This window comes from Micromonospora sp. NPDC005254 (assembly GCF_042872525.1).
Classification (GTDB): Bacteria; Actinomycetota; Actinomycetes; order Mycobacteriales; family Micromonosporaceae; genus Micromonospora.
Genome location: NZ_JBIAKM010000002.1, coordinates 57,672 through 112,501 on the forward strand (window position 1 = coordinate 57,672; position 54,830 = coordinate 112,501).

The following is a 54,830-nucleotide window of genomic DNA, read 5'->3' on the forward strand; positions in this document are numbered from 1 at the left end:
CGGGCGGTATGTGGCTGGCCCACGACGGCGCCGACCACTCCGCTGACTGGTATGCGGCCATGCCCCGAACCCGATGGAGCGTGAGCCCCGCCCCGGGCACTGCCCTGCTCTACGGCTCCCAGCTCACCCACGGCACCAAACCGGTCTCTGTCGGCCGCGTCGCGAAGTTCATCAGCTGGCTGATCGCCGAGAAGAACTAGGAGCGAGGCATGCTGCTGGCCTTGGAGGGAATCGCTGGAGCCGGGAAGAGCACGCTGCGCGACCGGATCCTGGCCAACGCCGCCTGCGAGAACATCCGCCTCGGGCACATCGGCCAATTCTCCTGGCTGTCGCTGGAAGCGACCCGCTCCATCGTCAGCCTGCGGGCGGGCCGTCCAGCAGCAGACGGCGTGCGGGCGGTGGCCGCGGTCCGCCGCGACCTGGAACTCCATGCCCGCCATAACCTCGCCCCCGCCCTGTCCCTCGGCCCGGTCATCGCCGACCGGCTCACCTTGTCGACCGCCTGCCTGATCGCCCTGCTGCACGACCGTCCTGTCGCCCACTACGTCCAGCAGTTCGCCGAGGTCACGACCGCGCGGGCGGACCTGATCGTCCTGCTCACCACCGAGCCCGAGCTGTGCCATGCCCGGCTGTCCGAGCGGCCCACAACGCGTCGCTTCGGGGAGGACCGCCCGACCGCCGCTCGCTATACCGACCTATACGAGCAGGCGGTCAACGCATGGACCGAGGCAACCGGCCTTCCCGTGCTGCGCCACCCGTGCGCCACCAAAGCCGACCTCGACCGGCTGGCCGCCACCTGCCTGGACCGGCTACGCCACACCACACCGTCTGCGGCGCGATCATGAGGAGGCAGCCCATGCGCCTGCACCCGATGCACCCCGCCGCCTGGGTCCTTGACCAGCTTCGTGACGCCGGCTGGCACGTCCACGACCTCCTCTGCTTCACTCGCGCCAGCACCCTGGTGCTCGCCAGCCGCAACGGGACGCCTCCGGTGGTTCTCAAGGCCGGCTTTGGCAGCAACCACGTCCTGGCCGAGCTCGACGAAGCCACCCGCAAGGCCGCCTACGGCTTCTACTGGTACGGGGAGATGACCGAGGCCGAAAGGGCCTTGACCCGTGAGGATTTCCGCCACGAGATCGCCGTAACCCACGCCGCCCAAGGCGCCGAGCACGTCGTGCCCCTGCTCGAGCAGGGCAGCACCGACCGGTTCGACTGGTACACCATGCCCCACTGCGTCGGCGGCAACTTTGGGCGGTACCTCACCACCGCCCTCAACCGAGACCAGGTGACGGCTGGGCTCAGTATCTTGGCCGACGTCGCCGAGGGTCTGCGCACCCTGCACGAACGCGGGATCGTGCACCGCGACGTCTACCAGGAGAACATCCTCATCCACGACGGCCACGGGCTGATCACCGACCTTGGCGCCGCGCGCCGCACAGAAACCTCGCGCGGCCCCGCCACGCGGGGCCCGGAGGTGCACTGGCCCCCGGAGTACGCCACCTCCTATGACCGTGCCACCCCAGCGGCGGACACCTTCAGCCTCGGAGTCCTGACCTACCGCTACCTGTGCGCCGACATCCCCCGCTACGGCCCCTCCCTGCTGCACACCGCGCCCGCCGGACTCCGCCCGATCATCACCGCGGCGCTCGCCCAAGCACCCGAGGACCGGCCCTCCATGAGAGAGCTGCGCGACGCCCTGCGCCAGGCGGCCACTCCCGCCGCCACGCCGGCCCAGCGCAGCAGTTGACCCACCACCCGATCGGAAGGAGACGCGGTGCCCACCGCCCGCTCGCCGCCACAGGAATCGGCTCCAGAAGGTGCACGACCTAAACCCCTTTTTCGGAAAGGACGAGCGCACTCATGGACAACGACCAGATCAGCGACTTCCTCGCCGCCGTGGACGACCTTCGCGGCGACGACGAGACCGTCCGCAGCACCCGTCACACCTCCAGCGTCTCCGCCGAGGGCTGGCCGACCGCTGAGGCCTCGGCGAGCACCGCGGCACCCGAGGGCACCGACGTCTGAACGCCCCGCATCACACCGACGGCGCGCCGTCGTTGAGTACCTCCTGGGGCCGGACCCTCACGGGGCCGGCCCCAGGCCCAGCCCGTCGGAAGGACCCACCCCGTGGACGCGCCCGCCATTTCCTTCTCGTTCGCCCCCATCCAGGCCCACCACCGCGACCGCACTCGCCGGATACGCGCCGCCCTCAAGCCCGCCGCCCGGCCGACCGCCAACATCCCCGACTCTTCGGGGTCGGACGCCGCCGACTACTGCTTGGCCCACCACGTCCTCGAAGGTGCCGAGGCCGCCGCCCGCTCCCGCGAGACCGCCACCTTCAACTGGTACGGCGCCCACCCGGACGCGAACGCCTCAGCGCTATCGACCCCCACCGCCGTCGGTCCGCGCATCGTCCTCGCCCCCGAACTGGACCGCCTGCCCCGCTCGACGATCTCCGATACCCCCTACTACGTACTGAACTCGGACACCACCGCCGCCCCGCCGGACCTACGGGAACTGGCCGCCGCCGCATACGCCAACGGCGCGAAGACCGGTTTCGCCGACCTTCTCGCCGGCCACGCAGTCGTCGTCTGCCTGCTGCGCCACAAGAAGCTCGGCGACACCCTCGACAGCTGGACCCTCAGCCGGCTGCCCGGCACCATCTTCTGCGACCACATCAACGAGCCCGTCGTCCTGGCTCGCGACCTGATTCACGAGGCGGGCCACAACTGGCTCAACGACGCCCTTGGCGCCACCGCCTGCGAGATCAGCGACGAAGTCAGGTTCTACTCCCCCTGGAAGGAGACGAGCAGGCCCGCCTTCGGCTTCCTGCACGCCTGCTTCGCCTTCCCCCTCACCATGATCTACGCCGCTTTTGTCCTGCCCGAAACAAGCGGCGACCTGTACCGATTCCTGACCGCCTACTTGGACCAGCAGCGTGGACTGCTTGCCACCACCGCCGCCGACCACGACCGCGCGCTCGCCCTGATCAACGACCCCGCCTTGCGGGAACGCCTGCGCTCTGTCCACCGCGAAGCCCTCAGCCTGTGAACTCCACCGACACCTCGGTCCCCGCTACCGAGACCGCCCTCGCGGTCCGGCTGGGCGAGCCCGGCGTCATCCTGCGCGTCGGCCAGGCCGGCCATCCGACGGCGCAGGCGCACACTGGATTGGCCAGTCTCGAACTCGCCGCGCCCATCGGGGAGAACACCGCCTTCAACATCGGCTCCGTCGCCAAACAGATCACCGCGTACCTGTGCATCCGCGCCGCCCGCGACGGCCTTCTCACCCTGGACCGGCCCGTCGGCGACATCCTGCCCCGCTTCCACATCCCCGACGTCACCGTCGGCGACCTCATGCAGCACCGCGGCGGCATCCGGGACGCCGAGTCCCTGCTGTCCCTGGCCGGCTTCCGCGAACTCGACCACTACACCGCCGACGACCTGCTGCAACTCGCCTACCGTCAGCAGCACCGCGCCGTCAAGGCGAACCGCTTCCTCTACAGCAACACCGGTTACCTTCTCCTCGCTGAAGCGCTCACGCACGCATACGGCGCCGGACTCCACGAGATCGCCAGCGAGCAGGTCTTCACCCCGCTCGGCATGACCTCGGCCCGCTTCAAGACCGATCCACGCGAGGTGATCCCCGGTGCCGCCGCCAGCTACCGGGCCGTCGTTAGCGGATGGCAGCACCAGCAGCGCCCGGTCACCCTGCCCGGCCCCGGCTCCCTGTGGTGCACCGCCGCTGACCTGGATCGATGGCTCGCTCACCTCTGGCACGAATGGCTCTGCCGGGCCGCCGACGCGCTTCCGTTCGACCAGCACCTCGGCTATCAGTCCAGCGACCATGCGCCGTTCACATACGGCGCTGGGCTGTACGCCGATCCGCGCCCCGGCCGCACCGCCGTCTTCCACTACGGCCACGAACAGGGGTTCTCCGCCGCCGCCCACCTCACCAACTCAGGGCTCCGCGTTACCTGCCTGTCAAACCACGCCGGAATCGCCGCCGACCAGGTGCTCGCCGCGGCCCTCGCCGACCCCACCCATGAATCCGGCGCTGATCCGGGCGAACTGCTGTCTCGCGCGTTGGCAAGCCTTCCTGCGCCCAAGACCACCACCTCCACGGGCAGCGCCGACACCAAAACGGCTCACACGTCGCTCGGAACCTTTGTCTGCGACGAGGTTCCTGGCGCCGTACGCCTGACCCGCAGTGCGGGCTCGCTGTACCTGTGGCGTCGGGGAACACTCGACCGTCTCACCTGCACCGGGTCCACGTACGCCGCGGACGGCCACACGCTGACACTCGATACCTCGTCGGCGGATGAGGATCTGCCAGTGCCCAATGGCTTTGTTCTTGATCTCGATCGCGCACCAGGGCTGCACTATCGACGACGGCCCGATTGACCGACTGCCACCATTACAACGTCGGTGGTTCTCAAGCCTCCCGATCCGACACGGGGCCCCCTGGCCGGCCGTTGTCAGCCGGGCTTGATGTGAGCTACCCCGCTTTTATCAAGCTTCTTGATTACTACGTCGAGGCTGTATCTCGGCTCGGGCTCCACTTGAGCATTCGTACTCCCAGGAACTCGACCATCTTCGACGATCAACATTCCACTAATCAGACGAACGTAGAGAAGCCCAAAATGGGCGACGGGTCGGCAGACCGCCGTGGTCGAGCACGGGGAGCGCTTCGAGATCGGCCTTCGCCAACGGATCATCGACTCGATCAAGGAGACCGCCGATGTCGCACACGCCGCCTGATCTGCCTGGCTCAGCAGCCACGATCGGGCTGACCATCGACACGGTGCTACGGCGCACGGACAAGACCCTGCTGGCGCGAGGCTCGTTCCGCGGCGAACCGGCAGCGGTGAAATGTCTGATCGACCCGGACCCGTTCTGGGCGGCCAAGTGGCGGCACGAGCTGGACGTGTACGAGGTCTTCGGTGACACCACCCCGCCTGTCCGGGTTCCTCGGCTGCTCCATACCGACCGTGACCGGCTGCTGGTCCTGGAATGGGTCGACGCATCGCCCCTCGCGGTTGAACGCTACCCCCAGCGTGAGTTCGATACCCGGGAGGTCGATGCCGTCCTGGACTGCATCACCGCGTTGAATGAGTGGACCTACCCCGCCGTCCGGTTCTCACCCGCCTTCGACTACTCCGACCGCGTGGCTCGGTACCAGGCCAAGGGGTACCTCACTGAGGGCCAGCGAGAGGCTCTGGACAGTCTGCTGGCCCGCTGCGACGCGCCGGCACAGCTCAATCACGGCGACCCGCTGGCCAGCAACATCCTCAATGCCGGCCGTTTCGACAGCGATGACGAGGCCGAGACCACGGCGGTGCTAGTCGACTGGGAGTTCACTGGGCTGTTCCTTCCTGGCTTCGACCTTGCGATGCTCCACACCCAGGTCGGCGCGAGTACGCCATTGATCCGCGAGCGTATCGAGGCGATCGTGAGTGAGACGGGCATCGAGGCCGCATTCGCGCTCAACCTCGCTATGGTCTTGACCCGCGAGCTGCGCCTGCACCACGAACTGCCCGAGGACGACCCGGCCCGGACGCGCTGTCTGCCGATCATTGAGGCTGCCTGGACCTCGGCCGGCACCCGCGTACAACGGCTCATCGCAGCGAGGTCAGCATGATCCAACTCTGACCAGCCACAACGACACCCTGCATCTGTTCGCAGATGCAGAGATGACCGAAAGTTAGGGAATCTGTCTGTGGTGTCGACGACCTCGTCGGTGTCTAGTGGCCTCGCAAGGAGCCCGGTAGTTTCAGCTGTCGACCATTTTCGCTTTCAACGATTGGAGGTGCCGCCCACGTGTCGCAGATCGAGAAGATCACCGGTGAACTCCGCGCGTTGAAGACCGGGGTCGAACGCGCGCAGGGGTTGGCAGCCGCCGCCGACAGCCAGGCGCAGGAGGTGGCGTTGCGGGCCGCGGGCGCGGGCTTCGTCGCCGTGGCGGCGGGTGTGGCGCGGGTGCGCAACGCGGTCACCGGCATCCAGGGCGGCCTGGGAAGTCTCGCCGGTTCGATCGGTGAGGCGGCGAAGGCAACCGCGGCGGTGCCGAACGAGGCCACCCCGCAGCAGACGATCGCCGGCCTGGCGCCCGTGCAGAGCGCCATGGACGCCGCCCGTGACGCAGCGGCTGGGGCCATCACTGGAGTCGGTGAGGCACAGCAGCTCGTCGCCGTGGTCCTGCAGGGTGGGCAACCTGGGCCGCTGTTGCAGGCGTTGGAGGCCATCAAGCAGGTCCTGGTGCTGATGGTTCAGCGAACGGGCGGGGCCCGGCAGGCCGTCGAAGCGGCGATCGCGCAGGCCCGCCAGCTGGGCTCGTCGGGAAACTGACAAGGGCTGGCGGTCATCCACCGGCCAGCCCTGCCCCTGCTACCACCGGCAGCCCATCCCCGACGACCCCCACCCCGGGCGGCACCGTCTCCACGGACACTGACGCAGGAACCCCGTGGACCAGGCGTCCCACCGGCTTGCTCGGCAGGTCACCTGCCGGACGTCGAACCCGGATCTCCGCGAACGAGAAGCCACGGGAGCGGCGTGCCCTGGAGTTGGAGAACGAGTGTGCCGACAGGGTCGCCGGCAAGGGGTACCGGGTTCACCAGAACCCCACGAGGCAGGAGGTCGCGGACGCGCGACGCGAGACTGGGGATTCTGGGAGGCCGGAGAAGGCACCCGACTTCCTCATCGAGGGGCATGTCTTCGACTGCTACGCGCCCACTGCTCCTGTGCCGCCCCGCGCCGTCTGGAGCGCAGTGTCCAGGAAGGTCGACGCGGAGCAGACCCAACGCGTGATGTTGAACCTCCACGACTGGCAAGGAGACCTCGCCGCCCTGCACAAGCAGTTCCAGGACTGGCCCGTAGCGGGGCTGAAGGAACTGGCGGCGGTAACGCGCGACGGTGCGATCATTCAGATCATCCGGCGAGACTGATGAAGGGGTGCAAATGGCTGTCGAGTACCGGTTGACGCTGGCGGGCGACATTCCACTGGAGCAGGTGGCGGAGTTGGCTGCTCCCGGAGCGGTCGAGACGTCCACGGCGTCCGGCGGCAGGATGCTCAGCGCCGACCTGAACGACGAGCACGGGTACGTCGTGGACATCACCGGTGGCCAGCACGGCTACTACAGTGCCGAGGACGACGGTGGCGCTCTGTGGCAGTGGGAGCCGGAGGTCTACGTCGACGTCAGCTTCTACATGCGCAAGGACACCCTGGTCGACAAGGGCAAACCCCACATGCTGGCGACCGTGGCCAGGATCCTCGCCGGCACGACGGAGGACTCCGCCCTGACCCTCAACGGCGACGTGCTCATGCTGACACGCGTCGTGGGCACCTTGCAGAAGCACAACACCGACGGGTGGTACGACGAAGACTACGACAGGATTCTGCACCCCTGACGGGCGTGCGTCCTCGGCTGGACCCACCACAGCCACTCGCCCACTACTGATACCCGACCGAAAGTTTCTCACCGCTGCTGCGGATTGGCGACATCCGACAGGCCAGTGGCAATCCACGCCCGCTGCCCCGACCGAATCGTTGCCCTACGCCACGGCGTCTTGGTAGCTACCGGGCCGCGACGCCTCTACCGCCAGCGGCGGTTCGCCGCCCAGGATCCCGGATGAGACTCCCGGCCATAAAACCGCCGACCAACGCGGCACCGATGCCGCAGCCATAACGACCCATCGCCCGGGAGACCTCTGCCAGGAACGATGTGCATTACCGGCAGCCCCGACACTCATCGAGCAGGACTACCTACGCCGATTCCTTCTGCTCGAGGGGACCTGCGGCTCGCATGGCAGCATCATCGCGGCAGATGAGTATTCTGTGGCCACTCGGACTGTCAGGCGACGGGACGCCAGATGGGCAGGCCGAGCCTGTCAGGCGTCTTCGACAGGAAGGCCACACTGTGGTGAGCCCGGGTGACGGCGACGTAGAGCGAACAGGCAGTGGCTGGTTCGAGCGGCTTGTTGGACCGCACGAAGTCCTCCATTTTGGTGGTCGGAGCCACCAGGACGTGGTCAGCGCCCCTGCCCTTGGCGAGGCCGATGTTCCGGAACGGTAGATCGACTTCCTTCCAGCTGCCTGCGTTGTAGCGCAGGCAAAGCGGCGCGAACGCCTGGAAGTACGCTTCGGCGTCGTCGACACTGACGACGAAGATGCCGCTGTGCGGGACGGTATGCTGGTTTCTGGAGACCGTAGTCTCGAAGCCCCACTCGGGTCCGAAGATCGAGTCGGCGAAGGTCGCAATGGTTTGGTTGCAGCGCCAGGTTTCGGCTGCGTGCAAGATCTTCAGTCGCTCCTTATCGGCCTGCAGATCGAACCAAACCTTGATCTTCACGCCCTTGTACTGCCGGTGCTTGAGGTCCCGATCGTTTGTGTTGAGGATCGCCTGCCTGATGTCGCCCACCATGTATAGATCGAGTGGCGATCTCATCAGGAGGGCGAGGATTTCCAGGTCCCACCCATTCAGATCCTGGACCTCGTCGATCCATGCCTCGTCGTAGATGCGGCTAATGCGATCGAGCGCAGCTCCCTGGCTCGCATCGTTCGTCTTGTGAGCCAGGTTGGCGAGGCAGCGCTTGTAGGCTCGCCCGTCGCCGTCGAGAAACCGCCGGGCTCCGGTGGCAAACCGCCCGGGATCGCCGTCGAAGTTCAGACCCCGAAGCCGGTGCCCGGGATGGGCAAGTGGTACATACGGCCGGACGCAGTGGCCCAGGAGGAAACTAAACCATCCCTGGACGTGGACTGTGGCAGCCAAGGGCCGCCGTGCCGCCAGGCGGCTCGTCAACTCGGCCTGGTTCTGCTGCGTGTATGTCAGCACGAGGATGCGCCGGCCCGCCGGCGCCTCGGCGCACGCGTCGACGATCGACTGGGTCTTGCGGCCACCGGCTACAGCGAGGGTGAGGGCGTTCATGACACCAACAGCTTGACTGCCTGGTTGATGTAGTCCGGCATGACGATTGATTCGTCAGAGTCGAGAATCCGGAGGGCGGCCTCGGTCTTGCCGTTGGTCATCCATTCGTTGAGTTCGGTATCGTCCGGTAGCCCAAGCACGCGTCGCAGGGTTGCCTCGTCGTTGACCGCAATGAGCTGTGGTTCGAGGGTCTTGCCACATGCAGGATCGCCCATCAACAGCTCGCGCCTCCCGTCCGCGAGGAGGTTTTGGAGTTTGGCCCGAAGGTTCGCCCGGTCCTTGCCGTCGTTGTCACGGATGGCGATGGCCGATCGGTCAAGTGCGGCGCAGACCTCCAACGCCCGGCGGAACGCGAGGCCCTGCATGGAGATGATGTCGATGCCCAAGTCGATGGGGTCTTTGCCGGTCGCGTCACGGACGGCACGCTGCAGGACGATGTCGTCCGAGGGCCCCTCGACGAGCGCGACCTTCTGGGCCAGCACAAGCCGGAGCGTGTCGTATCCGGACAGCTTGCGGAAGTAGGCCACCGTTCTCGGGTCCAACGCGGTCAGCTTGGCGGTCTGGCCGTCGTGGATGAGCAGGAGCTTGTCCAGGCCGAGGCGGTTCAGGACGAAGGAGCTGTGCGTTGTGATGAAGGTCTGCTGATCGCCGTCGGAGGTGAACTGCTCGATCCGATCGACCAGCTTGGTGAGGCTGGTATGAGACAGGTGATTCTCCGGCTCCTCGATCAGGACGTACCGAGACCGACCAGAGGTCCGGCTCATCGCGAGCGACACTTTGACCGCGGCCTGCTGGCCCTGGCCGGCCATCCCGAAGGGGATGTCGTCGACCTGGGGCACAATGCCGACCTCCCATGAGGTTCGGGCCGACTGGTCCATCTGCAGACCTAGCGGCCGATCATGGAGCGACCGGCTGCCCTGGGCAATCCGATCGTTGATCCCGGCAAGATGGTTGTCGGTGATGTCCTGTTTGGCTCGCCGGTGTGCGAGCGAGATCACGGCGCGTTCCTTGGGGTCGAGGTGGCCGCTGAGCATCTCGCGGGTGTGGTAGTCGACGCCTGACGTGCTGCGGATGGTGCGGGAGTCGATGAACGACACCGCCAGCTCCTTCGGGCGCGCAGTCAGTACCCGGTCGGAGAAGTCACGCCACTCGACACGGTAGAACTCTACCGGCAACACCCGAGGAGGGCGGTCCATCATGTACGCAGCGAACTCCTGCTCGAAGTCCTCGTTCGGTTCGATGAGGAGGCGGACGCCAGGGCAGTCGAGTTTCAGCGAGTTGTGTACGCCGCGGAGTTGATGGACGTTGTCGTCGCCGTCGCTCAGGTGAAGCTCGATAAAGATCTGGGGTGCCGCGATCGCCTGCTGCGAGCCGTGCTTCTCGAAGTACTCGAGGACCCGCGGACGGTGAAACCAGAACGGGTTCAGTTCCTCCGACGCTGATCGTCCGTTGATCTTGCCACTGAGCGCAAGGTAGATCGCTTCGGTGAGGGTCGACTTGCCGGACTCGTTGTCGCCCACGAGGATGTTCATTCTGGCGGTCGGCTCGATGTCCAGGTGGTCAAACTTGCGGTACCCATCGATAACGATGCGTTTAATCGTGCTTGTGGCCATTATTGCATGGACCTCCTTCTAGCTTAAGGAAAAACACGCACCGAATGGTGCGGCTGAACGTTCTAGGAATGCTCGGCTGGGTGGTGGTGATCTCGAACGCTAGCCGGTCAGTGTACATGATCACTGCCGCCTCTCGGGCCATTCCTAATCTCGACTGCCCGGTGATTAAACGCGAAATGCGTTCGCGAATCAGCCATGCGGCCAATGATCCTGCAGTTCATATGCGGTGAATGATGCGGTGAGGCATACGTTGACGAGTGTTCGGCCTCTGGTGAGGCCGACGTCGGCCACGGAAGCCTGTCCGTACTGCGCGGTCGCCTCGTATCGCATGCACGACAGCTACGTCAGGGCCTTAGCTGATCTGGGTCTCCGCTAAGCGGATCAAGAAACATGCGACGAACAGAAGGCTGCGAGCGAAGCGAGCGCGCCATTGCCCTCATCTCGGCTACTTGTTTCATTGACCTGCGACCGTGGCCCGGCCAGGCTTCGGTCGAGGCGCCCGGGCTGTCGATCTCATTTCGGCTGCCCACGCTAGTCGTGTGGCTCTCATTTGGCCTGCGCAGCCCGGGCGTCGCCCCAGGGCAGGGAGAGGCTCAAGAGGGGTTTGCGTAGCTCGAAGTAGCGTTGCCCTCCCGGCTCGACAACCCAGGTGGATCGAGCATCGGAGGACCCGTTGAACGTCACACCGGATCGCGTGGTCATCGGGATGGACCCGCACAAGCGCTCAGCAACAATCGAAGTCATGGTCGGCGACGAGACCATCGTCGGCGGCGGCCGGTTCGACACCGACCGCGACGGCTACACGGCGATGAGGAAGTACGCCAGCCGGTGGCCGCACCGGGTCTGGGCGATCGAGGGCTGCCAGGGCATCGGCCGGCACATCGCCACCCGGCTACTGGCCGACGGTGAGCAGGTCGTCGACGTCCCGCCGAAGTTGTCCGCCAGGGCGCGGGTGTTCGCCACCGGGCAGGGCCGCAAGACCGACGCCACCGACGCGCACTCCATCGCGCTGGTCGGCACCCGCATGGCCGGTCTGCGCCCTGTGGTCAACGATGAGCAGCTCGCTCTGCTGCGGATTCTGGTCGACCGGCGCCGATCCCTCGGTGAGGACCACACCCGGATGGTGTCCCAGCTGCACCAACTCCTGCTGGAGCTCATCCCCGGTGGGGCGAAGAAGAGTCTGTCCGCGGCTCAGGCCAAGGTGTTGCTGGCCACGGTCCGGCCTCGTGACGCGGTCGGTAAGGCCCGGCGGCGGGTCGCGGCGGAGCTGATCGGTGACCTCGAGCGGGTCTACCGGCGCTCGAAGGAGGCAGACAAGGAACTCAAGGAGTTGGTCGCCTCCACCGGCACCACGTTGATGGACCTGCACGGCATCGGACCGTCCGGCGCCGCCCGGTTGCTGGTCGAGGTCGGTGAGATCAGCCGGTTCCCGAGCCGGGCTCACTTCGCCTCCTGGAACGGCACCGCCCCCATCGACGCGTCCTCCGGCGACCAGGTCCGACACCGGCTTTCCCGCGCCGGGAACCGGCAGATCAACCGGGTGCTGCACATCATGGCCACCGTCCAGCTACGCAACCCCACCGAAGGCCGCGCCTACTTCGACCGGAAGAAAGCCGCCGGCAAGACTTCGATGGAAGCAATGCGGGCACTGAAACGACGCCTGTCCGACATCGTCTACCGGACCATGACCAACGACGCCACAAACGCCGTAGCAGCGGGTCCGGGAGGACAACAGGGAACGACAACTGGCTCCAGCGTGACCGGCTCGCATCCCCCAGCCGGCTCTTCGGAGAAGTCACTTCCCGGACCCGCCGAGACCCAGGATAGAACTCTCCTCCCGGCGGCGTCTTGACACAGAGGGGAGCCATGAGCGGACGCTCGGTGGGGAACGTCGTAGTCGGTATCACGGCGGAGTCCGAGCGCCCTGGGGTTAGCGCCCCGTGGCCCTCTGGCTGATGTCGTGCTGGAGCTGCTGGGCGTGCCAGACGGGGACGCAGCGACGCTGAAGGCGTGTATGGACGGAACGCCTTTGATCATCGATGATGTGCGCGTTGTGTGCTCTCCAGCGGATGCCAACCGGGGCGAACCGGTGCCAACGCGGGTCACCGCGGCCGACCGCCGGTCGCAAACCGGGGATCGTGTGCTCGGCGTGTGGTCCTGGGCTGGGAAAACGGCGGTCCGGGGAACGCGGGTGAACGTGGGCCACTCCCTGCCACCCCAGGTGAACCCCCAGGTCGCTAGACTGGGCCCTCGCGCCCCCGTAGCTCAGGGGATAGAGCATCGGTTTCCTAAACCGTGTGTCGCAGGTTCGAATCCTGCCGGGGGCACCTCGAAGATCAGCAGAAAGACCTTCTGGCCAGGGAGTTTGCACCTCCGTCGATGCGTTGCTCTATGCAGTGGTGTGTCGCCTGATGCCGCTACTTGTCGCTGTCCACGGACTATTCACGGACTGATTTTGGCGGAGCTTTGCCAGGTCGCGCTACCTGTGCCGGGCAAGATCCGGTTGGTGGGGGCTGTCGCCGCGCCTAGCCACCGCAGTTGTCCCGCGCGTCTTCGATCCGCTGCCTAACCGCTTCCTGCCTCCTGGGCGGTGGTCCGGCCGGCGGGCAGGCCACCTGTGGGTGTCAAGGCTGGCTCTCGCGCACACTCCATCGCTGCAGCCAGTCAGCCCGACAAGGGCGAGGACGCACCCGCTGCATCCACCGTTCGAGTAACCCCTGCATTGCCTTCCGTGACGCTGTTTGGAATGCTTGCGCCAGGGTGCGCGGAGGGGGCGGGATGCTGACTGCTGGGCCGATTCTGGCTACGGGTGAGCCCCCGATCAACTTCCGTGCACATGAGGTACGAACAGGCAACTCAGCCGGCGCCCGCGATGACTTCGAGCAGATGCTCGCCATGCTGGTCCGCGCCACGCATCCAGGCGCGCGCCTGATCGCCGCGAATCCCGGCGACTGGGCCATCGACGTTCTCGTTGGTGACCTGGCTGGCGCGGTCGTCATCTGGCAGGCCAAGTATTTTATGCCCCTCGTCACCGAGTCACACCAGGCGCAGATCCGTGAATCATTCACATCCGCATTGAAGGCAGCTCAGGAGCACGGCCACCAAGTACGTCACCTGCAACGACTCATCGCACGCCGCAACGCTTACCTCGCCGCTACCCTGGCACTTCCCTACGACGAGTCGCGCAGGAAGTTCATCGGTGGGGGCGGGGCATAGATGGGGCACAAGACACCAGCAGACCGAGACGCCGGCACGGCCGCTTGTGCCGGTGCGCTGGCCAATCGGGAGGAGATCAGGGCGCGTAGGTGGGGTCGGCGACGGTCTTGGCGATGAGGGTCAGCCAGTGCAGGTCGTTGGCTTGCGATTCTGGACTGGACTCGGGGTTGAGGATGCTGCCGAGAAATACGGCGACGTCGTCGAGCTGCCGCTCGGCGCGGTAGTAGCTCAGCATGGTCTGGTCCGGTTCCAGCGGCCCATAGCCTCGACGGAAGAGTTCGGCGCGGTGCGCGTTGACCGGGTGCTCGCCGAAGTCTTGGCTGTAGACGAACATCAGGTCCCGCTCGCGCGGCGCCAGGATCGGCGCATCCCAGTCCACGACGTGCAGTGGACCGTCGTCGTCAGCGAGCAGGTTGCCGGGGTGGATGTCGGCGTGGCAGAGCACGTGTTGAGCTTGCGTCACTCGGGAGGCGAGGCCATCGACCGTTGCGGACAACCGATGTAGCGCTGCACCGTACCGGTCCCAGAAAGCGCCGAGGGTCTCGCTCGCCGCAGCCTGCTCCCCGAGGATTCGCAGCCGCTCGCCCGCGCTCGATCGGTAGGTCTCGACCGGCAAGACCGCGGCGAGATCGGCGCTCGGCCTGACCGCGTGCAGCCGACCCAGGAACTCCCCGTACTCGACCCATTGACCGTCGGTGAGGCCGCGGCCCCACAGACTGCCGCCGTCGTGGAACGGATAGAGCAGCAGCTGGTAGTCCCCGAACCCGCGACAGGCTCCGCCCCCTGGAAGGTCGATCGGCGCTACGACCTGCCTGACGCCCTGCGCTCGAAGGAAGCGAGGCAGCAGGACGGCCGCCTGAGTGAACTCACCGCGGCGCATCTTCAGGAAGTAGCGCTCGCCGTCAGACGCGTCTACCCGGTACGCCCATGCCTGCCCGTCGAGCCCGACCGGCATGAACACGAGATCGGCCACGTCCACGGCCCAAGCGGCGGCCACCTCGGCCGCGAGCAACCGTTCGTCAACGTCAGGCTTGTCGAACATCGACGGAGCGTTGCAGCTCGCAGTCCGTCCAGCAAGGGATTTGCCACCTGTAGGCGGAGTCAGCAGATACGTGTGGCGCACGTCACGAGCCGTAAGATTTCAAGCCGCGTCTGACTGACCTGTTCCCAGTACTGAAATCCCGTTGCGTACTCCCGTGCGGCTCTGGACTGTGAGAGGGCGGCCACCCCTACCCTGCCTAGGGATGGCCATCGTCGTGGCTGGACGGACCTCTGAGTGCTGTTGTCGTTGGGTGTAGGCACGCTGGTCCAGCCGCCGGGCCGGCATTACCGTCGGCCGCATGCCCGAATTGATACTGCCGACCATCGGCCTGCACGCTGCATTTCTGCAGTGCCGCGACGACTGGGGCCCCGGCGTGCACGAGGACGGCTTCGGCCTGGGCGCTGACGACGACGTGGATTCGCCGGATGGCTTCGCTCATTGGGTGCATCGGCAGGTCCGGCTGGCCCATCCGAGGGGAACGCCGTGCCCGGACGAGGAGCACAGCTCGCCTCGGTGGATCGTCGAAAACGGCCAGGTTCTCGGCGGGGTGGCCCTGCGGCACACATTCGACGACGCCCTCGGGCAGATCGGCTACGGCGTACGTCCCTCCGCGCGTGGACGCGGCGTGGTGAGTTGGGCGCTGGGCGAGATGCTCAAGGAGGCCCGGGCTGACCTGGGCCTGGACCGTCTCCTTGTTACCTGCCTCGCGGACAACCTTGCCTCGGCACGAACCGTCGAACGCAATGGCGGTGTTCTTGAGGGCATTCGCGACACCGAGCATGGCCCGGTGAGGCGCTACTGGATCAACCTCGTTCGGTGATTCTGTCCCACCGCGCCGGTCAGGGGACGATGACCACGCCGCCGCGTACGCCGCCCTGGGCAAGCCGTTCGTGGGCGGCGGCCGCGTCGGCGAAGGGGTACACGCCGGCGACCCGCAGCGGGATGTCGCCGCTGGTGACGAGTTTGACCAGTTCTGCCAGGCGGGATCCGTCCGACTCCACCTCCAGCGCGAAGGTCCGGATTCCCCGCACCGGCTCCGGGCGCAGCGGAGGTGACGCGGCCACGTAGCCGCCGCCGTCCCGGACGTGGTCCAGCAGCGAGGAACCGATCACCGCCAGGTCGATGACCGCGTCGTACGTCCCCGTCGGTTCGTCGGAGCGCGACAGGAACGCCGCGCCCAGCGACTCGACGAACTGGCGGTCGTCGGCTCCGGCGAGTCCGGTGGCGTGCAGGCCGGCTGCCCGCGCCAGGGCCAGGACGAACCCTCCGACCTGCCCGGCGGCGCCGGTGACGAGCACGGTCGAGCCGGCCGGGAGCGCGAGCAGGTCGAGGGCCTGGGCGGCGGCGAGTCCGTTGGTCGGCAGGGTCGCCGCCTCGGTGGCGGGGACGCCGGTGGGTGCGGTGGTCAGCGAGGTGGCGTCGAGCACCACGTACTCCGCGTGGGCCCCGGCGGTGGTTTGCAGCCATGGCGAAAAGCCGATGACCTCATCGCCGATCGCGTACTCACCGACCGATGGCCCGACGGCGTCGACGGTGCCGACCACGTCCCAGCCGGGCGTGTACGGCAGACCGGTCGGCAGCGGTGCCGGGAACCGGCCGGAGCGGACCATGAGGTCGACCGGGTGGACGACGGACGCGGCGACCCGTACCCGCACCTGTCCCGGTCCGGCTTCGGGCGTCGGTACATCCGCCACGTGCAGGACCTCCGGCCCTCCGAACTCTTCGTAACGAACTCCGCGCATCGTCGTCTCCCTCGTAGCCGTCGTGATCACCACGACCGTACGAAGCGACGGGCACCGTGAGAAAGTAGGTACCTCGAAGTGCGTAGGGCGCCGCAGGAGGGCAAGATGACGACGACAACCGCAGCGCAACGCCGCGAGCAGGCAAAACGTGATTACGACGCGTTCCTGGAGCGCTGCCCGACCCGGGAGCTGCTGAGCAGGCTCACCGACAAGTGGGTGGCGCTGGTGATCCCGGCGCTGGCGGACGGTCCGCAGCGGCACGGCGAACTCGCCCGCCGCATCGCCGGCATCAGTCAGAAGATGCTCACGCAAACCCTGCGGACGCTGGAGCGCGACGGCCTGGTCACCCGTACGGTCACCGCGTCGGTGCCGGTCCGCGTCGACTACGAGCTCACCCCACTGGGCCATGAACTGTTCCCAGTCATGATCTCCATCAAGGACTGGGCGGAGTCACACATGGACCGTGTGTTCGAAGCCCGAGCCCGATTCGACGCACTCCCCTGAGGGGGCTCCGGAGGCGCGATTCTGGTCCAGCACCGACCGAACGGCAGTCACCAGCGGTAGGCCAGGTTCACGGCGAGTGCGGCCAGCACGGTGACGAAGAAGACGGCCCATCCCACGAGATGACGTGACCCTACCCGCAGGTGCGCGATGAGCGCGCCGACGAAGTACAGCACCAGCCCCGCCGCGGCGAGGGTCCCCAGCAGCGGTACGGCGAAACCGGCCAGCAGTCCCACGGAGCCGGCCGCCAACAGCAGGCCCAGCACCGGTAGCCAGGACCGTGGCACCCGCTTCATGTCCGCCTGGGCCTTGGGATAGTCGTGGCCGATGAGGTAGGTGACCGCGGCGATGCCGGTGAACACCGAGGCGAGGATGGTGACTGTCACGTAAGCGGCGAACATGGACCCTCCCTGTGGTTTTGTCACCTCAGGGACGGGGCAGCTCCGCGAAACGTTACGGGCGTGGCGCGCTCAGCAGAACCCGGTGCCCTCCGGGGCATCCCGGAGGGCACCGCGGAGGGCACCGCGTCGTCGCAGGGTCAGAGGAATTTGTACATCTCGGCGGAGGCCGGCTCGGTGTCGCCGGCGGGCGGCGCGGTCACCGAGACCTGCTCGCCGAAGCCGCTCATCTTCATGTCGGTGACGAGATCACCGACGCTCTTCGTGGCGATCGTGTAGGACAGCGCGGTGAGCCGGCCGTCGGCGTCGACGGTCGCCTCGAAGGGGACCGCCGTGGGGTCCTTCGCCAGCTTGGCGGTGGACTTGAGGCCGTCGCGCATTCCACCGTCGGCGCCGGCGGCCTCCGCGGCCTTGTTCAGGTCGGCGGTGCCGCTGTAGCGGCCGGGGCTCACCTCCTGGGCGGTCACGATGCCGCCGATGATGCCGGTCTGCGCCTTGAGGTCGAACGACTGGCGCAACGAGCTGGTCGGCCGGAGCTTGTTGAGGTCGATCTTCATCCAGGGCTTCTCGCCCTCGAGCGAGTCGGACTTGATGTAGGCGGCATCGCCGATCAGCCGGGCCTCGATCGGCTCCGGGGCGTTCCCGGTGACGTGGATCGCCTTGGCGGCGGGGTCCATCTTGCCGCTGAGGGTGATCGACTGGTTGCCGGCCTTGACCGAGGCGTCCATGGTGACCGTGCCGGCGAGGCTGCGGTCCATGGCCTGCCGGACGGCGGCGACCGGTTCGACCTTGGTCGTGGCGGGGGCGGCGGAGGGGCCGGCCCCTCCGGTGTTGTCGCCGGAGGTGGTGCCGCAGCCGGCCACGAGGGCGGCGGCGAGGGCAATCGAAAGGGTAGGGATCAGTCGACGCATAGACGCGACCCTAACCAATGGGCACCACCCCCGGTGTACGACGGCCACCCGCAGGTCAGTCCGCCGGCAGTTGATCGGCCCGGGTGAGCACCCGGTCGACGAGGCCGTACTCCCGGGCCTGCTCGGCGGTGAACCAGCGGTCGCGGTCCCAGTCCCGCTGGATCTCGTCGAGTGTCCGTCCACTGTGCTGGGCGATCAGCTCCTGCATGGTCCGTTTCACGTGCAGCATGTTCTCCGCCTGGATGGTGATGTCCGAGGCGGTGCCGCCCATCCCGCCGGAGGGCTGGTGCATCATGACCCGCGAGTGCGGCAGCGCGTACCGCTTGCCGGCCGCGCCGGCGCAGAGCAGGAACTGCCCCATCGAGCCGGCGAACCCGAGCGCCAGCGTGGCCACGTCGTTGCGGACGTAGCGCATCGTGTCGTAGACCGCCATTCCGGCGCTCACCGAGCCGCCCGGCGAGTTGATGTAGAGGTAGATGTCCCGGTCGGCGTCCTCAGCGGCGAGCAGCAGGATCTGCCCGCAGATCTGGTTGGCCGACTCCTCGGTCACCTCGGTGCCGAGGAAGACGATCCGCTCCCGCAGCAGCCGCTCGAACACCTGGTCACCGAAGGTCGGTTGCCCGCTGTCCCGCATCTGCACGCCGTACCCGATCATCCGTCGCCGCCCTCCACCGTGCCGGCGGGCGGGGGAACCGCCCGGGGGACCGGCCCCTCCAGCGTGCACGCGGCGGCGGTCGCGGCCCAGGGATTCTGCCGGCGGCAGATCCGCCCAGGGCAGAACCCCGGCCGGCCTAAACCAGGGTCAGTCGCCGCCGGCCCGCCCGGGCCCGGCGGCAGGCCAGCATCTTGGAGGTACGCGGACCGGGGCGCCCGGCCGACGTGGAGGCGATCAGCCGAACCCGCAGCCCCGCTCCTTGGACGGTCGACCCGACGGGCGAGGCTGGACCGCCGACGTGCAGGATCGGCCCGCCCAGCCGCAGCACCGGCCCGGCCGGCTGCCCTACGGGGGCCGGGGCGGCGGCCACGGGTGGCGTCGCCCCACCCGGCTGGAAGCCGATCCGCAACGCGGGGCCGGTCTCGTTGCGTGCCGAGGGCGCCTGCTCCAGCCGGGCCAGGGCGGCCCGGGGCGCGGCGGGAATGCGACGCTCGACCCGGCGCAGGTCGTCGCGGGCCTGTTCGAGCAGGTCGGAAAGGCGGATGCCGAGTGCCCGGCAGATCGCCGCGAGCACCTCCGACGAGGCTTCCTTGCGGCCCCGCTCGACCTCGGACAGGTAGGGCACGGAGACCCCGGCGGACGCGGCCACCTCGCGCAGCGTGCGGCCCTGGCTCTGGCGCAGCCGGCGCAGCACCCCGCCGATCACTCGTCGCAGCAACGACATGCGGACCTCACTCTCGCGGTCGTCGTCGGAGGAACACCCCCCATCATGCCGGTTGTCGGACCCGTCGGCGGTCCCGAGGAGGTCTGCGCCGCCGCCGTCTGCGGCTCGTTGTCGTCCGATAGTCGGGTGCGGGGGCCGGTGCGGTTGTCCGCTGCGCGACCCGGGCGTGCGACGTGCGGCGTACCCGCTATGTTGTGGTCGTGCAGGCGACGGCGGCGGAGCAGGTTCGACGGTGATCCATTTTCCCGCGCAGCGCCGGGGCCCGCTGAGCGCGCTGAGCCTCCGGCTCGCGGCCGCCCTGGGCCTGGTCTTCGCCGTGGTGGCGGCGGTCTACCTGGACCGGGACGGCTATCGCGACGTCAACGAGGACGGCCTCACCCTGCTCGACTGCTTCTACTACGCGGTCGTCTCGCTCTCCACGACCGGCTACGGGGACATCACCCCGGCCGCGCCGTCGGCCCGGCTGGTCAACGTCCTGTTCGTCACCCCAGCCCGGATTGTCTTCCTGATCATCCTGGTCGGCACCACCCTGGAAGTTCTGACCGAGCAGTACCGGACCGGCCGTCGCCTGTCGCGGTGGAGGAGAACCGTGAAGGACCACGTCATCATCTGCGGCTACGGCACCAAGGGCCGCAGTGCGGTCAACGCCCTGATGGAGAACGGCCTGGACCGGTCGAGGATCGTGGTGGTGGAGCGCAGCAGCGCCGCCCTGCGGCAGGCCACGTCGGCCGGGCTGGTGGCGATCGAGGGGTCGGCGACCCGGTCGTCCGTGCTGAACGAGGCGCACGTGCGCAATGCGAAGGCAGTGATCATCGCGACCGACAGTGACGATGCCTCGGTGCTTGTGGCGCTGACCGTACGGCAGCTCACCGCCGGGCAGGTCCGGATCATCGCGGCGGCGCGGGAGGCGGAGAACGCCCCGCTGCTCAAGCAGAGCGGCGCGCACCATGTGATCGTCTCCTCGGCGACCGCTGGCCGCCTGCTCGGCCTGTCCACCTCGGCGCCGCCGCTGATCGACGTGGTGGAGGACCTGCTCACGCCGGGGCAGGGCATGGCGCTGGCGATGCGCTCGGCGGAGCGGGACGAGGTCGGTCGCTCACCGCGTGAGCTGGACTCACTGGTGATCGCCCTGGTCCGGCGGGGCAAGGTGGTCACCCTGGCCGACCGGGCCGGTGCGGTGATCGAGACCGGCGACATGCTGGTGCACGTCCGCGACGACCGCCCGCAGTCCACGGCGACGGTCTGACGCTGCTGCGTCAGCAGGCGTCGGGCTCGTCGATGAGCGCTGCGCCGCAGCTGACCGGTGTCGTGGTGGCGGCCCGCCTGAGCAGCTCGTAGAGCGTCTCCCGCTCGGCTGGCTCCAGCGCCCCCAGCACCTCGTCTTCGGCGCCCGCGAGAGCGCACTCCGCCTCGTTGAGGCGTTTCGCACCATCTTCGGTGAGCTCGACGACATGTCGTCGGCGGTCCTGCGGTGACCGTCGGCGCTCGACCAGGTCTCTCGCTTCGAGGTCGTTGAGCAGCCCGACGATGTTGGTGCTGTCCATCTCGAGGGTGGTGGCGAGCGCCTGCTGACTGGTGCCGCCGCCCGCGCGCAACACCGTGAGCGCGACCAGGTGTCGGGGCCGCAGGCCCAGGGGAGCGAGCACCGACTCCGCCCGCAGTCGCATCCGCCGCGCCAGGTGGTCCAGCAGGGGGCCCGAGCGGTGCTCCGTCGGATCCAGCGGCAGGGCGGACATGTGACCCAGTCTACCGACGCGCCGCAATATCTGCCTGCTATAAATAGTTGGTGTCTCACAGACGATCCTTGGAGGATGAATCATGAACCTGCTGCATATCGATTCGAGTATCCGGGGTGACTGGTCGGTCAGTCGGCGGCTCACCGCCCGTGCCGCCGCGGCCTGGCGCGCGGCACACCCCGACGGCACGGTGACCTACCGTGACCTGGGTGCCGAGCCGCTGCCGCACCTGGACTCGGCAGGCGGGCTGGCGCGGATGACGCCGCCGGACCAGCACACTCCGGCCCAGCGCGAGTCCTGGGAGCTCAGCGAGCGGCTGATCGACGAGGTGAAGCAGGCCGACGTGGTGCTGCTCGGGCTGCCGCTCTACAACTACGGCGCGCCCAGCAGCGTGAAGTCCTGGGTCGACCACCTGATCGTTGCCGGCCTCACCTACGACCCGACCACGCAGGAGGGCCTGCTCAGCGGCCGCGAGTTCGTGGTGCTGGCCACCCGGGGTGGCGGCTACGGCGAGGGCACCCCGCGGCACGGCTGGGACCACGCGGAGCAGTGGCTCCCGCACGGTCTGTCGATGACCGGTCTGGAGCCGCGTTTCATCAGCACCGAGCTGACCCTGGCACCGTCGGTGCCGGCGATGGCCGAGCTGATCCCGCTGCACGAGGCGAGCCTCGCGGCGACTGAGAAGGAGATCGACAACCTCTGGCTGCCGGCCTCCGCCCAGCGCTGAGCTGGCACCGGTAAGAACGAGAGCGGCCGTCCCCGTATCGGGGACGGCCGCTCTCGTTCAGCTAGGACGGGTCAGAGGATCGTCCAGGTGTCGCCGCTGCCCAACAGGCCGGCGAGCTGCTTCTCGGGGGTCTCGGTGACCGTCGCCTTGGCTGCCGCGAGCTGGCCCTGGACCACGCTGTCGTAGGACGGCCGGTCCACGGACCGGAACACCCCGATCGGGGTGTTGCGCAGGTCCAGGCCGGGCAGCCGGGACAGCGCGAAGGCGTACGCCGGGTCGGTCACCGTCGCGTCGTGCACGACGATCTCCTCCGGGCGGACCGAGCCGGTCTCCCGGACCTCCAGGCCGAACGCGCCCGGCGGATGCACCACGCAGAACTGCCCGTCCGCGCCGAAGGTGATCGGCTGCCCGTGCTCCAGGCGGATCAGGTAGTCGTCGCGGGTGGATGGGTCCTTGAGCTGGTCGAACGCCCCGTCGTTGAAGATGTTGCAGTTCTGGTAGATCTCCACGAACGCCGAACCCTCGTGCTCGGCGGCGGCGCGCAGCACCGACTGCAGGTGCTTGCGGTCGGAGTCGATGGTGCGACCGACGAAGCTGGCCTCCGCGCCGAGGGCGAGCGAGAGCGGGTTGAACGGCGCGTCGGCCGAGCCGGCCGGCGTCGACTTGGTGACCTTGCCGACCTCGGAGGTGGGCGAGTACTGGCCCTTGGTCAGGCCGTAGATCCGGTTGTTGAACAGCAGGATCTTGAGGTTGACGTTGCGTCGCAGCGCGTGGATCAGGTGGTTGCCGCCGATGGACAGCGCGTCACCGTCACCGGTGACCACCCACACCGACAGGTCCGGCCGCGACACCGACAGGCCGGTCGCGATCGCCGGGGCCCGACCATGGATCGAGTGCATCCCGTAGGTGTTCATGTAGTACGGGAAACGCGACGAGCAGCCGATCCCCGAGACGAACACGGTCCGCTCGCGAGGGATGTTCAACTCCGGCATGAACTGCTGGATGGCCGCCAGGATCGCGTAGTCACCACACCCGGGGCACCAGCGCACCTCCTGGTCGGACTTGAAGTCCTTCGCGGTGAGCTTCAGGGCGACAGGCTCAGACATTCTTCAGGACCTCTTCCAGCGTCGTCTCCAGCTCGGCGGCCGTGAACGGCAGACCGCGGACCTGGTTGTAGCTGATCGCGTCGACCAGGTAGCGGGCCCGGATGACGTGGGCCAGCTGACCCAGGTTCATCTCCGGGATGACGACCTTGTCGTAGGAGCGCAGCACCTCGCCGAGGTTGGCCGGCATCGGGGCGAGGTGCCGCAGGTGCGCCTGGGCGATGGACAGCCCGCGCTGGCGCACCCCGCGGCAGGCGGCGCCGATCGGCCCGTACGTCGAGCCCCAGCCCAGCACCAGCACCCGGGCGTCGCCGTCCGGGTCCTCCACCTCGATGTCCGGCACCGGGATCGTCTCGATGCGGGCCGCCCGGGTGCGCACCATGAAGTCGTGGTTCGCCGGGTCGTACGAGATGTCACCGGTCTTGTCGGCCTTCTCCAGCCCACCGATGCGGTGCTCCAGCCCCGCAGTGCCGGGAATCGCCCACGGCCGGGCCAGGGTCTCCGGATCGCGCAGGTACGGCAGGAAGGTGATGCCGTCCTCGCCGTTGGGCTTGGTGGCGAACTCGACCCGCAGGTCGGGCAGCGACTCGACGTCGGGCAGCAGCCACGGCTCGGAGCCGTTGGCCACGTAGTTGTCCGACAACAGGATCACCGGCGTGCGGTAGGTCAACGCGATCCGCGCCGCCTCCAACGCCGCGAAGAAACAGTCCGACGGCGACTTCGGCGCGATCACCGCGACCGGCGCCTCGCCGTGCCGACCGAACAACGCCATGTTGAGGTCGGCCTGTTCGGTCTTGGTCGGCATGCCCGTCGACGGCCCGGCCCGCTGCACGTCCACGATCACCAACGGCAGCTCCAGCGCCACCGCCAGGGAGATCGTCTCGCTCTTGAGCGCCACACCCGGACCGCTGGTGGTGGTCACGCCCAGCGACCCACCGTACGACGCGCCCAGCGCCGCGCCGACCGCCGCGATCTCGTCCTCCGCCTGCATGGTCAGCACGCCGAAGCGCTTGTGCTTGCTCAGCTCGTGCAGGATGTCCGACGCCGGAGTGATCGGGTACGCCCCGAGGAAGACCGGCAGCCCGGAGCGGACCCCGGCGGCGACCAGGCCCAGCGAGAGCGCGGCGTTGCCGGTGATGTTGCGGTACGTGCCCGGCTGCATCTTCGCCGGCTTGACCTCGTAGCGGACCGCGAAATCCTCGGTGGTCTCGCCGAAGTTCCAGCCGGCCTTGAAGGCGGCCACGTTCGCGGCCACCAGCTCGGGGCGGGCCGCGAACTTGCGCTCCAGGAAGCGCAGTGTCGACTCGTACGGCCGGGAGTACATCCAGGAGAGCAGACCGAGGGCGAACATGTTCTTCGAACGCTCGGCGTCCTTCTTGGACACCTCGTGCGCGGCGAGCGCCCCGACCGTCATCGACGTCAGCGCCACCGGGTGCACCACGTAGCCGGCCAACGAGTCGTCGTCCAACGGGCTGGTCTGGTAGCCGACCTTGGCCAGGTTGCGCCGGGTGAACTCGTCGGTGTTGACGATGATGTCCGCGCCGCGCGGCAGGTCGGCCAGGTTGGCCTTGAGCGCGGCCGGGTTCATCGCCACCAGCACGTTGGGCGCGTCGCCCGGCGTGAGGATGTCGTAGTCGGCGAAGTGCACCTGGAAGCTCGACACACCGGGCAGGGTGCCGGCGGGAGCCCGGATCTCGGCGGGGAAGTTCGGCAGCGTGGAGATGTCGTTGCCGAGCTGCGCCGTCTCCGAGGTGAACCGGTCGCCGGTCAACTGCATGCCGTCGCCGGAGTCACCGGCGAACCGGATGACCACCCGGTCGAGTTGACGGATCTGCTTGGTCACTGTGCCACCTTCGTTCGCTGCGCGCGGTCGCGCGGCCGGCTGAACATCATGGTGACCTCGCCTTGCCCGGCCACGGGACCTCCTTGACGCAACGCTGCACCGCACCGCCCCAGGCTGGTCCGGTCCGCTGTCGTTCCTCACCGAGAGCCTACGTCGAACGGACCCCCGACCCTCCCCGGAGGTCCGCCGACTGAGACCCGATCAACGTGATATTCGCCCGTGATTGCGGGGTTTCGCCCCGCCCGCCGTAATTCAGATCACCGTCCCCGGCCGGCCGCGACCCCGGTCGGGGACGGCCAGGGTCGTCGATCGGTCAGTCGGTGGGCGGAGCCGTGGGCTCGGCCGTCGGCTCGCCGAGGCGGCGGCGCAGCGAGGTGGTCGCCAGCGTGAGGGCCAGCACCACCAGCAGCGCGGAGACCGCGATCAGGATGACCGCGGTGCGCTGCACCGAGGTCATGCCGCCGTCGTCGTCGGTGGTGGCGCCCGCCGGGAGTACGCCCTGGGAGCCGGTCGGCGCGGGCGGCGAGACGACCGGCGTGGCCAGCGCGGCCGCAGCGGTGATGCGGAAGCTCATCTGCACCCGCCGGGTCGCGCCGTTGCGCGGGTCGAGTTGACCGATCACCGCTCCGGACAGCGGCGCCTCCCGCTGGGCCTGCGGGGTCGCCTCCACCGGCAGCCGCAGCTCGCGGGTCTCGCCGGCCGACAGCAGACCCCCGTCGCACCGGGTGCGGGACGCCTCGACCGGCAGGCAACCCGCCGGTGCGGTCGGCACGCTCACCCCGGCCGGCAGGATCACCTCCACCAGGCCGGCGGCGTCCACCGTGCCGGTGTTGACCAGCCGCACCGCGAGGGTGCTCGCCGCGCCGCTGATGTCGAACGCGACCTCGTCGGCGGCCAGCGAGATCCCGGGCACCGGCGGGCCGGGCGGGAACAGCACCGCGAAGCCCTGGTCGTCGGCCACCTCGCCGGACACCCCCGGCGCGTCCGCGACGACCTGCACGGAGCCGCTGAGCGGCATCCGCTCCCAGGCGTTGCCGGCGACCCGCAGCCGGATCAGGCTGCTGAACCGGACGCCCGCCTCGGCCGTCCAGGCCCCGCAGTGGTACGCGCCACCGCCCGCGGCGACGCACCCCTTCGTCCCGGCGTCGGTCAGCCCGGCCGGCAGGGTGTACGAGAGCCGGACCCGCTGCGCGGCGGTGCCGGTGTTCGCCACGGTGACCCGCAGCGTGGTGGTGGTGCTGGCGGCGTTCCAGTACGCCTCGGGCAGGGTGACGTCCTCGGTGGTCACCTGCACGCCGAGCGGGCTCGGCGCCGCCGGCGGGGTGCCACCCGGCGCGGGCGGGCGAACCGGGGGCACCGGGGGAGCCGGCGGCCCGGGCGTCGGCGGCCGGGTGCTGCCCCCCGGCGCGGGAGCGGTGGTGGTCGGCGGCGGCGGCACGTTCGGCGCGGTGGTCTGCGGAGGCGCCGGCGGCGTCGTCGCCGGCGGTGGCGCGGTGGTCTCCGGGGCCGGGTTGGTCGGCACGGGATCGCCGCCCGGATCCTGGGTCGGGGTGGGCTCCTGGGCCGGAGTGGTCTCCGGGTCCGGATCGGGTTCGGGCGCCGACTCCGTCACGGCGGCGATCGGGTGGATGCGCGGCACCGCCGCGCTGGCGAGGGCCGGAGCGGCCGCGAGCGCCGCGAGCAGCCCGAGCGCGAGCGAGGCCGCCAGCAGGGGCGTGGGAGGCCGCCCCACAGCCCGGCGTTCGGGCGATACCTTCACGCGGGCCATCTGTCCTCCGGTGCCATGGGTGGAAGTCCAATGTTGGTAACAGTTGCCACAGTGCACTAGTCCCACCTGGAAACAAATCCGTAACGTGTTTGGGACGGCCTGTCCGGGTGGGCGGTAGGCTCCCGGTGTGACCGGTTACCTGGGCTCGTACGCGACGCTCGGGCTCCTGCTGCTCGCCAGTGTCCTGTTCTTTGTGACGGCGTTCTCGGCCAACCGGGTGTTACGTCCCGCCCGTCCGGCTGAGCCGTTCGGCAAGCGGACCAGCTACGAGTGCGGGCTCGACCCGGTCGGCGCCGACTGGGCGCAGATGCAGATCCGCTACTACGTGTACGCCTATCTGTACGTACTGTTCGCGGTCGAGGCGGTGTTCCTCTTCCCGTGGGCGGTGGTCTTCGACCGACCGGGCTTCGGCCTGGTCACGGTGGTGGAGATGGCGGTGTTCGTGGCGGTGCTCGCCCTCGGCATCCTCTACGCCTGGCGTAGGAACATCCTGCGCTGGACCTGAGCGCCCCGACCTCCGGCGATCGTGCCGCTCCGCCGACCGTTCACGTCGGTTGCCGCACCGACCGGGCGACTCAGGCCAGACCCCGCCGGGTCGCCGCGGGCGGACGGTCGCCGCGGATCGAGGCGACCATGTCCAGCACCCGACGCGTGGGCCCGACCTGGTGGGCCCGGAACACCCGAGCGCCCAACCAGGCGGAGACCGCCGTCGCGGCGAGCGTGCCCTCCAGCCGCTCGGCCACCGGCAGGTCCAGCGTCTCGCCGACGAAGTCCTTGTTGGAGAGCGCCACCAGCACCGGCCAGCCGGTCGCGGTCAGCTCGTCCAGCCGGCGGGTGATCTCCAGGGAGTGCCGGGTGTTCTTGCCGAAGTCGTGCGCCGGGTCGATGAGGATGCCGTCGGGGCGTACCCCGGCCGCCACCGCGCGCTCGGCGAGCCCGGTCACCGTCTCGACCACGTCGGCGACCACGTCGTCGAAGGCTGCCCGGTGCGGCCGGGTCCGGGGGGCCAGCCCGCCGGCGTGCGAGCAGACCAGGCCGGCGCCGGTGCTCGCCGCGACCCGGGCGAGCGCCGGGTCGGCGCCCGACCAGGTGTCGTTGAGCAGGTCCGCACCCGCCGCCACGGCCTCCGTCGCCACCTCGGCACGCCAGGTGTCGATGGAGATCACCACCTCCGGGAACGCGGCCCGTACGGCGGCGATGGTGTCCACCGTGCGCCGGATCTCCTCGGCCACGTCCACCTCGGTGCCCGGCCCCGCCTTGACCCCGCCGATGTCGACGATCGCCGCGCCCTCGTCGACCGCCCGCTCGACGGCGCGCAGCGCGCTGTCGGCGGCAAAGGTGGCGCCCCGGTCGAAGAACGAGTCCGGTGTGCGGTTGACGATGGCCATCACCACCAGCTCACCCGGGGCGAACGTCCGCCCACCAAGCCGAAGTGCCCCGGCCATGACGCCTCCCGACTGTCCGCACCGTCGCCGCCGCTCCGGCCGCTACCGACGCTAGCCGGTCGGTCGGCCGACGCGCGGGGCGGGCGTGGGCGTGGATCGCGATCGGGGTGGTGGGGTCGCTCCCAGCCGGCTGTCGTGCCACGATCAGTGCATGGGTCAGCTTCTGCTCCTCCTGGTCGTGGCGTTGACCGTCGCGGCGGTGGTTTTCGGCGTGACGGTGTTGGTCAGTGGCCGGGATCCCGGCCTCGCGCCGACCGAACCGGATTCGCAGGCCATCCCGCTGCCGGGCACCCGGCCACTGCGGGAATCCGATGTGGGCGCGGTCCGTTTCGACACCGGGTTGCGCGGGTACCGGATGGCCCAGGTCGACCAGGCGATGCGCCGTGCGGCCTACGACATCGGCTACAAGTCCGAGCTGATCGGCGTCCTGGAGGCGGAGGTCATTGCGTTGCGCGAGGGCCGCACCGACGACGCGGACGTGCTGCGCCAGGCCCGCGAGCAAGCCGCCGGGGCGGTGCCGGGCGCGACCACGGCGGAGTCGGATGCGGAGGTGTCGCCGGCCGACGCCCTGCCCGCTCCCACCTCCTCGGCGGCCGACTCCGACGGCGTGGCACCGGCCGACGGCGCGCCGACCGCGCACAAGCCGGCCGACGGCGAGCCGGCCCACGGACCCGCCGACAGCGAGCCGACCGTGCACAAGCCGGTAGACGGCGATTCGAGCGACCGCACGCCGACCGACGGCGATCGGACGGCTGACGAGCCGGCCGAGGACGAGCTGGCCGGTGGGGTCGGGCAGCACGGCGCGGTGGTTCGGTCGGAGTCGGCGTGACCGGTCCGGAGGGCGCCGACGATCTTCAGGAGGCGGCGCAACCCGGTGCCGGTGAGGTGACCGCCACGGTCATCGTCAACGCCCCGGCGGCCCGGGTCTTCGCCGCGTTGCTCGCCTGGGAACGGCAGTCGGACTGGATCCCGTTCACCCAGGTGCGGGTCGTCGAGGGCGACGGGCGCGAGGGCAGCCGGATCGAGGCGGTGACCGCGCTCGGCCGGGCGACGCTGCGCGACGAGATGCGGGTGGTCCGGGTCGACGAGCCGTACGAGATCGGCGTGGTGCACCACGGCCAGGTGCTGCGCGGCCCGGGTGTCCTGCGCTGCACCGCACTCGGCCAGGCCCGCACCCAGGTCGTCTGGCACGAGTGGTTCCATCTGCCGGGCGGCCGGGCCGGCCGGCTGGCGTGGCCGGTGCTCTGGCCCGGCTCCAAGCTGGGCCTCACCCAGGCGCTGAAGAGGTTCGGCCGTCTGGTCGAGCAGGGCCGACTGCCCTGACCACGCCCGGTGCCGGCTGCCAGCCCGGCGCTCGGAGGAGATGCCCCACGCGGTGCCGCCACGTCACGGCGGCGCGCAGGTCCCGGGCGATCGAGAGGTACTCGTGGAAGGCCACCCGCACCGGGTTGTAGCTGCCCACGTTCTTGGTCAGACCGTAGACGCAGCGCTCCCGTTCGGCCGCGAACGAGCCGAACAGCCGGTCCCAGACGATCAGGATGCCCCCGAAGTTGCGGTCCAGGTAGCCGCCCTGGGAAGCGTGGTGGACCCGATGGTGCGACGGGGTGTTGAAGACGAACTCGTACCAGCGCGGCATCTTCTCGATGCGCTCGGTGTGGATCCAGAACTGGTAGAGCAGGTTGACCGAGCCGCAGAACGCGACGACCGCCGGGTGTACGCCGGCCAGGATCAGCGGGATGTAGAAAACCCAGCTGGTCAGCCCGGTCCACGGCTGCCGGAGCGCGGTGGAGAGGTTGAACCGCTGCGACGAGTGGTGCACCACGTGCGAGGCCCAGAGGATCCGGATGACGTGGTGGCCCCGGTGTGACCAGTAGTAGCAGAAGTCCTGCGCCAGCAGGATCAGCGGCCAACTCCACCAGAGGGCGGCGATCCGCAGCGGGGTGAGCGCGTAGAGCAGCGCGTACGCGGCGGCGATCGGCACCTTCCAGAGCAGGTCCGTGAAGACGCTGCCGAGCCCCATCGCCAGGCTCGTCGCGGTGTCCGCGCCGCCGTAGCCGACCTCGTCGTCGTCGCGGTGCAGCAGGTAGGAGACCCGTTCCAACACGATGAGCAGCAGGAAGGCCGGGATCGACCAGGCGATGACGTCCGGAAATTCCTTCATCGCGCCGCCTCCACTCGCCGTCGTCGGCCGGGGACGCCCCGCTGGGTGACCCTGACCTACCGGTCGGTAACAAGCACGATAGGCAGCGAAGTGGCCGGTGGCAATGGGCTGTCGGTGCGATGGCCTAGCGTGGGCGACGTGAGTGACCTGGTGATCGGCGCCGACGGGCTGGCCCGCTGCGCCTGGGGGGCGAGCACCCCGGACTACGTCGTCTACCACGACACCGAGTGGGGGCGGCCGCTGCGCGGCGACGACGCGCTCTACGAGCGGATGACCCTGGAGGCGTTCCAGTCAGGCCTGTCCTGGCTGACCATCCTGCGCAAACGCCCGGCGTTCCGGTTGGCCTTCGACGAGTTCCACATCGCGACCGTGGCCGACTACGGCGAGGCCGACGTGACCCGGCTGCTCGCCGACGCCGGCATCGTCCGCAACCGGGCCAAGATCGAGGCCGCGATTGCCAACGCCCGCGCCGCGCTGGAGCTGCCCGAGGGGCTCTCCACGCTGCTCTGGTCATTCGCGCCGGAGCGCCGGCCGGCCCGCCCCGCCTCGTTCGCCGAGCTGGCGCCGATCACCGGGGAGTCGACGGCGATGGCCAAGGCACTCAAGAAGCGCGGCTTCCGGTTCGTCGGCCCGACCACCGCGTACGCCCTCATGCAGGCCACCGGGATGGTCGACGATCACATCGTCGGCTGTCACGTCACCCGCTGAACGGCGGCGTGATGGGATGGCAGGCATGACGACCGAGACCGCGTACCGGGCCGGTGCGGCCGGCAACGCCGACGGGCCGGGCACCTGGGCCGTGCTGCTGCCCCCGGAGCGTTACGAGGCCGAGCGGCTCGTGCACCACGACTCGCTGGAGCTGACCGGGTTGACCGACGTCGGGCGTCCCGGCCCCGGTGACCGGGTGGCGGTGCTGGCCGACGCGCCGCCGCGACTGGTGGCCCTCGGCCGGGTCACGGCGCCGACGCAGCGGCACTCCGAGGATCCGGACGATCCGCAGTCCGACGTCGAGCCGGGGACGCTCGTCGTGACGTACACCCGGCGGGCCTTCGACGAGCCGGTGCCGACCGACCTGCTCACCCTCGACGGGCCGGTCACCGCACTGGAGCCGGCCGCCTTCCGGGCGTTGGCCGACCAGCTCGGCCCGCCCCCGGCGCGGCGCACCTGGCTGGTCAGCCTCGACCTGCCGATCGAGGCCGGCACGCCGGCCGAGGCGGTGCGCCTGTTCTGGTCGTACGTGCAGGAGTTGGGGCCGCGCGAGTTGCCGGCCTTCGTGTCACCGGCCGGCGACGAACTGGCCATGCAGGCGTTCGTGCTGGGCGCGGAGGCCAACCAGGACCCGGAAGAGGACGATTAGACCAGCTTGTCGAGTCGCCCCCGCCAGTCGGCCAGCACCGGGCCCGGGTCGGTGTCCAGCACCCGCTCCAGCAGCGTGGCGTAGACGTCCCGGAAGTCGGTGGTGTATTTCAGGTCGCCGTCGTCGAGGTCGGTGAGGCTGGGCGCGTCCCCGTGCCAGCCGCCGCGCACCCCCGCGCCGAGCAGCAGCATGTCGGAGGCGGTGCCGTGGTCGGTGCCGTCCGAGGCGTTGGCCCGGACCCGACGGCCGAACTCGGAGTAGACCGCCACCACCACCTTCCGGCCCGCCTCGCTGCGACTCATCCGGTCGGCGAACGCGGTCAACGCCCGGTCCAGCTGCCCCAGCAGGACGGCCTGCAACTGCTTCTCGTCGGCGTGCGTGTCGAAGCCGCCCAGCGACACCGAGAAGACCCGGGTGGACACGTTCGCCTCCACACACTGCGCGACCAGGTCCAGTTGCGCGTCCAGCGGGGTTCGTGCCCCGCCGGTGGCCGTGGCGGGCGCCTGCTCGCCGTCCGGGTCGTCCGCCTCCGCGGCGGCGGAGTCGCGTACCTGGCGGATCATCTCGTCCACCGACCGCAGGTCGGCGAAGCAGGCGGCGGCACGGCCCCGGGCCGCCGACTCGCCCGCCTCGGCGGCGGAGAACGCCTTCAGCGTCTCCGCCGACAGCCCCTTGGCGGCCTTGCGGTCGGTCACCGGCACGGCGGCGCCCGCGCTGTGCGCCCCGGCCAGCAGCGGCGGCAGCGCCGGCTCGAACGAGACGGCCAGCCGGGGGTCGCCGCCCGCCCCGTCCAGCCAGCGGCCGAGCCAACCGGTGTTGCCCGGCCGGTCCGGCTGCGCCGTGTGCCAGATGTCCATCGACCGGAAGTGGCTGCGGTCCGGCTTCGGGTAGCCGACCCCGCGCACGATCGCGAGCCCGCCGCCCGACCAGCGCTGGTGCAGCCCGGCCAGCGCCGGGTTGAGGGCGAAATCGTCGTCGAGGCGCCGCAGCTCGCCGTCGGGGTACGCCAGCTCCGGGCGGGCCGCCCGGTAGGCCGGGTCGCCGTACGGGATGACGGTGTTCAGGCCGTCGTTGCCGCCGTAGAGGGTGACCAGCACCAGCGTGCGCGACTGCGGATCACGGTCTCCGGCGGTGTCCAGCAGGTCCCGCAGGCCGTACGCGCCGGCGCCGGCGGCCAGCGCGCCCGCGCCGACCACCCCGCTGGTGAGCAGGAACTTGCGTCGGGTCAGGGTGTCCACTTCTCGACTCCTCCGCTCAGCTGACGGTGTATTCGGGGCTGACCAGGCCGGCGGCCAGCAGCTTGCGCGGCTCGCCGGCCAACGGTGTGAGGGCGGCCCGGGTCCGGGCGCCCCAGCCGTCGACGACCAGCAGCCGGGCCAGAGCGTCCGGGCGGCCGGCGACGGGCGCGGCGGTCAGCCGGGCCAGCACCGCCGGGGTGGCCGCGGTGGCCAGCATCCCGGCCATCCGGAGCCGGGCCTGCAACGACGAGGTGGTCAGCCACGCGGCGCCGGCCGGCCAGCCGCCCACGCTGGGCGGCCGCAGCGGCACCTGGTCCAGCGCGTTCAGGCCGGAGAGCAGTTGTTTGCGCTGCTGCTCCGGCAGGGCGGAGGGCCGGACGCCGAGCTGTCGCAGCGCGCCGACCATCCACTCCACCGGCTGCTTCACGAGGGTGCCCCGGGTCTGGGCGAAGGCCGGCGACGAGAACAGCGTGCGCAGGGTGGCGACGGTGTCCGCGCCGGCCAGGCCGTCCGGGGCCGGGACGTCGGTGCCGGCGTAGCGGAACCAGAGCCGCCCGGCCACGAACGTCGCCGCCGCCGGCTGGGCGGCCAGCAGCCCGGCGTACGCCTCGGCGTCGAAGCGGCCGGTCTGTCCCAGGATCGTCTTCTCCCCGGGGTCGTGCCGTTTGGCCTCGAGACGGGCGACGCCGGTGCGCCGGTCCACCACCCAGCCGGTCAACGCCCGCGCGCCGGCCTTCACGTCGGCCTCGGTGTAGGCGCCGATGCCGAGGGTGAACAGCTCCATCAGCTCGCGCGCCAGGTTCTCGTTCGGCGCCTTGCGGGTGTTCTTCTGCCCGTCCAGCCAGATGATCAGGGCCGGGTCGCGCACCATCGCGGCGACCAGCGGGGCCAGCGGCCCGCGCCCGTGGCGGCGCAGTGTCTCCAACTGGCCCAGCATCACCCGCGCCGACTTGACCTTCTGCGCGCTGGTCGCCCAGTGCCCGTGCCAGAAGAAGAGCAGCTTCTCGGTCAGCCCGTCCTCGGCGGCGACCATCCGGTCCAGCCACCAGAGGGTCACCTGCTGGAGTTGCTTTCGGCGCTGGGCGTTGGCCTTCTGCCGCTGCTCGCGAGTGGATTCCTTGGTCAGCGCGGCGTACGGGTCCGCCGGCAGCGTCGGCGGCGGGGTGGCCGCGGCGCCCCGGTCGGCTCGCCCGGGGGCGAGCAGGTTGTCCAGGGTCGCCGCCGGCCCGGCCCGCTCGGCCGCGTCCACCTCGTCGGCGGTCGGCCCGAAGGTGGCCCGACGCAGCAGGTGCGCCACCGCTTCACGATCGCTCATGCGGTCCGACGCTAGGCGGCCCGCGTACGAGGACGGTAAGGGCGGGGTGCGAATCGCGTTCAGTGTCCCTCGAAGACCGGTTTCTGCTTGGCGACGAACGCGAGGGTGGCCGCCCGGTGGTCGGCGGTGGCACCGCAGATCGCCTGAGCCTGCGCCTCGGCCGAGAGAGCGTCGGCGAGCGTGCCGGCGTCGGCGATCGAGAGCTGCCGCTTGATGGCCCCGTACGCGACGGTGGGGCCGGCGGCGAGCCGGGCCGCCAGGTCCTGCGCGACAGGCAGCACCTGCTCGTCGTCGTCCGTCAGGCGGGTGATCAGCCCCAGCCGGCAGGCCTCCTCGGCGCGGACCGGCTCGGCCAGCATCAGCAGCTCCACGGCCTTGGCGTGGCCGACCAGTCGGGGCAGCGTCCAGGAGGCGCCGGTGTCGGCGGCGAGGCCGACCTTGGCGAAGGCCATCAGGAAGCTGGTGCTCGGGCCGCCGATCCGGATGTCGGCGAGGAAGGACAGCGACGCGCCGGCGCCGGCGGCCATCCCGCGAACCGCGGCCACCACCGGCTTGGGCAGGTTGGCCAGCCGGGCGGCGATCGGGTTGTAGTGCGCCCGCACGGTGTCCAGCGGCGGCGCGGAGGAGTTGCCCAGGGTGGCCACGTGCTCGCGCAGGTCCTGCCCGGCGCTGAACGCTCCACCGGCCCCGGCCAGCACGACCGCCCGGCAGGACCGGTCGGTCTCCAGCTCGGCCAGCGTGTCCCGCAGCGCCTCCTTCAGCGCCAGGTCGAGCGCGTTCATCGCCTGCGGCCGGTTCAGGGTGAGGGTGACGACGGCGTCGGTCCGGTCGACGAGCAACGGCTCGGTCACGTGTCTAACGACCCTTCTGTCGAACGATGCGGTTGCCGGCGTCGAGGCACTGCTCGACGTACCGGTCGGCGGCCGGACGCAGGCGGGCCGCGTGCCGGTCGAAGAAGCTGGCGGCGGCGGTGCCGGGCCAGCGCTCGGGCAGCAGCGCCGGGGGCAGCTGCGGGTCCCGGAACAGGAAGGTACGCCACGCGTGCACCAGCCGGAAGCGGGCCGCGTACGCCTCCTCGTCGCTGCTGCGCACGGTGACCGCGCCGAGGAGGGGGCGCTGGTCGGCGACGAACCGCTCGTACGCGCGGCCGATCTCGGCCAGGTCCCAGGCGCGGCGGACGACGCCCATCGCGCCGGGGGTGCCGGAGAAGTGCGAGGCCGTGAACCGCTCGAACCGGATGCCGGCCTCGGCCAGCAACAGGTCGACGTCCTCGGCGGGCCGGGTCGCCACCCAGGTCTGCTCGTCGAGCGTGCCGTAGCCGAGGAAGCTGAGGGTGGCGGCGAGTCGCTGCCGGTCCCGCCTGGAACCCGGGGCGTCGAGCACGAGCAGATCGAACCGGCCGTCCCAGGTGACCCGACCGGTTCGGTAGATCCGGGCCGCCGCCTCGTCGAGTCGTCGGGCGGCTTTTGGTGTGATCGAATATCCCGGTCCGGAGGCCAGCCGGAGCGGGTCGAGCCAGCCTTGACGCACCATCCGGGACACGGCGGTGCGAACGGCGGGCGGCGCGATTCCCAACGGCGCCAGTAGCTTGACCAGGGCGGCGACCGGTGCCCGGCCACCCCTCGGTCGGAGGTGGTCGCCGTACAGGTCGAAGAGAGCCGACCGTGCCTGCATGACCGCACATTGTGACAGGCCTTCTCAAGATAAGCTAGATGCTGTTACATCAATGCTGCTCCGGTTTGGGTCCGGCGGTGTTCATCAGGGAAAATCGTCTGTCGACACCCCCGCGAGAGTTGCGGGAGGTCGTGACGAAGTGGCTGTGGGGCAACCCACCGACCCTGGTGTAGGTCTGAGGGGAGACAACATGGCGGCGATGAAGCCGCGGACGGGCGACGGTCCGCTGGAAGTCACCAAGGAGGGTCGGGGCATCGTCATGCGGGTCCCGCTGGAGGGCGGTGGCCGGCTCGTCGTCGAGATGACTCCCGACGAGGCCAACGCGCTCGGTGACGCGTTGAAGGCAGCCGCCGGCTGAGTGAGGAGCGACCCGGACGGCGTACGCCGCTCGGAGCGTTCCTTGGACCCTGAGCCACCGGATTCGCCGGTGGCTCAGGGTCTTCATCGGCGTGGGCGGGCGATGGCTCGGTCCCACTCTGCGACATTTCCTGGAGGTACGGTTCCGCGTGCTCGCCATCCGTCCGCTCGCCGAGCCCGACAGGCTCGACGTCCTCGTCCTGCCCGTCCGCCCCACCGATCCGGCGGCGGGAGGTGCGGCGGGAGGTGACCCCCCGGCGGAGCTGGCGCCCACCGCCGTGACGCCGCCGGACGGCACCGCCGAGGAGGCTGCCGCGCTGGTGCCGGTCGCCCGACTGAGCGGCCGGGCCGGCGAGATCCGTACCCACCTGCGTCCCGGGCGCAGCCCTGGTCGGCTGGTGCTGCTCGGTATCGGCGACGGCGGGGAGTCGTCTTGGCGGGCTGCCGGCGCTGCTCTGGCCCGCTCGGCGGCAGATGAGACGCAGATCACTATCGCGCTGCCGGCCGAGGTGACCCCCGACGCGGTCCGTGGGTTGACCGAGGGGCTGCTGCTCGCCTCGTACCGGTTCCGGCTGACCGACGCCGACGACCCGCCCGCGCTCGCCGGCGTCGATCTGCTGCTCGCCGACCCGACGGCGTACGAGAGCACCGTGGCCACGGCGCGGACCACCGCCGCGATGACCCGTCTCGCCCGCGATCTGACCAACACCCCCTCCTCGGTGAAGACCCCGCAGTGGTTCGCCGACCAGGTGGCCTCCGCCGCCGCCGACCTGCCGGACCTGCGCCTGACGGTGCGTGGCCCGGCCGAGCTGGCCGCGGAGGGCTTCGGTGGGATCCTCGCCGTGGGCGGCGGATCGGCCAGTGGCCCCCGGTTGGTCGAGGTGGACTGGCATCCCGCGAACGCGCGCACCCACGTGGTGCTGATCGGCAAGGGCATCACCTTCGACACCGGCGGCATCTCGATCAAACCGGTGCCGGCGATGAAGCTGATGCGCAAGGACATGGCCGGCGCGGCGGCGGTCGTCGCCGCCACCCTCGGCGCGGCGGCGCTGCGCCTGCCGGTCCGCGTCACCACCCTGGCCCCGCTCGCCGAGAACATGGTCAGCGGCTCGGCGTTCCGCCCCGGCGATGTGATCCGGCACTACGGCGGGACGACCAGCGAGACGACCAACTCCGACGCCGAGGGCCGGCTGGTCCTCGCCGACGCCCTGGCGTACGCGGTGCGGCAGCTCAAGCCCGATCTGCTGATCGACCTGGCCACCCTCACCGGCGCCAACGCCGTGGCGCTGGGCAAGCGCACCGCGGCCCTCTACAGCGAGAACGACGAGCTCGCCGCCGACCTGCTGGCCGCGATCGGGGCGGCCGGCGAGGCGGCCTGGCGGATGCCGCTGCACACCGACTACGTCGAGTACCTGGGCAGCGAGATCGCCGACCTCTACAGCGCGCCCGCGCAGGGCGCCGGATCGGTGACGGCCGCGCTCTACCTGCGCGAGTTCACCGGCGACCTCCGGGATCGCTGGCTGCACCTGGACATGTCCGCCCCGTCCTGGGCGGATGGCGACCAGGCCGAGCTCACCCGCGGTGCGACCGGCTGGGGTGTCCGCTCCCTGCTGCGCTGGCTGGCCGGCGTCGACTGACCATCAGCACTTCACGGCGGCGAGCACCCCGTGCCCGACCGGGAGCAGCGCGGGAATCCAGTGCTCCGACTCCCGGACCGCCTTGATCGTTTCGCGGACCGTCACCGTCTCCGCGTCCCGGGCGGATGGGTCAGCGATCCGACCGTGCGCCAGCATGCCGTTGAGCGCGAGCACGCCGCCCGGGCGCAGCAACCGCAGCGCCGCTTCCACGCAGGCGTGGAATCCGGTCGCCTCGGCGTCGACGAAGACCAGGTCGTACGCCCCGTCGGCGAGCCGCGGCAGCACGTCCAGGGCACGACCGGTGATGATCCGGGTACGGCCGGCGGCGAAGCCCGCCTCGGTGAAGATCCGCCGGGCGATCCGCTGGTGCTCCACCTCCACGTCGATGGTGGTGAGCACGCCGTCGGCGCGCATGCCACGCAGCAGCCAGACACCGCTCACGCCCGTGCCGGTGCCGATCTCCACCACCGCGCGGGCGTTACCGGCCGCGGCCAGCAGCCGCAGCGCCGCACCCGCTCCGGGGGTGACCGCGTCGAGGCCCACCTCGTGGGCCAGGCTGCGGGCGGTCCGTAGGACGAGATCCTCGGTCACGTACGACTCGGCGAACTGCTGAGCCTGGGTCGTCGAACTGCCGGAACCGGCGACCGTGGCGATGGGGCACCTCCGGGCGGTGCGTGGTGCGGGGGCGGGTTGGCACTGTGAGCGTAGAGGCGACCGGCGGGAGGCGCAGCCGCGCCTCCGTCCCCTCGCGATCGCCGGAGGCAACCGCTGACTCCACCGCGCGCATCCGTGCAATCCTGGAAGCGGTATTCCGTCAGCCTCGACCGCGCCGAACCGTGGCCGGGCGACGCCGCGCGGGATCCGGGGACGGACTGGGAGGCACCGACGTGACCGACGGCTGGGATTGGCGCCGGGGCGGTGAGACTCCGGCTCCGGCGAGCCCGCCCGGGGCAGGGGCCCCACCGACGGGGCCGCCGACCACGCCGGGGAGCGACACCGCGCCCGCGGCTGCGGCCGGTGCGTCGCCCTGGTGGTCCGACGCGCTCGGCGACCCGTGGCGTGACCCGGCGGCGCCCGCCGCGGTGGTGGTGCCCGGGGTGGTGGCGGCCGGCACCGAGCCCGAGCCGGTCACCGACCCGGACGCGCCGGGCCGACCGACGCTGCGTCACCTGCTGCTCATCCCGGTGATCACCGCGCTGCTGGCGGGCACCCTCGGTGGCGCGCTGGGCTACGCGTTCGCGGTGCGTGGTGGCGCCGCCGGCACGGTGCTCGGCGCGCAGGCCGCGGAGCCGCCGGTGCTGGCCCAGCGCAAGCCGGAGTCACTGGCCGGAGTCGCCGAACGTGTCCTGCCCAGCGTGGTCACCGTCCGGGTGAGCAGCCTGGGCGGGACCAGCGAGGGCTCCGGCTTCATCGCCAGCGCCGACGGTCACGTGATCACCAATGACCACGTGGTGGCCGGCAGCAACGGCAAGGCTTCGGTGATCTTCAACGACGGCACCTCCGCTCCGGCGACCGTCGTCGGTCAGGACCCGGAGTCCGACATCGCGGTGATCAAGGTGAACCGGACAGGGCTGCGACCGGTGGAGTTCGGCGACTCCGACGCGCTTGCCGTCGGCGACCCGGTGCTCGCCATCGGCTCACCCCTGTCGCTGGCCAACACGGTCACCGCCGGCATCGTGAGCGCCCTGGACCGGACGATGCAGGCCGGCGAGCCGGGTGGCCCGGTGCGCTACTACGCGGCCATCCAGACCGACGCCGCGGTCAACCACGGCAACTCCGGCGGCCCGCTGGTCGACGGCGCCGGGCGGGTGGTCGGGGTCAACTCCACCATCAAGTCGCTGGTGGCCGAGGGGCAGGAGGCCGGCAACATCGGGCTCGCCTTCGCCATCCCGATCAACCAGGCCAAGCGGGTCACCCAGGACATCATCGGCACCGGCAAGGCCCGGCGTACGGTCATCGGCGCCCAGGTCGGCGGCCCGGGCGCGGGTGCCAACGGCGGCGTACGGCTGGCCGCCGTGGAGCCCTCCGGGCCGGCGGCCGGGGCGGGGCTGAAGGTCGGCGACGTGATCCTGAAGCTCAACGGCCGGCCGATGACCGAGCCGACCGACCTGATCGCCCTGGTCCGCAAGTTCGCTCCGGGTTCGGTGGTGACCGTCGAGTTCCGGCGGGGGGCCGCTCGGCAGAACACGTCGGTGACCCTCGCCGCGGATGCCAAGTGAACAGCGGGTCACCCCCTGCCGGAAAACCGTCCGACGTGCGTAGTCTTGCTGCTGACGCCGAGAGGAGGCCCGCGGGATGTTCGAGAACCTGAACATGTGGGAAGTCGGGGCGCTGCTGCTCCTGGCGCTGTTGATCTTTGGTGACCGGCTGCCTGCCGTGATCAACGACGGCCTGCGGATGGTGCGCAATCTGCGCAACATGGCCCGCAACGCCACCGGCGACCTCAGTCGCGAGCTGGGCACCGACATCCAGCTCGAGGATCTGCACCCGAAGGCCTTCATCCGCAAGCACCTCCTCAGCGAGGAGGACGAGGCGGCGATCCGCAAGCCCATGCAGGGCGTCTACGACAACCTGCGCGCGGACGTCAGCGGCGTGCACGACGAGCTGAAGGACGTGGCCAACGCCGCGGACCCGCGGTCGAACGGTTCCCGGTCCGGCACGGCCACCGGCGCCTCGCCGGCGCCGGCCCCCCGGGTCAGCTACGACGACGCCACCTGACCGACCCGGTACGGAGACGAGCGCGCCCCGCAGGCCCGAGTGGCCGGCGGGGCGTCGTCGATCCGGGGGACTCAGCGCCCGGCGGGCTTGAGGCCGAGCGGCTTGCCGAGCAGCGACTCGCGGCGCAGCGCGAGCCGGTCGGCGATCGTGCCGAGCGCCTGCGCGGCCGGGGACTCCGGCTCGGCCAGCACGATCGGGGTGCCGGCGTCGCCGGCCTCGCGGACCCGGGTGTCCAGCGGGATCTGACCGAGCAGCGGCACCTGGGCGCCGATGGTCCGGCTCAGCGACTCGGCGACAGCCGTGCCACCGCCGGCGCCGAAGATCTCCATCCGGGAGCCGTCCGGCAGCTCCAGCCAGGACATGTTCTCGATGACACCGACCACCCGCTGGTGGGTCTGCAGGGCGATCGCACCCGCCCGCTCCGCCACCTCGGCGGCGGCGGTCTGCGGGGTGGTCACGATCAGGATCTCCGAGTTGGGCAGCAACTGGGCCAGCGAGATGGCCACGTCGCCGGTGCCCGGGGGCAGGTCGAGCAAAAGCACGTCCAGGTCGCCCCAGTAGACGTCGGCCAGGAACTGCTGCAACGCCCGGTGCAGCATCGGGCCGCGCCACACCACGGCCGCGTTGCCCGAGGTGAACATGCCGATCGAGATGACCTTCACGCCGTGCGACTGCGGCGGCATGATCATGTCTTCGACGCGGGTCGGTCGGCCGTCCGCGCCGAGCATCCGGGGCACCGAGTGGCCGTAGATGTCCGCGTCGACCACGCCCACGGAGAGCCCACGGGCGGCGAGCGCCGCCGCCAGGTTGACCGTCACGCTGGACTTGCCGACACCACCCTTGCCGCTGGCCACCGCGTACACCCGGGTGCGCGAGCCGGGCTGGGCGAACGGGATCACCGGCTCCTCGCTGGCGCCACCGCCGCGCAGCTGCGACTGCAGCGACTGCCGCTGCTCGGGGCTCATCACACCGAAGTCGATCTCCACGCCGGTCACGCTGGGCACCGCCGCGACGGCAGCGGTGATGTCCGTGCGCAGCTTGTCCTTGAGCGGGCAGCCGGCGACGGTGAGCAGCAGCTCGACGCGTACGACGCCGTCGGCGCCGACCGTGGCGGAGCGGACCATGCCCAGCTCGGTGATGGGCCGGCGGATCTCCGGGTCGTTGACGGTGGCCAGGGCGGCCTGGATCGCGTCCTCGACCGTGCTCACGGGTGCTGACATGCCCGCAATGCTACGTCGCGGGGCATCCGATCCGACCGCTGGCCGACAGTGGTGTGAGCCAAACGATGAGCGAACCCGAACCGCTGATCAGCGGTCGGGCCGGGCGTCGCGGGCGAAGTCCCCGTCCAGGTCGTCGCGCGGCTCGTCCAGACCCAGGCCGTCGGTCGCCCGCTGCGCGCGCCGCTCCTGCTGGCTGTCCTTCTCCTGCTGCCGGCGCTCCAGGCGTTGCCGGCGCTGCCCCGCCTCGTCCAGCTCCTCGGCCAGCCGGGTCAGCTCGGAACGGAGGAAGTCGCGGGTGGCCACCTCGCCGAGGGCGATCCGCAGCGCGGCGATCTCCCGTGCCAGGTACTCGGTGTCCGCCTTCTGGGCGGTGGCCCGCCGCCGGTCCTCCTCCAGCGCCAACCGGTCCCGGTCGGCCTGCCGGTTCTGGGCCAGCAGGATCAGCGGCGCGGCGTAGCTGGCCTGCAACGACAACACAAGCGTGAGAAACGTGAAGGTGTATGGGTCGAAGCGCAGCTCGGCCGGGGCGAGGGTGTTCCAGCCGAACCAGATCGCGATCACCACGGTCATGACGACGATGAAGTTCGCGGTGCCCATGCCCCGGGCGATGCCCTCCGACCAGCGACCGAACGCCTCCGCGTCGAACCGGGGGAGTTTGATGCCCCGGGGCTCGCGGGGCTGGTCGAGCCGCTCCGTGCGCCGCTGCTCAGCCACCGTCGCCGTCCAGCGCCGCGTCGGAGGTGCCCGGGGCGGCCAGGGCGTCCCGGTCGCGCCAGTCCCGGGGCAGCGAGTGGTCCAGTACGTCGTCGACCGTCACGGCGCCGACCAGCCGGTTGCTGCGGTCGATCACCGGCATGGCGACCAGGTCGTAGGTGGCCATCCGGCGGGTGATCTCCGGTAGTGGGGTGGTGGGACGCAGCGGGTCGATGTCGTTGACCACCACCTTGCCCAGCAGGTCGGCCGGCGGTTCACGCAGCAACGCCTGGAAGTGCACCATGCCCAGGTAGCGGCCGGTCGGGGTGTTCTGCGGGGCCCGGGTCACGAAGACCTGGGCGGCGACGGCGGGGGAGAGCTGCGGTTCCCGGATCCGCGCCAGCGCCTCGGCGACGGTGGCGTCCGGCGGCAGGATGACCGGCTCCGAGGTCATCACGCTGCCCGCCGTGCCCGGGGTGTACTTGAGCAGCTGCCGTACCGGGTCGGCCTCGTCCGGCTCCATCAGGTCCAGCAGCACGTCCTGCTCCGGTGGGGGCAGCTCGTTGAGTAGGTCCGCCGCGTCGTCCGGGTCCATCTCCTCCAGCACGTCCGCGGCCCGTTCCCGGTCCAGCGCGGCGAGGATCTCGACCTGGTCGTGCTCCGGCAGCTCGCTGAGCACGTCGGCCAGCCGCTCGTCGTTCAACGCCGCCGCGACCTCGTTGCGCCGCGCGTCGGGCAGGTCCTGTAGCGCGTTGGCCAGGTCGGCCGGGCGCATGTCCTCCAGGACGGCGAGCAGGTTCGCCGTACCCCGGTTGTCGGCGATGCCGCTGAGCCCGCGCACCCGGTCCCACTCGACCTGGTGCAGGTGGCCGCGGCGGGTGAGCCGGCCGGTCTGCTCGCGGACCGCGACCCGGCTGAGCGACCATTCGCCGCCGCGCGTGCACTCCATCGCGACGTCCACCACCGAGCCGGGCTGGCCGCCCGGTTCGAGCTGTACGCGCCGGTCCAGCAGCTCCTGGAGCACCAGCAGCTCGTTCGGGCGCTTCTCGAAGCGCCGCAGGTTGAGAGTGCCGGAGCCGAGGACCACCGCGTCCGCGTCGATCGAGGTGATGCGGTTGATGGACAGGAAGATCCGTCGGCGCATCGGCATCTCGGCGACCAGACCCACCACCTCGGGGGGCCGCTTGGTCGCCCGCAGCCGTGCCACGGCGTCACGGACCCGCCCCACCTGGTCGCCGTTCGGATCGAAGACGGCGACTCCGGCGAGGCGGGCGATGTAGACCCGGGTCGGCGTGCTCACGGGCACCAGCCTAAGCGCCTAGTGTTTATCAACATGTCGACCCTGGCCTACGAGATCGTGGACGTCTTCACCGACCGCCCGTTCGCCGGCAACCCGCTGGCCGTGGTGTTCGGCGCGGAGGCATTGGCCACCGAGCAGATGCAGGCGCTCGCGCTGGAGTTCAACCTCTCCGAGACGGTGTTCGTGCTGCCACCGACCCAGGTGGGGGCCACCTACCGGGCCCGCATCTTCACTCCGGCCGAAGAGTTGCCGTTCGCCGGGCACCCGAGTGTCGGCGCGGCGGTCACCGCGAGTCGGCGCGGAATGTTCGGTGTGGGGCAGGTCACCCAGGAGTGCGGCGCGGGTGTGCTGCCGGTCGAGGTGACCGCGACCGGGGCGACGCTCACCGGAGGCAGCCCCACCCTCGGCCCCGAGCTGGACCCGGAGCCGTTGCTGGAGATCGCCGGGCTGGTCGCGGACGACCATGACCATGCCGGGCCCGCCCCTCGGGTGGCCGGTTGCGGGCTGGAGTTTCCCTACCTGCCGGTCCGTCCGGATGCGGTGGCCAGGGCGCGGGTGAACCCGGCGGCAGCGGAACGGTACGGGGTGGCGCACGTCAGCGTCTTCTCCTGGGACGCCGGCACGCAAACCGCACACGCCCGGGTCTTCGTGCCGGGGCTCGGCGTTCCGGAGGACCCGGCGACCGGCTCGGCGGCGCTCGGGCTCGGAGTCTGGCTGGTGGCGACCGGCCTGCTGCCGGGCGAGGGTCTGGCGCACTACGCGGTGCGCCAGGGCATCGAGATGAACCGCCCATCCGCGCTGGCCTGCACGGTGACCGCGGCGAACGGTGTGGCCGTCGGCGCGACAGTCGCCGGTCAGGTGATGCCGGTGGCCCGGGGCGAGATCGCCGTGCCGCCGTTCGTGGGCTGAGTGACGGTGCCGATGCGGGAGAATGCGGGTGTGACGGACGAGGATGCCTCCGGTGGCACGCCGCTGGTCGACGAGGCGATGAAGAAGGCCGCGGTGGCCTGGGTCAGCGTGTCCGGTGGCCCGGCGCTCGCGCTCTGGTGCGCGCCGCTGGAGGGCGCGCTCTTCGTGGTGAGCGGGCCGGGCGAGCAGGCCGCGCCGGGGCTGGCCGACGCGACCGAGGCGCAGGTCACCCTGCGCGGCGACCACGGAGGACGGATCGTCACCTGGCCGGCCCGGGTGACCCGGCTGGCACCGGGCACCGACGCGTGGGACACCACCGCGCCGCTGGTGGCGGCCAAGCGCCTGAACGCGCCCGGCCCGACCGCCGATCTGGTGGCCCGCTGGGCCGCCGAGGGTTGCGCGGTGAACCGACTCGTCCAGGCCGGCGAGCCGCTGACCGGCGCCGGCCTGCCGTCCGACGCGCAGGCCGAGCAGCCTCGGGAGACTCCGGCGGTCCGCGCCACCCGCAAGCCGTTCCGCCTGCACCGGGTCCGCCGCCGCTGACCGCCGCCCGGCCGGTCAGCCCGTCGGACCACCCACCCCGACGGCAGCGACCCCCACGGCGGTGCCCGCGAGGTCGAGCACCTCGCGCAGGGTGCCGAGCGTGCGGCCGCGCCATTCCCGGTCCGCGTTGAACACCATGTGCTCGGCCAGGTCGGGCGCGGCCAGCCGCACGGCGGTCATCCCGGCCCGTTCGGCGCCGGTCAGCTCCTGGCTGCCGCCGTCGCCGACGTACAGGCACTCGTCCGGCGCGAGCCCGAGCCGACGGCACGCGGTCAGGTAGAGCGCCGCGTCCGGCTTGCAGCGTCCGACCTGCACGGAGAAGACCCGCACGTCGAGCAGGGGCGCGATCGCGAGCTGCGGCAGGAAGGCCGGCAGTTCGTGCGTACAGTCGCTGACCACGCCGGTGCGCAGGCCGCGCTGGCGCAGCGCCGCCAGGACGGGCACCGCGTCGGCCCGCAGCCGGGTGTCCGCGCGGATCGCCCGGTGCCGGGACGCCACCGCCGCCCGCAGCGCACGGTCACTGGGGTGTACGCCGGCCTGGGCGCACACCCACCGCAGGGTCGCCTCCGCGTTGCCGAGTCGGCCGCTGGCCCGTTCGTAGTAGGTGCGGTCCAGCACCTCGGTCAACGTGTCGGTGGGGCAGCCGAGCAGTTCCGCGGTGCCGAGGTGCGCGGCACCGCGCTGTACCGAACGGGTCAGGGTGCCGAAGAAGTCGAACAGCACCGCCTGGTAGCTGGACATGGGGGAACGCCTCCGGGCGGTCGAGGTTCGCCGGCGCGGAACCGCGTGATCGTAACGGAGTGATGACCCTCGGTGCTGACCGTCATACGTGTGAGGATTACGTCCCGTGCCCCCACCTTCACATCGGCCGACCCTGGATCCGCTGACCACCGGCGCGGTCGGGCTGGCCGTGGTCGCCGTGTCGTCGTCCGCGCCACTGATCGCGTACGCCGCCGCTCCCGCGTTGGCCATCGCGTTCTGGCGCAACCTGCTCGCGGTGGCCGTGCTGAGCCCCTTCTCGCTGGCCCGGCGGCGCGCCGAGTTCCGCAGGCTGACCGTGGGCGCGGGCCGGCGGGAGGGACTGTTCTGCGTACTGTCCGGGGTCGCGTTGGCCGGGCACTTCGCGACCTGGGTGCCGAGCGCCCAGCTCACCTCGGTCGCCACGTCCACCGCCCTGGTCGCCACCCAGCCGGTCTGGCAGGGGCTGATCGCCCGCGCCCAGGGGCGTCCGCTGCCCCGGGTGGTCTGGATCGGCATCGCGGTGGCGGTCGGCGGCGCGGCGGTCGCCACCGGGGTGGACGTGGGCGTCTCCGGCCGGGCCGTCCTCGGCGACGTGTTGGCGTTGGTCGGCGCCCTGTTCGCCGCTGTCTACACCGCCTTCGGCGAGCGCGCGCGGACCAGCATCAGCACCACCACCTACACCACCATCTGCTACGGGATCTGCGCGCTGATCCTGCTGGCCATCTGCCTGGTCGGCGGCGTCCGGCTGACCGGGTTCGACGGGCGTACGTGGTTGGCCATCCTGGCCCTGGTGGCCGGCGCCCAACTGCTCGGGCACTCGATGTTCAACTACGCCCTGCAGAAGATCCCGGCGACCACGGTGAGCGTGCTGATCCTGCTGGAGGCGCCCGGCGCGGCCCTGCTCGGATGGGCCTGGCTGGGTCAACTGCCCCGCCCGTACGCGCTGCTCGGGATGGCGCTGCTGCTGGTCGGGGTCGCGGTGGTGCTCGGCGGCCGGCGCAGCGAACCCACCGCGCTGCCGGCCGACCCGACACCGCTGGCCGACTGATCCCCGACACCGTGCCGCGACGACGTGAGGAACATGGACACGGGTTCCCTCCGCGGCGGGGTCGCCCGGCGTCTGTCCGGGTGAGGAGGGCGATCCGTTGACGACTGAGGACCGCGCCCGGGACGGCTTCGCCGACTTCGTCCGGGCCGAGACCGCCGGGCTGACCCGGTTCGCATACCTGCTGACCGGTGACCGGCACCATGCGGAGGACCTGGTCCAGGTGGCGCTGGCTCGCGTCGCAGTGCGCTGGGAGCGGATCGAGGATCCGCCCGCCTATCTGCGCCGGGTGCTCTGCACCCAGGCCGCCAGTTGGTGGCGCTGGCGGCGGGCCCGTCCGGCGGAGCGGCTGGGCGGGGCGCGACGCCGACCACGACGACGAATACCCCACCCACGACCAGCCCGCCCCGGATGAGCGGTCCGCCTGATGAGTGGAAGCGGGACACGTGGCGTGTGCGGCGGCCTGAAGGCCGCACACGCCACCGAACCCCGCCCGCACGCGCAAACTCCCCGCCGGGCGGTGCCGTCGCCCACCGTGAGGGCATGCACCGAGGCGACCGGAGCGGACTGCGCGCGTCGGACGGGAGCTGTCAGAGTCTGTCTGCCGCGCCGTGCGGCGCAGCGTTCGCGCTCGCACTCACACCAGCGGCCCGCCGCTATGAGTCGCGGTGAGTGGCGAACATCTTCACTTCCGTGGCCACCAGAGGTACCGTCCGCAGCCCTTCACACACGTCGGAGCCGCCGCCGACTCCGGCCGACGGAATCCCGCGATCGATTCCCAGCGAGTCCTACAGCCAAAACGAAGGAGATGCCCATGGCCCCACACGTTGACCTCACGCCACGAGCCGTCCTGGGAGGGACATGGCCACACGCCGTGACCAGAGATCACGTGCGAACACACGCCACCCGTCGCCGCCGACCCCGCCCACGCGGACAGCCGACGGCAAGGCCCCGACCGCGAACCCCGACTCCGAACCTGCCGTTCTCCCGGGGACGCTGTCGATGGCCCGCTACCTGACCGATCCCGACACCGAAACCGAGATTCAAGCACTGGCCGCCGAAGCCGGCCTTCCCACCGTCGACCAAGCCGCCACTCTCGCCCGCCTGCTGCGCCTGCACCAACCCGCACCGCCACGCGCCGCGTGAGCTGCGCCCGCCCCTACGGGGGCGGGCGCAGCTCGCCTCACCCCGAACGCTGGTCCCGTCCACATCGCGCGGCAGAGGGCGACCCCCGCGTCGCGGCCACACCACTATGCGAGTCCCGGACGCCCCACGCCGACGCGGGAACGCCTACCACCTGTCGCCCAAGCTGCGTGACCAGAAGACCGCGCCGAAGCAAGTCTTCGGCCGGCCCCGCCCCGGCTGCAACATCGTCAACCTCCACACTGCCAGCGGCGACCAGCTAGCGCGGCAGGGGGCGCTGGAGATCGGCCTCAGGATCCAAGATCGATGGTCGCGTACGGCTCCCACACGTACATCCCCTCGTCGCGGTTGAGGACGATGAGCTGACAGGAGTTGATCATTGCGTTCGCGCTGAGGTTCGGAGCGGAGGAGAGAGCCTCGATGAGCGGTGCCGCAGGGCCGTCGGTGTTGGTGTAGGCCAGGCTGAGGTGAGGGTTGTAAGGCTCGGCCGGCTCGGGTACTCGATCTTGTCCCCAGACGTCCGCGATGGCGGTGCGGATGGCGGCGCGTAGCTGCCGCACGGGCTCGACCGGGTCGACGGCGATCTGGATGGACTCGGGATCGATGTGGGGGGTGCCGATGGTGAGCTTGAAGGGTGCCAGACGCGCGCAGCGGTTCTTGGCGGCAGCCACGATGGCGTCGACGTCGTCGATAGCGACGTCTTGAACGAAGCCGATGCCCTGCATGGTGAGGTGCAGCCATTGGTTCGGGATGACATCAAGGCTGGGCTGCGAGGACAGCAGGGACCGGTACTGGTCGGCGAGTTCTTCGACCTCGGGCTGCCCGTCGAAGGTGATGTGCCAGGTGTAGAAGCGGGAGCCGATTCCCCAACCGGGTCGCCAGTACCAGTGGTTGCGGACGTCGGTGGCGTGCGGGACTGCCATGGGTTCTCCAGGTATCACGGAAGTTGGCGGGCGGCGCCGGTGGCGCAGAACTCGGTGATGGCTGCTTGGACACTGCGGGCCTCGATGCTCGTGCGCAGCGACGGGTCGCCGGCGAGACTTCGGCCGACGCCGCGCAGGCGGTGCACCAGCGGGTCGAGTCGCTGTTCGGGTGGCAGAGCGAGCACCGGAGACAGGACCGACACCGCGCCGTCGAGGCTGCCGGCTTTGAGGTGCGCTGCGGCGGCCCAGATGCGGATTTGCGCCAGTGTGCCGTACGCGACCGAGGGATCGGCGGCGGCTTCCGTGAGGGCGTGCTGGGCGTGCTCGATGGCGTTGGCGGCATCGCCGATGCGAAGCAGCACTGAACCGGCGTAGTTGTGTTGGCGCACCGTGCCGCAAGCTAGGAGGCCACCTACCGGGTCGCGGCTGGCATGTTGGCGGGCCTCCTCAGCCCGTTGCAGTGCCGCTCGGGCCGGCTCGGCAGCGCCGATCTCCGCCCACGCGTCGGCTTCCTGGCAAGCCAGCATGACCGCCGCGCTTCCCTCGGCGGCGTGGCCTAAGCCGCGTACGGCGGCGTTGGCCGCGTCCTCGAACCGCTGCTCCCACAGGTGAATCTTGCTGATCGTCGACAGGACCCAGGCGCGGAGCGTGTTGTCGCGGACGGTTTCAGCGCACATCCAGGCGGTGCGGGCCTGGGACTCGGCAGCGGCTGGGTGACCGAGGTCGCCGGCCATCCAGGCGAGCAATGTGCACAGGTAACCCGCCCAGGTGTAGAGCTCCCGAGTCTGGTCGGGATCCTGACGCCCGGTCTGCAAGAGGCGAAACACGCGATCCGCCAGGAGACCCGCTCGGGCGTAGACGATGACTGGTGGCTCATTCAGATAGTCGACAGCGATTCTGCGGGTGGAAGCGGCGACATCGTCAAGGGTGAAGGGCCCGACGTTGGAGGCTTGCGCCCATTCTCCGAAGCTGGCCGTACGTTCTGACACTGCTATCACCAATTCCGTCTCGTCCTGCAGAGCGCCGAGGTCCCACCGCAGAGGCTCAGTCATCGCGCCACGTGGTGCTGAGGCTGCGACGGATCGATTGGGCATCGGGGCGGCGTTCCGGCCGCTCAGAACCTCTCGGTCCGCGTCCGGCATAGCGGCCAAGTCGTCGAGGTCGACCAGACAGCTCGGTTCGGTCCCGAAGACATAGGCCAGGGCGTTCAAGGCGGCCAAGGTGGGTCGACGACCGCCGAAGGGCCACCGCTCGTAATCGCTGATCCGTGCCCCGGTGAACGTCGCCGAACCGGTTCCATTGGTGTTCAGCTTCTCTGCCACCGCGTCCTGGGTCCAACCGTGAGCCTGTCGAAAGGCATCCCGAGGACGCAGTCCAAAGCGTCGCTGCAGCTCGGCCGCGATGGCGGTCGGCGTCGCGCCGAATCCGGCCAGTGTCTGGCGGACGTGATCGCGCTGTGCCTTGGTGCCAGTCGTCCTCGCCATCGTCGGACACCTCCTCCGTGTGGCCTCCCGTCGCACGGTATCGCCGCTCTGGCCAGGTCCGGTACGGGTCCTGGCGAGGCCAACGGCCCTCGGCTGGGTAGATCCACCTCAGTTGATCAATATTCGTGCAGTTCACAGGCGCGGCCGGGTGGGGGAAATTCTCGCCACTCGTGGGGATCCATCTGCGTGGATGCGCTTGGCAAGCTTGCCGCACCGGATCACCGTCGGTCCGGACGTAGCCACCACCGGTGACTACATCAAGTCGCTGCCAAGCACCGTCAATCGGAGCGCCGCTGCCGTCAGGTTTCTCTCGGCCACCCGACAGACGTCTCCCCGCTCGTGCTTCTCACCCTCGTGAGGATCCTCATGACAGTTTCGAATGATCTGACCCGCTACGGCTATCGACAGGAACTCAGCCGCCAGCTCCGATCGCGGGACCTGGTGGCGTACGGACTGGTGTACATGGTGCCGATCGCGCCGATGGCGATCTTCGGCAGCGTGTACGCCGGCTCCGGGGGCATGGTCGCTCTTGCGTACGCGGTGGGTGTGGTGGCGTTGGTGTTCACCGCCTTCTCCTACGCACAGATGGTGAAGGCGTTCCCGATGTCGGGCAGCGTCTACAACTACGCCGGCCGGGGCATCAGCCCACCGCTGGGTTTCCTGGCCGGCTGGGTGATCCTGCTCGACTACGTGCTCGTGCCGGGACTGCTGTACCTCGTGGCGTCGGTGGCGATGCACGCCACCGTGCCGGCGGTGCCGGTGTGGGTCTGGCTGCTCGGGTTCGTCGCGGTCAACACGATTATCAACTCGGTCGGGATCCGGCTGACCGCGATGGTGACCCGGGTGATGCTGGTCGGCGAGTTGATCGTCCTGGCGGTCTTCCTCGCTGTCGCCGGCTGGGCTCTTGCCTCCGGCAAGGGCCGGTTCAGCTGGGACGCCTTCTACAACTCCGACACCTTTACCTGGTCTCTCGTCGCGGGGGCGGTGTCGATCGCGGTGCTGTCGTTCCTCGGCTTCGACGGCATCAGCATGCTGGCCGAGGAGGCCAAGGGCGGGTCCCGGCAGGTGGGTCGTGCGATGGCCGGCGTCCTGATCCTGGCCGGGGTGCTGTTCATCGCGCAGACCTGGCTCGCGGCGATGCTCGTCCCCGCCCCCGACGCGCTGCTAGCTGAGGGCGATGTGAACGGCACTGCCTTCTATGACGCCGCGGCCGTGGCCGGTGGAGGGTGGCTGGCCACCTTGTGTGCTGTTGCGACGGCGGTCGCGTGGGGGTTGCCAAACTCGATGGTCGCTCAGGTCGCCACGTCCAGGCTGTTGTACGCGATGGCCCGCGACCGACAACTCCCGGCCTTTCTGGCGAGGGTGTCGGTGCGCCGCAGCGTGCCGATCAACGCCACTCTGCTGACCGGCGCCGTTTCCCTCGCCCTCGGTCTGTACCTGGCGACCCGGGCGGACGGGATCACGCTGCTGTCGTCGCTGATCAACTTCGGGGCGATGGTCGCCTTCCTCGTCCTGCACGTCTCCGTGGTCGTGCACCATCTGATCCGCCAGCGCAGCGGCAACTGGTGGGCGCACCTGGTCATGCCCGGTATCGGGTTCGCCATCTTGGCGTACGTGGTGGTGAACGCCAACATCGCCGCCCAGCGTCTCGGCTTGGCCTGGCTCGCCCTCGGCGTGCTGGTCCTCGCCGGCCTCTACCTGACCGGTCGGCGGCCCGTGCTGTCCGGCATGGCAGCCACTGAGGCCGCCGGGCGCGACATGGCGCGGGTGTGATCGCGATGGACCAGTTCACCTACCGGCCCGCCCGCGACGAGCTGGCCTACACCTTCGGCGGGCGTCTCCCGGTCGCGCACGTCCACTCCGGGGACATCCTGCAGGTGCACACCGAGGACTGCTTCGGCGGCCTCGTACGGGGACCTGCGGACCTGCCATCGCAGGTGTGCCGCATGCCGTACCTGAACCCGGTGTCGGGGCCGTTCTTCGTCGAGGATGCCGAACCCGGCGACACCCTCGCCGTGCACATCGCCTCCATCGTCCCCGCGAGGGACTGGGGCGTGTCGGCGACGTTCCCCTACTTCGGGGCGCTGACCTCGACTTCGCACACGGCCACCCTGCAACCGCCGCTGGATGAGCGGGTGTGGGTGTACGACATCGACCGTGCTGCGGGGGTGGTCCGCTATCACGCCACCGAGAGCGAGCACACTGTCGACCTGCCGCTGGATCCAATGATCGGCACCATCGGCGTCGCCCCAGGTGGCATGGAGTCCCGGTCCACGATCGTCCCCGACTACTACGGCGGGAACCTCGACACCCCCGAACTCCGTGCCGGCACCACCCTGTACCTCGGGGTCAACGTGCACGGCGCGATGCTGGCCCTCGGCGACGGACACGCCCGACAGGGCCAGGGAGAGGCGTGCGGCGTCGGCGTGGAGATCGCCACCATGACGACCCTGGCGGTCGAGGTCATCAAAGGCGCCGACACCGCCTGGCCACGCCTGGAAACGGACACAGCGATCATGTCGGTCGGCTGCGCAAGGCCCCTGGAGGACGCCTACCGCATCGCCCACCAGGACCTCACCGCCTGGACCGTCGACCTGTGCGGCCTACAGACCCTGGACGCCTACCAACTCATCTCCCAAGCCGGGCGGGCACCCATCGGCAACGTCTGCGACCCCAACTACACCGTCCTCGCCGCCGTCGACAAGGCCCTGATTCCGCAATCGCTGCCCGCCTACCGCGACGCACACGCCCGGCTGCGGAACCTTGCCGGCGCTCGGGAGTAGGGACATCTGATGACCGCCTCGATACCCCAACTGCCGCTGCGGGATGAGCTGTTCCTACTCGGACACCACGACGACACCGGCCAACCCCACCTCCACCGCCAAGCGCTGGCCCTGGGCATGGCCGGCGGCGTCCTGATCGACCTGTTCCTCGCCGGGCGTATCACCCTCGATTCCTACGTCTACCGCCCGGCTGCGGACCGGTGGCTACGCCTCAACTCCGAGCAGCCGGTCGGCGACCTGATCGCCGACACCGCCCTCGCCGCGATCCACTACTCGCGCGCCACCCCGACCATGCAGGCGTTCCTGCGCAGCTTCGCCGACGACCTGTACGAGCGCACCCGCGCCGGACTCGTCGCCGCCGGGATCCTGCGCCACACCGCCCGCCGCCGCCTCGGCGGCCTGGTCCGCGCCGATGCCTACCTCGCCACCGACACCAAGTGGGCCGTCGTCGCCCGCTCCCGGCTGCGCTACCTCGCCGCCGGCCGCGAACCTCCCGACAACCACACCGCCGCCCTCGCCGGACTCGTCGCCGTCCTCGGCCTGGCCGACCACCTCTACCTCGACGACGACACCACCACAGTGACCGCGCACCTGAAGACCATCGCCGCCCAACACCACCGACCCATCCGGGAAATCACCGCCGCCGTCGACGCAGCAGTCGGTGACCTCGCCACCGCCACCTACCGATGACCGCCGAGGAGACAACACCACCGTGGACCCCAGCCTTCGTATCCGTGCCGCCCGCTGGCCAGACAGGCAGACCGTCGCCGCACTGATCGCCGACGCCCTACACCCCAGCCCGCTCGCCGCCTGGCTGGTGCCGGACCCGGCGCAGCGCCGCCAAGTGCTGACCGACGTCCTGGCGGTATGGGTGGAGCACGCGATGTTCTTCGGCGATGTACACCTCGCCGACGACCTCACCGCCGCCATCGTCGGCTTTCACCGCTACCGGCCGATCCCGCCGCCGGCCAACTACACGACCCGCCTCGTGAAGGCCGCCGGATCACATGCTGACCGCTTCATCGCCCTTGAGGGCCTACTCGCGCAGCAGCAGCCCACCGAGCCGCACTACCACTTGGCGTTCCTCGCCGCATCTCCAACCCATCAGCAGACCGGTCGCGGCGGTGCCCTGCTGGCTCACCACCGCGCCCGCCTCGACCGCATCGGCCTGCCGTCCTGGACCGCCGTCACCGCAGACGCGGAGCACCTGCTCACCCGCTACGGGTACACGCCCCGCCCGCC

59 protein-coding genes and 1 tRNA gene (2 of these 60 cut by a window edge) are annotated in these 54,830 nt (G+C 70.4%); 35 read left to right on the plus strand and 25 right to left on the minus strand.

From position 1 onward, the window contains the following. From ACFYPR_RS05810 to ACFYPR_RS05855, 10 genes are all read left to right on the plus strand, one after another. Window positions 1-200, plus strand: partial view of a hypothetical protein gene (locus ACFYPR_RS05810; protein WP_387258759.1) — the 3' end only. The gene continues 529 nt to the left of window position 1, outside the view; only the last 200 of its 729 coding nucleotides appear in the window; the start codon falls outside the window, past its left edge; the stop codon is at window positions 198-200. A 9-nt stretch (window positions 201-209) separates the two neighbouring features. Then, window positions 210-845, plus strand: a complete 636-nt coding sequence (locus tag ACFYPR_RS05815; RefSeq protein WP_387258761.1) for a hypothetical protein — start codon at window positions 210-212, stop codon at window positions 843-845. A gap of 11 nt (window positions 846-856) precedes the next feature. Next, window positions 857-1,747, plus strand: coding sequence for a protein kinase (locus ACFYPR_RS05820; protein ID WP_387258763.1), 891 nt, complete (start codon window positions 857-859; stop codon window positions 1,745-1,747). 113 nt (window positions 1,748-1,860) lie between these two features. Beyond that, on the plus strand, window positions 1,861-2,025 hold the full coding sequence (locus ACFYPR_RS05825; RefSeq protein ID WP_387258765.1) for a hypothetical protein: 165 nt from the start codon (window positions 1,861-1,863) through the stop codon (window positions 2,023-2,025). A gap of 102 nt (window positions 2,026-2,127) precedes the next feature. Next, on the plus strand, window positions 2,128-3,051 hold the full coding sequence (locus ACFYPR_RS05830; protein WP_387258767.1) for an aKG-HExxH-type peptide beta-hydroxylase: 924 nt from the start codon (window positions 2,128-2,130) through the stop codon (window positions 3,049-3,051). Beyond that, a complete protein-coding gene (locus ACFYPR_RS05835; RefSeq protein ID WP_387258769.1) occupies window positions 3,048-4,403 on the plus strand; it encodes a serine hydrolase domain-containing protein in 1,356 nt (451 codons plus the stop codon). Before ACFYPR_RS05830 ends, ACFYPR_RS05835 begins: the two co-directional genes overlap by 4 nt. A 337-nt stretch (window positions 4,404-4,740) precedes the next feature. Beyond that, entirely contained in the window at window positions 4,741-5,640 is a 900-nt protein-coding gene (locus tag ACFYPR_RS05840; RefSeq protein WP_387258771.1) for a phosphotransferase family protein, read from the plus strand. A 179-nt stretch (window positions 5,641-5,819) separates the two neighbouring features. Next, window positions 5,820-6,347, plus strand: coding sequence for a DUF6244 family protein (locus ACFYPR_RS05845; RefSeq protein ID WP_387258773.1), 528 nt, complete (start codon window positions 5,820-5,822; stop codon window positions 6,345-6,347). Between the two features lie 173 nt (window positions 6,348-6,520). After that, window positions 6,521-6,943: a hypothetical protein gene (locus tag ACFYPR_RS05850; protein WP_387259342.1), complete on the plus strand. Its 423-nt coding sequence runs from the start codon at window positions 6,521-6,523 to the stop codon at window positions 6,941-6,943. Window positions 6,944-6,956: 13 nt separating this feature from the next. Continuing rightward, the gene (locus ACFYPR_RS05855; protein ID WP_387258774.1) at window positions 6,957-7,406 is read left to right on the plus strand and encodes a SitI3 family protein; all 450 of its coding nucleotides are present in this window, start codon (window positions 6,957-6,959) and stop codon (window positions 7,404-7,406) included. Between the two features lie 443 nt (window positions 7,407-7,849). On the opposite strand, the gene ACFYPR_RS05860 is transcribed toward ACFYPR_RS05855, so the two are convergent. After that, window positions 7,850-8,923 (minus strand): UvrD-helicase domain-containing protein, encoded by a 1,074-nt coding sequence (locus ACFYPR_RS05860; protein ID WP_387258776.1) that lies wholly within the window; start codon window positions 8,921-8,923, stop codon window positions 7,850-7,852. Further along, window positions 8,920-10,536, minus strand: coding sequence for an ATP-dependent endonuclease (locus ACFYPR_RS05865; RefSeq protein WP_387258777.1), 1,617 nt, complete (start codon window positions 10,534-10,536; stop codon window positions 8,920-8,922). The genes ACFYPR_RS05860 and ACFYPR_RS05865 overlap by 4 nt, the downstream gene beginning before the upstream one ends. Window positions 10,537-11,278: 742 nt before the next feature. Between ACFYPR_RS05865 and ACFYPR_RS05870 the strand changes: the two genes are divergently transcribed. The 3 genes from ACFYPR_RS05870 to ACFYPR_RS05880 all read left to right on the plus strand — a co-directional run bounded on the left by ACFYPR_RS05870 (window position 11,279) and on the right by ACFYPR_RS05880 (window position 13,752). Next, window positions 11,279-12,388 carry an IS110 family transposase gene (locus ACFYPR_RS05870; protein WP_387258779.1) on the plus strand — a complete coding sequence of 370 codons (1,110 nt, stop codon included), beginning with the start codon at window positions 11,279-11,281 and terminating at the stop codon, window positions 12,386-12,388. Between the two features lie 402 nt (window positions 12,389-12,790). Then, window positions 12,791-12,863: transfer RNA gene (locus ACFYPR_RS05875), tRNA-Arg, on the plus strand. Window positions 12,864-13,314: 451 nt separating this feature from the next. After that, window positions 13,315-13,752 (plus strand): hypothetical protein, encoded by a 438-nt coding sequence (locus tag ACFYPR_RS05880; protein ID WP_355066707.1) that lies wholly within the window; start codon window positions 13,315-13,317, stop codon window positions 13,750-13,752. Between the two features lie 76 nt (window positions 13,753-13,828). On the opposite strand, the gene ACFYPR_RS05885 is transcribed toward ACFYPR_RS05880, so the two are convergent. Further along, window positions 13,829-14,794, minus strand: a complete 966-nt coding sequence (locus ACFYPR_RS05885; protein ID WP_387258781.1) for a phosphotransferase enzyme family protein — start codon at window positions 14,792-14,794, stop codon at window positions 13,829-13,831. A 298-nt stretch (window positions 14,795-15,092) separates the two neighbouring features. Here ACFYPR_RS05885 and ACFYPR_RS05890 point away from each other — a divergent pair, with 298 nt between their 5' ends. Continuing rightward, entirely contained in the window at window positions 15,093-15,614 is a 522-nt protein-coding gene (locus ACFYPR_RS05890; RefSeq protein WP_355066709.1) for a GNAT family N-acetyltransferase, read from the plus strand. Between the two features lie 19 nt (window positions 15,615-15,633). Here the strand turns inward: ACFYPR_RS05890 and ACFYPR_RS05895 are convergent, their stop codons facing one another. Continuing rightward, window positions 15,634-16,536 (minus strand): NADP-dependent oxidoreductase, encoded by a 903-nt coding sequence (locus ACFYPR_RS05895; protein ID WP_387258784.1) that lies wholly within the window; start codon window positions 16,534-16,536, stop codon window positions 15,634-15,636. Window positions 16,537-16,641: 105 nt separating this feature from the next. On the opposite strand from ACFYPR_RS05895, the gene ACFYPR_RS05900 reads away from it, so the two are divergent. After that, window positions 16,642-17,040, plus strand: coding sequence for a helix-turn-helix domain-containing protein (locus tag ACFYPR_RS05900; RefSeq protein WP_355066711.1), 399 nt, complete (start codon window positions 16,642-16,644; stop codon window positions 17,038-17,040). Between the two features lie 47 nt (window positions 17,041-17,087). On the opposite strand, the gene ACFYPR_RS05905 is transcribed toward ACFYPR_RS05900, so the two are convergent. The 4 genes from ACFYPR_RS05905 to ACFYPR_RS05920 all read right to left on the minus strand — a co-directional run bounded on the left by ACFYPR_RS05905 (window position 17,088) and on the right by ACFYPR_RS05920 (window position 19,725). Further along, window positions 17,088-17,438 carry a DoxX family protein gene (locus ACFYPR_RS05905; RefSeq protein ID WP_354859563.1) on the minus strand — a complete coding sequence of 117 codons (351 nt, stop codon included), beginning with the start codon at window positions 17,436-17,438 and terminating at the stop codon, window positions 17,088-17,090. A gap of 137 nt (window positions 17,439-17,575) precedes the next feature. Beyond that, window positions 17,576-18,346, minus strand: a complete 771-nt coding sequence (locus ACFYPR_RS05910) for a hypothetical protein (protein WP_355066712.1) — start codon at window positions 18,344-18,346, stop codon at window positions 17,576-17,578. A gap of 55 nt (window positions 18,347-18,401) precedes the next feature. After that, window positions 18,402-19,001, minus strand: coding sequence for an ATP-dependent Clp protease proteolytic subunit (locus ACFYPR_RS05915; RefSeq protein WP_354859568.1), 600 nt, complete (start codon window positions 18,999-19,001; stop codon window positions 18,402-18,404). Window positions 19,002-19,137: 136 nt separating this feature from the next. Next, entirely contained in the window at window positions 19,138-19,725 is a 588-nt protein-coding gene (locus ACFYPR_RS05920) for a helix-turn-helix transcriptional regulator (protein WP_354859569.1), read from the minus strand. A gap of 232 nt (window positions 19,726-19,957) precedes the next feature. Here ACFYPR_RS05920 and ACFYPR_RS05925 point away from each other — a divergent pair, with 232 nt between their 5' ends. After that, window positions 19,958-20,971 carry a potassium channel family protein gene (locus ACFYPR_RS05925; RefSeq protein WP_354859575.1) on the plus strand — a complete coding sequence of 338 codons (1,014 nt, stop codon included), beginning with the start codon at window positions 19,958-19,960 and terminating at the stop codon, window positions 20,969-20,971. A gap of 10 nt (window positions 20,972-20,981) precedes the next feature. Here ACFYPR_RS05925 and ACFYPR_RS05930 read toward each other — a convergent pair whose 3' ends face one another. Continuing rightward, complete coding sequence (locus ACFYPR_RS05930; protein WP_354859578.1) at window positions 20,982-21,461, minus strand: MarR family winged helix-turn-helix transcriptional regulator; 480 nt, start codon at window positions 21,459-21,461, stop codon at window positions 20,982-20,984. Between the two features lie 82 nt (window positions 21,462-21,543). On the opposite strand from ACFYPR_RS05930, the gene ACFYPR_RS05935 reads away from it, so the two are divergent. Further along, window positions 21,544-22,188, plus strand: coding sequence for an FMN-dependent NADH-azoreductase (locus ACFYPR_RS05935; RefSeq protein ID WP_387258786.1), 645 nt, complete (start codon window positions 21,544-21,546; stop codon window positions 22,186-22,188). Between the two features lie 71 nt (window positions 22,189-22,259). On the opposite strand, the gene ACFYPR_RS05940 is transcribed toward ACFYPR_RS05935, so the two are convergent. The 3 genes from ACFYPR_RS05940 to ACFYPR_RS05950 form a co-directional block, all read right to left on the minus strand. Next, a complete protein-coding gene (locus ACFYPR_RS05940; RefSeq protein WP_354855969.1) occupies window positions 22,260-23,294 on the minus strand; it encodes a 2-oxoacid:ferredoxin oxidoreductase subunit beta in 1,035 nt (344 codons plus the stop codon). Next, the gene (locus ACFYPR_RS05945; RefSeq protein ID WP_354855968.1) at window positions 23,287-25,134 is read right to left on the minus strand and encodes a 2-oxoacid:acceptor oxidoreductase subunit alpha; all 1,848 of its coding nucleotides are present in this window, start codon (window positions 25,132-25,134) and stop codon (window positions 23,287-23,289) included. Before ACFYPR_RS05945 ends, ACFYPR_RS05940 begins: the two co-directional genes overlap by 8 nt. A 313-nt stretch (window positions 25,135-25,447) precedes the next feature. After that, window positions 25,448-26,902: a hypothetical protein gene (locus tag ACFYPR_RS05950; protein WP_387258788.1), complete on the minus strand. Its 1,455-nt coding sequence runs from the start codon at window positions 26,900-26,902 to the stop codon at window positions 25,448-25,450. 127 nt (window positions 26,903-27,029) lie between these two features. Between ACFYPR_RS05950 and ndhC the strand changes: the two genes are divergently transcribed. Next, window positions 27,030-27,407, plus strand: coding sequence for an NADH-quinone oxidoreductase subunit A (ndhC, locus tag ACFYPR_RS05955; protein WP_354855966.1), 378 nt, complete (start codon window positions 27,030-27,032; stop codon window positions 27,405-27,407). Window positions 27,408-27,477: 70 nt separating this feature from the next. Here ndhC and folP read toward each other — a convergent pair whose 3' ends face one another. Next, the gene (folP, locus tag ACFYPR_RS05960; protein WP_387258790.1) at window positions 27,478-28,347 is read right to left on the minus strand and encodes a dihydropteroate synthase; all 870 of its coding nucleotides are present in this window, start codon (window positions 28,345-28,347) and stop codon (window positions 27,478-27,480) included. Window positions 28,348-28,498: 151 nt separating this feature from the next. Between folP and ACFYPR_RS05965 the strand changes: the two genes are divergently transcribed. Together ACFYPR_RS05965 and ACFYPR_RS05970 are read left to right on the plus strand one after the other, a co-directional pair. Continuing rightward, a complete protein-coding gene (locus ACFYPR_RS05965; RefSeq protein ID WP_387258791.1) occupies window positions 28,499-29,176 on the plus strand; it encodes a DivIVA domain-containing protein in 678 nt (225 codons plus the stop codon). Next, the gene (locus ACFYPR_RS05970) at window positions 29,173-29,670 is read left to right on the plus strand and encodes an SRPBCC family protein (protein WP_354855963.1); all 498 of its coding nucleotides are present in this window, start codon (window positions 29,173-29,175) and stop codon (window positions 29,668-29,670) included. Before ACFYPR_RS05965 ends, ACFYPR_RS05970 begins: the two co-directional genes overlap by 4 nt. Here ACFYPR_RS05970 and ACFYPR_RS05975 read toward each other — a convergent pair. Beyond that, entirely contained in the window at window positions 29,615-30,508 is an 894-nt protein-coding gene (locus ACFYPR_RS05975) for a sterol desaturase family protein (RefSeq protein WP_355132627.1), read from the minus strand. The genes ACFYPR_RS05970 and ACFYPR_RS05975 overlap by 56 nt on opposite strands. 138 nt (window positions 30,509-30,646) lie before the next feature. On the opposite strand from ACFYPR_RS05975, the gene ACFYPR_RS05980 reads away from it, so the two are divergent. Next, entirely contained in the window at window positions 30,647-31,216 is a 570-nt protein-coding gene (locus ACFYPR_RS05980) for a DNA-3-methyladenine glycosylase I (RefSeq protein WP_355132629.1), read from the plus strand. 25 nt (window positions 31,217-31,241) lie between these two features. Then, a complete protein-coding gene (locus tag ACFYPR_RS05985) occupies window positions 31,242-31,865 on the plus strand; it encodes a hypothetical protein (protein ID WP_355132631.1) in 624 nt (207 codons plus the stop codon). On the opposite strand, the gene ACFYPR_RS05990 is transcribed toward ACFYPR_RS05985, so the two are convergent. Genes ACFYPR_RS05990 through ACFYPR_RS06005 form a run of 4 tightly spaced genes read right to left on the minus strand, consistent with a single transcriptional unit; the run spans window position 31,862 to window position 36,092 of the window. Continuing rightward, complete coding sequence (locus tag ACFYPR_RS05990) at window positions 31,862-33,103, minus strand: DUF1501 domain-containing protein (protein WP_387258793.1); 1,242 nt, start codon at window positions 33,101-33,103, stop codon at window positions 31,862-31,864. The two genes, ACFYPR_RS05985 and ACFYPR_RS05990, sit on opposite strands and share 4 nt — an antisense overlap. Before the next feature lie 16 nt (window positions 33,104-33,119). Next, on the minus strand, window positions 33,120-34,418 hold the full coding sequence (locus ACFYPR_RS05995) for a DUF1800 domain-containing protein (RefSeq protein WP_355066722.1): 1,299 nt from the start codon (window positions 34,416-34,418) through the stop codon (window positions 33,120-33,122). 59 nt (window positions 34,419-34,477) lie between these two features. After that, a complete protein-coding gene (locus ACFYPR_RS06000; RefSeq protein ID WP_354855957.1) occupies window positions 34,478-35,269 on the minus strand; it encodes an enoyl-CoA hydratase-related protein in 792 nt (263 codons plus the stop codon). Window positions 35,270-35,273: 4 nt separating this feature from the next. Beyond that, on the minus strand, window positions 35,274-36,092 hold the full coding sequence (locus ACFYPR_RS06005) for a PaaX family transcriptional regulator C-terminal domain-containing protein (RefSeq protein WP_007455243.1): 819 nt from the start codon (window positions 36,090-36,092) through the stop codon (window positions 35,274-35,276). A gap of 190 nt (window positions 36,093-36,282) precedes the next feature. On the opposite strand from ACFYPR_RS06005, the gene ACFYPR_RS06010 reads away from it, so the two are divergent. Both ACFYPR_RS06010 and ACFYPR_RS06015 read left to right on the plus strand, forming a co-directional pair. Continuing rightward, window positions 36,283-36,450, plus strand: a complete 168-nt coding sequence (locus ACFYPR_RS06010; RefSeq protein ID WP_007455245.1) for a DUF3117 domain-containing protein — start codon at window positions 36,283-36,285, stop codon at window positions 36,448-36,450. A gap of 148 nt (window positions 36,451-36,598) precedes the next feature. Next, window positions 36,599-38,086 carry a leucyl aminopeptidase family protein gene (locus ACFYPR_RS06015; RefSeq protein WP_355066723.1) on the plus strand — a complete coding sequence of 496 codons (1,488 nt, stop codon included), beginning with the start codon at window positions 36,599-36,601 and terminating at the stop codon, window positions 38,084-38,086. A gap of 3 nt (window positions 38,087-38,089) precedes the next feature. On the opposite strand, the gene ACFYPR_RS06020 is transcribed toward ACFYPR_RS06015, so the two are convergent. After that, window positions 38,090-38,677 carry an O-methyltransferase gene (locus ACFYPR_RS06020; protein ID WP_354855955.1) on the minus strand — a complete coding sequence of 196 codons (588 nt, stop codon included), beginning with the start codon at window positions 38,675-38,677 and terminating at the stop codon, window positions 38,090-38,092. Between the two features lie 296 nt (window positions 38,678-38,973). On the opposite strand from ACFYPR_RS06020, the gene ACFYPR_RS06025 reads away from it, so the two are divergent. Continuing rightward, window positions 38,974-40,305, plus strand: coding sequence for a S1C family serine protease (locus ACFYPR_RS06025; protein ID WP_387178275.1), 1,332 nt, complete (start codon window positions 38,974-38,976; stop codon window positions 40,303-40,305). 76 nt (window positions 40,306-40,381) lie between these two features. Then, window positions 40,382-40,804 carry a preprotein translocase subunit TatB gene (locus tag ACFYPR_RS06030; RefSeq protein WP_387258795.1) on the plus strand — a complete coding sequence of 141 codons (423 nt, stop codon included), beginning with the start codon at window positions 40,382-40,384 and terminating at the stop codon, window positions 40,802-40,804. Between the two features lie 71 nt (window positions 40,805-40,875). Here ACFYPR_RS06030 and ACFYPR_RS06035 read toward each other — a convergent pair whose 3' ends face one another. The 3 genes from ACFYPR_RS06035 to ACFYPR_RS06045 form a co-directional block, all read right to left on the minus strand. Then, complete coding sequence (locus tag ACFYPR_RS06035) at window positions 40,876-42,024, minus strand: Mrp/NBP35 family ATP-binding protein (protein ID WP_355066724.1); 1,149 nt, start codon at window positions 42,022-42,024, stop codon at window positions 40,876-40,878. Window positions 42,025-42,111: 87 nt separating this feature from the next. After that, the gene (locus ACFYPR_RS06040; RefSeq protein ID WP_234584336.1) at window positions 42,112-42,738 is read right to left on the minus strand and encodes a DUF1003 domain-containing protein; all 627 of its coding nucleotides are present in this window, start codon (window positions 42,736-42,738) and stop codon (window positions 42,112-42,114) included. Next, window positions 42,731-44,017 (minus strand): magnesium transporter MgtE N-terminal domain-containing protein, encoded by a 1,287-nt coding sequence (locus ACFYPR_RS06045; RefSeq protein WP_354855952.1) that lies wholly within the window; start codon window positions 44,015-44,017, stop codon window positions 42,731-42,733. The genes ACFYPR_RS06040 and ACFYPR_RS06045 overlap by 8 nt, the downstream gene beginning before the upstream one ends. 33 nt (window positions 44,018-44,050) lie before the next feature. On the opposite strand from ACFYPR_RS06045, the gene ACFYPR_RS06050 reads away from it, so the two are divergent. Both ACFYPR_RS06050 and ACFYPR_RS06055 read left to right on the plus strand, forming a co-directional pair. Beyond that, window positions 44,051-44,926: a PhzF family phenazine biosynthesis protein gene (locus ACFYPR_RS06050; protein WP_355066725.1), complete on the plus strand. Its 876-nt coding sequence runs from the start codon at window positions 44,051-44,053 to the stop codon at window positions 44,924-44,926. A 12-nt stretch (window positions 44,927-44,938) separates the two neighbouring features. Next, on the plus strand, window positions 44,939-45,469 hold the full coding sequence (locus ACFYPR_RS06055) for a hypothetical protein (RefSeq protein ID WP_354855950.1): 531 nt from the start codon (window positions 44,939-44,941) through the stop codon (window positions 45,467-45,469). 15 nt (window positions 45,470-45,484) lie between these two features. Here ACFYPR_RS06055 and ACFYPR_RS06060 read toward each other — a convergent pair whose 3' ends face one another. After that, window positions 45,485-46,210, minus strand: a complete 726-nt coding sequence (locus ACFYPR_RS06060; protein WP_355066726.1) for an HAD-IA family hydrolase — start codon at window positions 46,208-46,210, stop codon at window positions 45,485-45,487. Between the two features lie 106 nt (window positions 46,211-46,316). Here ACFYPR_RS06060 and ACFYPR_RS06065 point away from each other — a divergent pair, with 106 nt between their 5' ends. The 3 genes from ACFYPR_RS06065 to ACFYPR_RS06075 all read left to right on the plus strand — a co-directional run bounded on the left by ACFYPR_RS06065 (window position 46,317) and on the right by ACFYPR_RS06075 (window position 48,401). After that, window positions 46,317-47,258 (plus strand): DMT family transporter, encoded by a 942-nt coding sequence (locus tag ACFYPR_RS06065; RefSeq protein WP_354855948.1) that lies wholly within the window; start codon window positions 46,317-46,319, stop codon window positions 47,256-47,258. 97 nt (window positions 47,259-47,355) lie between these two features. Beyond that, a complete protein-coding gene (locus ACFYPR_RS06070; protein ID WP_387258798.1) occupies window positions 47,356-47,670 on the plus strand; it encodes a sigma factor in 315 nt (104 codons plus the stop codon). A 587-nt stretch (window positions 47,671-48,257) separates the two neighbouring features. Next, on the plus strand, window positions 48,258-48,401 hold the full coding sequence (locus tag ACFYPR_RS06075; protein WP_238432884.1) for a hypothetical protein: 144 nt from the start codon (window positions 48,258-48,260) through the stop codon (window positions 48,399-48,401). Between the two features lie 287 nt (window positions 48,402-48,688). Here the strand turns inward: ACFYPR_RS06075 and ACFYPR_RS06080 are convergent, their stop codons facing one another. Next, a complete protein-coding gene (locus ACFYPR_RS06080; protein WP_354855946.1) occupies window positions 48,689-49,321 on the minus strand; it encodes a 2'-5' RNA ligase family protein in 633 nt (210 codons plus the stop codon). 14 nt (window positions 49,322-49,335) lie between these two features. Further along, window positions 49,336-50,805 (minus strand): helix-turn-helix domain-containing protein, encoded by a 1,470-nt coding sequence (locus ACFYPR_RS06085; RefSeq protein WP_387258801.1) that lies wholly within the window; start codon window positions 50,803-50,805, stop codon window positions 49,336-49,338. A gap of 366 nt (window positions 50,806-51,171) precedes the next feature. Here ACFYPR_RS06085 and ACFYPR_RS06090 point away from each other — a divergent pair, with 366 nt between their 5' ends. The 4 genes in view from ACFYPR_RS06090 to ACFYPR_RS06105 are tightly spaced (at most 22 nt apart) and all read left to right on the plus strand, a layout consistent with a single transcriptional unit that may run on beyond the window. After that, entirely contained in the window at window positions 51,172-52,578 is a 1,407-nt protein-coding gene (locus tag ACFYPR_RS06090; protein ID WP_387258803.1) for an APC family permease, read from the plus strand. A 5-nt stretch (window positions 52,579-52,583) separates the two neighbouring features. Next, window positions 52,584-53,588 (plus strand): acetamidase/formamidase family protein, encoded by a 1,005-nt coding sequence (locus ACFYPR_RS06095; RefSeq protein ID WP_387258805.1) that lies wholly within the window; start codon window positions 52,584-52,586, stop codon window positions 53,586-53,588. 9 nt (window positions 53,589-53,597) lie between these two features. Further along, the gene (locus ACFYPR_RS06100; protein ID WP_387258806.1) at window positions 53,598-54,278 is read left to right on the plus strand and encodes a GPP34 family phosphoprotein; all 681 of its coding nucleotides are present in this window, start codon (window positions 53,598-53,600) and stop codon (window positions 54,276-54,278) included. Window positions 54,279-54,300: 22 nt separating this feature from the next. Next, a protein-coding gene (locus ACFYPR_RS06105) for an N-acetyltransferase (RefSeq protein ID WP_387258808.1) crosses the window boundary here: on the plus strand, window positions 54,301-54,830 show its 5' portion. The gene runs 124 nt beyond the window's last position; the window shows 530 of its 654 coding nt (coding positions 1-530); the start codon lies at window positions 54,301-54,303; the stop codon falls past the right edge of the window.

Coding starts and splice junctions, on each gene's coding strand:
- ACFYPR_RS05880 (WP_355066707.1), top strand. CDS start 13,315: ATGCTGACTGCTGGGCCGATTCTGGCTACGGGTGAGCCCCCGATCAAC.
- ACFYPR_RS05950 (WP_387258788.1), bottom strand. CDS start 26,902: ATGGCCCGCGTGAAGGTATCGCCCGAACGCCGGGCTGTGGGGCGGCCT.
- ACFYPR_RS05985 (WP_355132631.1), top strand. CDS start 31,242: ATGACGACCGAGACCGCGTACCGGGCCGGTGCGGCCGGCAACGCCGAC.
- ACFYPR_RS05940 (WP_354855969.1), bottom strand. CDS start 23,294: ATGTCTGAGCCTGTCGCCCTGAAGCTCACCGCGAAGGACTTCAAGTCC.
- ACFYPR_RS05910 (WP_355066712.1), bottom strand. CDS start 18,346: ATGCGTCGACTGATCCCTACCCTTTCGATTGCCCTCGCCGCCGCCCTC.
- ACFYPR_RS05995 (WP_355066722.1), bottom strand. CDS start 34,418: ATGAGCGATCGTGAAGCGGTGGCGCACCTGCTGCGTCGGGCCACCTTC.
- ACFYPR_RS06055 (WP_354855950.1), top strand. CDS start 44,939: ATGCGGGAGAATGCGGGTGTGACGGACGAGGATGCCTCCGGTGGCACG.
- ACFYPR_RS05855 (WP_387258774.1), top strand. CDS start 6,957: ATGGCTGTCGAGTACCGGTTGACGCTGGCGGGCGACATTCCACTGGAG.
- ACFYPR_RS05930 (WP_354859578.1), bottom strand. CDS start 21,461: ATGTCCGCCCTGCCGCTGGATCCGACGGAGCACCGCTCGGGCCCCCTG.
- ACFYPR_RS05915 (WP_354859568.1), bottom strand. CDS start 19,001: ATGATCGGGTACGGCGTGCAGATGCGGGACAGCGGGCAACCGACCTTC.
- ACFYPR_RS06010 (WP_007455245.1), top strand. CDS start 36,283: ATGGCGGCGATGAAGCCGCGGACGGGCGACGGTCCGCTGGAAGTCACC.
- ACFYPR_RS06100 (WP_387258806.1), top strand. CDS start 53,598: ATGACCGCCTCGATACCCCAACTGCCGCTGCGGGATGAGCTGTTCCTA.
- ACFYPR_RS06035 (WP_355066724.1), bottom strand. CDS start 42,024: ATGTCAGCACCCGTGAGCACGGTCGAGGACGCGATCCAGGCCGCCCTG.
- ACFYPR_RS05905 (WP_354859563.1), bottom strand. CDS start 17,438: ATGTTCGCCGCTTACGTGACAGTCACCATCCTCGCCTCGGTGTTCACC.
- ACFYPR_RS06090 (WP_387258803.1), top strand. CDS start 51,172: ATGACAGTTTCGAATGATCTGACCCGCTACGGCTATCGACAGGAACTC.
- ACFYPR_RS05840 (WP_387258771.1), top strand. CDS start 4,741: ATGTCGCACACGCCGCCTGATCTGCCTGGCTCAGCAGCCACGATCGGG.
- ACFYPR_RS06050 (WP_355066725.1), top strand. CDS start 44,051: ATGTCGACCCTGGCCTACGAGATCGTGGACGTCTTCACCGACCGCCCG.
- ACFYPR_RS05935 (WP_387258786.1), top strand. CDS start 21,544: ATGAACCTGCTGCATATCGATTCGAGTATCCGGGGTGACTGGTCGGTC.
- ACFYPR_RS05920 (WP_354859569.1), bottom strand. CDS start 19,725: ATGTCGTTGCTGCGACGAGTGATCGGCGGGGTGCTGCGCCGGCTGCGC.
- ACFYPR_RS06075 (WP_238432884.1), top strand. CDS start 48,258: ATGGCCCGCTACCTGACCGATCCCGACACCGAAACCGAGATTCAAGCA.
- ACFYPR_RS06085 (WP_387258801.1), bottom strand. CDS start 50,805: ATGGCGAGGACGACTGGCACCAAGGCACAGCGCGATCACGTCCGCCAG.
- ACFYPR_RS05965 (WP_387258791.1), top strand. CDS start 28,499: ATGGGTCAGCTTCTGCTCCTCCTGGTCGTGGCGTTGACCGTCGCGGCG.
- ACFYPR_RS05885 (WP_387258781.1), bottom strand. CDS start 14,794: ATGTTCGACAAGCCTGACGTTGACGAACGGTTGCTCGCGGCCGAGGTG.
- ACFYPR_RS05900 (WP_355066711.1), top strand. CDS start 16,642: ATGACGACGACAACCGCAGCGCAACGCCGCGAGCAGGCAAAACGTGAT.
- ACFYPR_RS05860 (WP_387258776.1), bottom strand. CDS start 8,923: ATGAACGCCCTCACCCTCGCTGTAGCCGGTGGCCGCAAGACCCAGTCG.
- ACFYPR_RS06030 (WP_387258795.1), top strand. CDS start 40,382: ATGTTCGAGAACCTGAACATGTGGGAAGTCGGGGCGCTGCTGCTCCTG.
- ACFYPR_RS05820 (WP_387258763.1), top strand. CDS start 857: ATGCGCCTGCACCCGATGCACCCCGCCGCCTGGGTCCTTGACCAGCTT.
- ACFYPR_RS05815 (WP_387258761.1), top strand. CDS start 210: ATGCTGCTGGCCTTGGAGGGAATCGCTGGAGCCGGGAAGAGCACGCTG.
- ACFYPR_RS06060 (WP_355066726.1), bottom strand. CDS start 46,210: ATGTCCAGCTACCAGGCGGTGCTGTTCGACTTCTTCGGCACCCTGACC.
- ACFYPR_RS05865 (WP_387258777.1), bottom strand. CDS start 10,536: ATGGCCACAAGCACGATTAAACGCATCGTTATCGATGGGTACCGCAAG.
- ACFYPR_RS06095 (WP_387258805.1), top strand. CDS start 52,584: ATGGACCAGTTCACCTACCGGCCCGCCCGCGACGAGCTGGCCTACACC.
- ACFYPR_RS05890 (WP_355066709.1), top strand. CDS start 15,093: ATGCCCGAATTGATACTGCCGACCATCGGCCTGCACGCTGCATTTCTG.
- ACFYPR_RS06005 (WP_007455243.1), bottom strand. CDS start 36,092: ATGCAGGCACGGTCGGCTCTCTTCGACCTGTACGGCGACCACCTCCGA.
- ACFYPR_RS05895 (WP_387258784.1), bottom strand. CDS start 16,536: ATGCGCGGAGTTCGTTACGAAGAGTTCGGAGGGCCGGAGGTCCTGCAC.
- ACFYPR_RS05975 (WP_355132627.1), bottom strand. CDS start 30,508: ATGAAGGAATTTCCGGACGTCATCGCCTGGTCGATCCCGGCCTTCCTG.
- ACFYPR_RS05870 (WP_387258779.1), top strand. CDS start 11,279: ATGGTCGGCGACGAGACCATCGTCGGCGGCGGCCGGTTCGACACCGAC.
- ACFYPR_RS05825 (WP_387258765.1), top strand. CDS start 1,861: ATGGACAACGACCAGATCAGCGACTTCCTCGCCGCCGTGGACGACCTT.
- folP (WP_387258790.1), bottom strand. CDS start 28,347: ATGGCCGGGGCACTTCGGCTTGGTGGGCGGACGTTCGCCCCGGGTGAG.
- ACFYPR_RS06080 (WP_354855946.1), bottom strand. CDS start 49,321: ATGGCAGTCCCGCACGCCACCGACGTCCGCAACCACTGGTACTGGCGA.